Source organism: Mesorhizobium sp. M0185, assembly GCF_040322175.1.
Taxonomy (GTDB): Bacteria; Pseudomonadota; Alphaproteobacteria; order Rhizobiales; family Rhizobiaceae; genus Mesorhizobium.
Genome location: NZ_JAMYSY010000022.1, coordinates 54,972 through 104,726, shown reverse-complemented (window position 1 = coordinate 104,726; position 49,755 = coordinate 54,972). Strand labels below are relative to the sequence as shown.

Genomic DNA, 49,755 nt, shown 5'->3' with positions numbered 1-49,755 from the left:
AGAAGAATCATACAGCACACGCCGGCGGAATCCGACACGTCACAACCGAGTCAATCCGTCGCAGCAAGATGTGTATACGCCCTAGTGCCTCAAGGGGGGAGATTGAATGTCACGTATCGTTTCGCCAATCGCGAAAGTTGAAAGAGAGGCGCTACCGGCGAAGCTACCGATCTCCCCCCTTGAGGGGGAGATGGCCGGCAGGCCAGAGGGGGGCGCTGTCCCTCCAGCGTTTGAAGGATTTTGTACCTGAAGCGCACGCGCTCCAGCTGGACTCATCCCATCCGCCCGCGCGCCTTGACCGGGAGCGTCTCGATCACCGTCTCGCCTTCGATCAGATGCACCTCGTCGAACAGGTTGGTGACGACGCAGCAATGGTCGGGCACGACGCGTACGCGCTCGCCGATGCGAAGCTCGGCGCCGCCTGACAGAGTGACATTGCCGTGCTCTTCGCTGAGGCTGGTCACCCTTGCGCCTGAAATGCCCAGCAGCTCGCCGAAATCGGCGAGCCCCAGCGTGTCGCTGGACAGGGCCTTGCTGCCGGCGTCGAGGATGGCGCGTGTCGGCGTTGGGTGGCTGACCACCGTCGACAGCACCGTCAGTGCGCAATCGTCGAGGCTGCCGACGCCTTTGGCGACCTGATAGCGGTCGAGATAGATGTAGGTGCCGGGCCGGTATTCGGTAACGACGCTATGCTCGCCGGAACGCCACATATCGGGTGTGCCGCCGCTGGAAATGCGCTCGCAAGCAAGGCCGGCTGCGGCAAGTGCTTGCTGCGCATCGGCGAGCCACGCCTCGGTCTCGGCGGCGCGGCCAGCCCCCGGGTAGGTCATCAAGCCGCCGAAGACGAGCCCCCGGAACTTGTCGATCTCGCTCGCCAGCGCGGCTGCCTCGCCGGCCGACTGCACACCGCAGCGGCCCATGCCGGTGTCGCATTCGACCAGCACCGGCAGGCGGTGGCCGGGATCGGTAAAGGTGGCGGCAAGTCCCATCAGCGTGTCCATGCTGTCCGTTGTCACCGACAGGGTTACGCGGCCGTGCAGCGCCTTGAGGCGCTCCAGCTTGGCCCGCCCGAGGATATTGTAGGGCAGAAAGATGTCGGTCAGTCCGGCGTCGGCCATGACCTCGGCCTCGCCGATCTTCTGGCAGGTGATGCCGACGGCGCCGGCCGCGATCTGCTTCTTTGCCCAGTAGGGCAGTTTGTGGGTCTTGATGTGCGGCCTGAGCTTCAGCCCGTGCCGGTCGGCATGGGCCTGCGCCCGCGCGATATTGGCTTCGGCGCGGCCGGCATCGATCAGGATCGCCGGCGTATCGAGGTCGTCTATGCTGCGCATGGTCTCACCATCGGAAATTGGTTGACCTTATGGCCCTGATCGGACCCCATGTCATGGGGCCAGCGACAGCAGTTTGCATCGACACCGGATGGACGTTCGGCTATTGCAGTTTGAGCAATTCCCAGGAAAAGTGTGAAACGGTTTTCCGTCCGGAATTGCGTCCAAAAAAAAGATAGAGCGGTTCGGCGTTTCCGTGAAACGATGAACCGTTCTAGCGCTCGCAAAGCGACGGGAAGGAACCACGATCATGAAACGCTCCGCCATCAACGACATCATCCGCGACGCCGACGCCTTCATCCGCTCGTTCGGCTACATCATGCCGCCCTTCGCCTACTGGTCGCCGGAAGAGATGAAGGCGCGCCGGCAGGATTCGTCGGCAATCTTCTCGTCGCGGCTTGGCTGGGACATCACCGACTACGGCCAGGAGAAATTCGACGAGCTCGGCCTGTTCCTGTTCACCGTTCGCAACGGCCGCTACGAGGACATGAAGAAGGGCATGGGCATGCTCTATGCCGAAAAGATCATGATCTCGCGCAAGGATCAGCTGTCGCCGATGCACCGCCACAACATCAAGGCCGAGGACATCATCAACCGTGGCGGCGGCAAGCTGGTGCTGGAGCTGTTCATGCATGATCGCGATGGCGGCATCGATCCGAAGGCCGAAGTATCGGTGCCTGTCGACGGAACCATCCACAGGCTGCCCGCGGGCGGGCTGCTGAAGCTCGACCCAGGCCAGAGCGTCACTTTGCTGCCGGGCGTCTGGCACGCCTTCTGGGCCGAGGGCAAGGACGTGCTGATCGGCGAGGTTTCGACCGTCAACGACGATCTCACCGACAACGTCTTCCGCGAGCCAATCGGCCGCTTCGCGGACATCGACGAGGACACAGCACCGCTGCACCTGCTGGTGTCCGATTATGAGAAGTGGGTGGGGTAGGGCAGAAGAGTCGGCAGGATTGTCGAAAAACGACCACGAATTCAATTCGTGCGATTAGCAATTCCACGTAGCCTGCGGACTTCGGCGATCAGGCGAGGGATGTCCTGGCGAGCGGCGGCAATGAAATCCTGGTCGGCAATCGTCGCGCCAGTCATTTCGATGTCTTCACCTCTATCCGGTCCTTGGCCGGTTTGGATGAAATTCGATCCTCCAGAAAAATCCCGGCCCTCGACCCACGATTTCCACGGGCCGGTCTGGGCCGCGGCAACTCGGGCTTCCATCTCTTGAAGTTCAAGCTCGGATAGAGATGTGTTCATGACAGCCTCGCGGAGCGTTGTTACCGTGCGTGCTTGTCGGCCCTGCGGTTGCCCAGCAGCAGCTTGCGCTCGAGATGCGCCCGCAATTCCCCGTAATACGCCGTCAGGAACGCGCGTGCGTCATGGGCTTGGGGTGCCGCGCCGATCTTGCGTCCGATCGTTTCGGCCACCGTCCGCAGGGCGAAATAGTCGTCGCGGCGCAGCACCTCCTCCAGCTTGTGGAGTTCGGCAATCCCGTAGGCATCGAGTTGGGCGTGGCTGAACCGGAAGGCGCCGGCCGCCGGATCCTGCCGTGCCGACAGGTCTTCAAGCAAGGCGCGCTTCGGCGCCTCGACCACCCAGGTCCCCGCCAACAGGTCGCCGATCCGCATGCGGTCTCGATTGAACAGCGGGAACAAGGCAAACAGCAGCGTCCACACCAGTCCGAACACCGTCGTCAGCGTGTCGGCGAGGTCGGTCCCGCTGCGTCCAACGATGATCGACAGCGGCAGGAACACCTCGATCTCGCGCATCAGGTTGCGGGCGATGACCTGGTCGATCGACAGGCCGTCTCCGCTGCGCGACGCGACCCGGATGCCGACGATCCGCTTGCCGGGCGTAGCCGCGCGCCGGCCCGCTTCGAAAACGATGAAGTAGGCGTTGCGCAGAAAGAAGATCAGGATGATCCAGACGACGAAGAGCGGCTGAAATCCCTCGCTGCCAAGGCCTCCCACCCCGAACAGCGCGACGATCGTGATCACGATTGCAGCCACGGCGATGAACACGATGTCGAGCAGGAAGGCGGAGGCCCGCGTGCCGGCGTCGGCCAACTTTATCCGGAGATCGACGCCTTCGGGCGTGATCAGCGGCCGTATAGCCGCGAAGGCGGCGCGTTTAACGATCGCCATGCCGCACCGCCCGGAACAGGTAGAAATAACCGATCCACAGCACCAGCATGCCACCGCCAATGCCGTAGCGCGTGATGTCGCTGGTGATGGTCTGCCTGCCAATGCCCTCGAGCAGCCCGGCAAACAGCAGCATGACTGAGACCCCGACCATGGCGTTCGCGGCGATGCGTCCGGCGCGAGCCGCTGCCGCCATGCGTGTCAATTCGCCGGGAAAGGCGATGCTGGTGCCGATGCGCATGCCCGCCGCGCCGGCCAAAGAGATTGCGAACAATTCGGTGGTGCCGTGGATGGCCAGCCAGCCGCCGAGCTCCATGCCAAGCCCCTTGGACCAGTAGACTTGGAACAACGCCCCGATCATGCAGCCGTTGAACAGCATCAGCAGCACCGTCGGCACTGCGAAGGCGAAGCCAAGGGCGAAGGCCAGGATTGCGACCTGGACGTTGTGCGTGAACAGATAGGCGGCAAAGCCTGAGAGAAAGCCATTGTCGCCATCATAAAGCATGCCTCGCAGCAGTTCGGCCGAGGTGTCGGGGCCGCGGCCTCCTGCCAGGCCGGGCGGGATGATCGCGTCGAACCAGCTCTTGTCGGATGCCACCAGCCAGGCGCCTGCACCAATGCCGATCACCATCAGCGCGACCGACGCCAATGTCTCGCGCCACAGGTCGCGAATGGCTTCGGGCCAGTCATGCAGGAAGAAATCGGCGAGGCGCTGCCGCAGCCCGCGGCGCGCGCCGTAGAGATAGAAATAACCGCGCAGCGACAGCGCTTCGAGATAGCCGACCAGCGCATTATCGAGCGATGTCGCGCGCGCCACCGACAGGGAAGACAGCGCCGATCGATAGAGCAGCGGCAGCGACAGCAGCTCCTCTTCGGAAAGCGTCCGCGGCGCACGCTTCTCGACACGCGCCAGCAACGCCTCGAATGCCTTCCAGTCGGCCTCGCGCTCGCGGCGGAAGCTGGCCAGCGACTGGCGTACCGCGTCGCCGCGCACCGCATTGCTGCGTACCGGCGCCGTCACAGCAAATCCTCCTGCTTGAACTGCAGATAGCGCTCGACCAGCGCCGGACCGAGCCGGCTGTGGTCGGCTTCGATCACATGCGCCCCAAGCAGGCGCAGCCGGCCGATGACGACCTGCCTTTCGCGCAAAAGCCCTCCGGCGACGACCGCGCGGGCAACATCCTCGCCGGAGCGTGGCGGCAGGTCGGCCAGGCCCTCCAGTTCGGTGTCCTTCATCATCATGAACAGCACGAGATGCCGTTCGGTGAGCCGGCCCACGGTGCGCAGCATCAATTCCGCGCTGATCGGATCGACGAAATCGGTGAAGATGATGACCAGCGAGCGGCGGTCGAGCCGCGCCGCCAGCGTCGTCAATGCCAGCGTGAAATTGGTCTCCTCGCTGGAGTAGTCGATCTCGGCGGCCCGTTTCTGGATCATCGCAAAGCTGGCGGGGCCGCGCACCGCGCCGCTCGAAACGCGCGGCCTTGCATCGAAGCCGAACAAGCTGACCATGTCACCGCCCTTCAGCGCGATGAATGCCGACAGCAAGGCGGCCGTCACGGCCCGGTCCACCTTCGGCACACCGTCGACCGGTTCGCACATCAGGCGTCCGCTATCGATGGCCAGCACGATATTGTTGTTCTCCTCGATGCGGAACTCGCGCGCCAAAAGCTTGCCGTGGCGGGCGCTGCGCTTCCAGTCGATCATGCGCCGGCCCATGCCCGGCTGGTAATCCTTGAGCGCGTCGAACTCGCGGCCTTGGCCGGCGCGGCGCTGCGCATGGCCTTCGGCAAGCGCCGCATGTTGCAGCAGCGCGATCGCCTCGCCGCGAGCGCTGCTGACGTCGGGCAGCACCGCAACCTTGCTTTCCACCGGCAGTACGACCTGGTTCCAGACCAGCCCAAATGGCCCGCGCCAGCGCACCCAGAGACGGTCGAAGCTGGCGACGCCGCGCCGCAGCGCCTGGAAGCGGAGATTGAGCGACCCGCCTCCGGCGGTCGGCTGCAACGCGCCGCCGCTGCCGCTCACCGGCGCCAGACGCGCATCATGGCCGACCCGAGCCTCCGCGGCGCGCGGCCCCGAGTGACGGGCGGCGACGTGCACGCTGAACTCGCCGCCGACACCGACCTGCTGCGGCGCATCGATGCTGGCATTCAGCGATGCCCGTCCGCGTCCGGCCGCGGCATCCACCGCCAGGAAGGCAAGCAGCAGGCAACTCCACAGCAACCCCAGATACCAGAACGACGGCAGTGCCAGCGCGACCAGGAAGGCCGGCACCGCGCCGGCCGCAGCTGCCCATACCGCTCGGCCGCTGGGATAGATCAACGTGGTGCTTCCGTCTGGTCGACCAGGTCGGAGACGATCTGCTCGACCAGCCGGCCATCGATCTGGGCGGCAGGCGAAAGGATGACGCGATGACGCAGCGCCGGCACCGCCAGCGCCTTGACGTCGTCGGGGATCACGTAGGCGCGTCCGTCCAGCGCCGCCCGGGCACGCGCCGCGCGCGCCAGCATGGCGCCGGCGCGCGGACTGGCCCCGACCTCCAGATCGGCATTTTCGCGCGTAGCCCGAACCAGCGCCGCTATGTAGCCGACGACATCGTCGACAAGGGTGACGGAGCCGACGACTTCAAGGGCCTCCTGCAGCGTTTCGCGATCCGTCTGCGCCTCGATGCCATATTGCGCGATGTCGTGCGAGGCGGAGCCGCCGCCGTGATGGACGATGATGGCTCGTTCTTCCTCGGGGCCGGGATAGCTGACGCGGTGCTTGAACAGGAAGCGGTCGAGCTGCGCCTCCGGCAGCGGATAGACGCCCTGGTGCTCGATCGGATTCTGGGTCGCGACGACCATGAAATTGCGGCCGAGCGAATGCGTGGTGCCGTCGAAGGTGACCGCATGTTCCTGCATCGCCTCGAGCAGTGCGGCCTGCGTCTTGGGCGGCGTGCGGTTGATTTCGTCGGCAAGCAGGAGATCGCAGAAGATCGGGCCGCGCGTCAGCGTGAACTGCCCGGTCTGGAAGTTGTAGATGTTCGACCCGACGATATCGCCCGGCATCAGGTCCGGCGTGAACTGGATGCGCCCGTAGGCGATCCCCAGCGCCTGGGCGAAGCAGCGCGCCGTCATTGTCTTGGCCGTGCCCGGGGGACCTTCCAGCAGGATATGCCCGCCCGCAAACAAGGCGGTCAGCATCAGGTCGACCGTATCGTGCTGCCCGGTGATCGCCTTGGCCACTTCTTCCCTGATCCGTGTCGCCAGGGCCTTCACATCATCGACGTTCACCGAGCCTCCTTGCCGTCCAGTCATGCAGCCGTTCTGCTGCCTGTTGCATCTGCGTCAGGTTCTTCGCCTCGCCGGCCGCTTGCGAGCGCGTCGTGAAACCGCCGGCTTGCTCCTTATCGCGAGAGTCGAGCCAGTGGTCGAGCGGTTTGCCTTGCAACCCTTGCGGTGCGCCGAGCAGCGCGCCGGCGCGTACCCGCATCAAGGCCGCATAGCGGCCTCCCAGTTCGTCCAGCCGACCGGCACGCCGCATGAGCATCGCCGTCGTATCGACCAGCGCACGCTTGCCGAAGGCAATCGCGCGCTGGTCGATACGCGGCGGGCCGAACCGGCCAAGGCCATGCAGGAACGCCAGCGCCGCAGCGATCAGGATCGTCAGTGTCAGCGCCAGGAATGGCGGCTCGACCAGAAGCTTGGCCAGATCATACTTCCGCCCCGCGCCGTGCAGCGTCAGATCGAACATCACCGGTCCGTCGTCGGGCTGGAGCAAGGCAATCAGCCCGAGCGCGGCTGCTGCCTTTGCGGGATCCTTGAGGGCGGCGTTGTTGATCAGGTCGGGGTCAGTCAGGATATAGAACGGCTTGTCGTCTAGTTCGGTAAGCACAGCCTTGTCATTGCCGGCTGCGATGAGAGGGTACTTGTCGGCCACCCACTGCAATTCTTCGGGTGCGGCAACCATGTTGCCTTCGATGTCGAGTTGCTTTGCCGTGCTCTGGCCGGCACCGATCTTCGCATCGGCGATGCGGCCAAGCCATTCGTTCACCACCGAACCGGGCAATCGCCCGAATTTCATGTTCCAGCCTTCATGCCCCTGCAGCGGCAGGATCTGCCATTTGGGCAGCACGAAGAGCGTGTTCTGGTCCTGGCGAAGATTGAGGATGTGGTCGAGCGCCTCCGGATCGCTGTCAGGCGAGATGGTGACGATCAGCAGTATATCTCTGGCAAGATCGTCTTCGGTCCGCGCCATCAAGGGCGCTTCGCCGGTGAGCCGCAGCCATTCCGCCAGGCCAGCGTAGCCGACGCCGCTTTTCGACAGCGGCGTGGCGCCGCCATTGCCGGGTTGCCGGAAATCGGGAGCATAGGTGGACAGCAGGAAGAAACCGGCTGCCGCAAGGAGGCTGGCGAAAATCCCCCAAAACAGTGTCTTTCGATTGAACGGCTCCTGTGCCTCGACCGCCGGTGCACTCACGTCCAGGCATCCCGGAAGGCGAAACGTTCATAGGCGCCGCGCGCCTGCCGCCAGCCTTCCGCGCCGACCGGCCGGCGCGCGAACAGCGCCGCCTCGACAATGCGGGCGATCTCGGTAAACGCATGGCGTGCCCTTCCCGGCAGGGAAGGGGCATTGGCGATGTCGCGCGCGGTGAGCGACGGGCGCAGGAAGTCCGGTAGCCGGCCGGCAATATCGGCGACGCTGCGCCGAAGCAAAAGGTGAACCGCCTCGTCGTAGTCGCCGCGTGCGGCCAGCGCATCCGCTTGCGACAGCAGGATCTGCGCGGCGTCGGCGTCGGGGCGCCAGGCTTCTTCGTCTTCGACTTCGGGTCGAGCGCGCTGCCACGGCAGCCGCCAGGCGATGCCTTTCACCTCAAGGAAGACCAGAAGCAGGATGATTGCGATGCCCGATATCACCGCCCCCCAGAACAGATAGATCATGTAGGGACCGAGCCACGACAAAAAATCCTGCAGCGGTTTCAGCCACTCGGGCGGCTTCGGCGACACATAGGCCGGCAGGTCGAACTGGATCGACTCATCGGCGATCAGCTGCTTGTGCAGATTGGTCAGCCGTTCGGCTTCCGCTGTGCCTGGCTGTGCCACCGCCACCCGCTCCCCTGCAACCTGTGGTTCCCAGCCGACACTGACAATGCAGCGGAACAATTGCAAGTGGGCTGGACGGCGACCGCCAATCTTGGCAGATTTACCAGCGGGGCCGCCAGCCACATGCGGCGGCGAGGCAGGGGGACGTATCGTGACATCAGTGACACTGGAACGGCCGAACAAATTTCGCATCGGCAGGGTTTTCAACGACAGCTTCGCTGTCATCAGCCGCAATCCGGTGCTTTGCCTCGGATTGGCCATGCTGTTCTCAGGCTTGCCTACGCTTCTTTACCAGCTTTGGATTTGGAAATGGGCGACCAACGTCGAGGCTGGCGTTCCGGAGTTCTCAGTCCAACGAATCACTGCCACGATCGTTGGCGTGTTGGTTTCCATGACACTGTCGGCAATCCTGCAGGCGGCGCTGGTGCGTGCCGCGATCGAGGATCTGAACGGCAAGCGACCATTGATTGGCGATTGCCTCAAGACGGCAATCTCTCTCCTGCTGCCGGTGATAGGCATCGCGGTGCTGGTGAGCCTCGGCGCCGCCGCCGGCGCGATGCTTCTGCTCGTTCCCGGCATCATATTGTGGCTTCGTTGGTCTGTCGCTGTGCCTGTTTTGGTTCAGGAAAGACTGGGGGTCTTCGGCAGCATGAAGCGCAGCCGGGAACTTACCAAAGGAAGCCGCTGGGCTCTGTTCGGATTCTGGATTGTCCTGTTCATAGCTGTGGTGCTGATCCAGGCCGTGCTCAGCCGTGCGATCATGGTCTTTGGCCTAACCACCGGCATATTTCTTGGCGCCCTGGTGACAGCGATCGTATCCATTGTGACGTCGATCGCCCCGGCAGTCAGCTATGTCGAGCTGCGGCAAGTCAAGGAAGGCACCAGCGTCGAAGACTTGGCGGAAATCTTCTCGTAGCGGCAAGGGATTTGCTGCCTTCATCGCGTCAGGATCGGTCTGGACTGGATAGGTAATATCGTGGCGTCAATAACGCTGGACCAGCCCAACACATTTCGTATCGGCAGGGTTTTCGGCGCCAGCTTTGCGGTCATCGGCCGCAATCTCGCGCTCTGCCTCGGGCTTGCCCTGATTTTCTACACCTTGCCCAGATTCGTGTTTGCGCTCTGGTTCTGGAAATCCGTTACGAATATCGAGCATGGCGTTGCGGAATTCTCGGTTCAACGGCTCGTGCTCACGGTCGTTGGCGCGATCGGCTATGTGGTCCTTATGGCTTTCCTGGAGGCGGTGCTGACGCGCGCTGCAATCGAGGATTTGAGCGGCAAGCGGCCGTCGATGCGAGATCGTATGGGGACAGCCTTGGCGCTCCTGCTGCCGGCAATCGGCATTTCGCTGATTGTCAACATCGGCTTCACAGTCGGCCTCGTGCTGCTCATCGTTCCGGGATTGTTGTGGTTGGTTCTCTGGGTTGTAGCGATACCGGTTCTGATACAGGAACGTTTGGGAGTATTCGCGAGTTTGGGCCGTAGCCGCGACCTTTCCAAGGGGAGCCGCTGGCGTCTGCTCGGTCTCTGGTTTCCCCTATTCGTGGCTTCGGTCGCAATCAATTTTGCGTCGGACCGCGTCCTATCTTCCTTAGGCATTACGCTCGGGTTCTTCCTGGACGCCTTGCGGGGCGCAGCCGAGCAAGTCGTATTGTCGATCGCCGCAGCGGTCAGCTATGTCGAATTGCGGCAAGTCAAGGAAGGCACCAGCGTCGAAGACTTGGCGGAAATCTTCTCCTGAGGACGGGTGGAGGCTTTTCACCGACGGCTCGGCTCTCGCGTTGCGCTACTGAGCCGAGCTTGTTCACAAAGCCTGTGTCTGCACCGGCAATGCCGCCGCCAGCCGCTTCGCCCATTCCTCGATGCCGGAGCGGCTCGCGAGCAGGTCCTGCCTGATCTCGATGAGGACCGCGGGAATGCCGCGATCGTCGCCGTGGACGGGTATGGCATAGTCGCCGTCGCGGCTGATCACGTAGGGCTCGTTTGCCGCGGCGTTGAGCCCGCTGTCGGCGCGCAGGCCGGCAAGCACTGCCTGGCCGAAATCGACTGCCCGATCGTAAAGCACGCCGGCGTGCCAGGGCCGCGCAATGCCGAGGAAGACCGGCGTGAAGGAGTGGATCGTCGCGATCCGCGTCGGTCTGCTCTGCTTCGCCCGGTGGTCGAGATGGGCGGCCACGCGGTCATGAAACGGCGCGAACATGACTTCGGCACGCCGGCTTCGTTCCTCCGGATCGAGGCCGACATTGCCGGGGATGTCCGTGTCCTCCGATTGCACCGGAATGCTGCCGCCGGAACCAAGCGGCCGGTTGAGATCGATCAAAAGCCGCGAATAGGAGCTGAGGAAAGCCGGAGCATCGAGCAGCTTCGACAGAGCGCGGGTCACTTCGGCGGCGCCGATATCCCAGGCGATATGGCGCTGCAAATGGCTGCTGCCGAGACCGAGGCATGCATATTCGGCCGGGATGTGATTGGACGCATGCTCGCATATCAGAACGATATCGGAACGCCCCGTTTCGTTGATTGCGTCGACCGCTGGAAGCCAACCTTCCGGTAGGATGGCGCTGGCAAGCGGCTCAGCCATCAATACAGCGTCCGGTAGAGATCGCAGACAGCCACTGGGTCGAGACCGGCGAGGCGCTCGGTCTCATGCCGCTTGAGGCCGACAAAGGTCTCGACGAACACCGGCGCGAACCATGCGGTGACGGTCTTGTCGGCAACGAGTGCGTCGAGTGCCGCAGGCAGCGTTTCCGGCAGCCGCACGAGGCCAAGCTTCTTGCGCTCGGCAACGCTCATCAGCGTCGGGTCGCCCGAGACAAGCGGCGGCGCCGGCAGCTTGGCCTTCAGCCCCTCCAGCCCGGCGCGCACGATCGCCGCCAGCGACAAATAGGGATTGCCGGTGGCGTCGGCTGCCCGGTATTCGATGTTGTACTGCCGCGCCGGATCGCGCCCGCCGATGGTCACCGTCGGGCAGATGCGCAGGCTCGCCTCGCGGTCGCGATCGGCAAGCCAGGTGTAGGACGAGCTCCAGCTATGCGGCCTCAGCCGGTAGTAGGACGACACACTCGCCGCCGTCATGGCGGTGATCGCGGGCAGGTGGCGCAGCACGCCGGCGCAGAACGAAGCGGCACGGCTGGAAAGGCCGCCAGGCTGGGCCGGGTCATAGGTCGCCGGCTTGCCGGCCTCGTCGACGAAACTGAAATGGATGTGGACGCCGTTGCCGACGGCATCCGGCGCGATCTTGGGCGCGAAGCTCGCCCGCCAGCCGGCACATCGCGCGACTTCGCGCGTGATCTCGCGGATGGCGACGGCGCGATCGGCCGCGGCAAGCGCATCGGCCGGCTCGCACGTCACCTCGAACTGGTCGGTGCCGAATTCGGCGATCACCACTTCCGGCGCGACGCCGGCTTCCGCCAGCGCCGCCATCAGATTGGCGGCAAACGGGTCGGCGCGGCGCAGTGCTGCCAACGACATCGAATGAGCCGGCCCAAAGTCGCCCTCGATATGGAATTCATGCTCGAAGGCGGCGATGACGGAAAGCCCGGCCGCTGCCTTCAACTCCGCCAGCGCATCCTTGAGCATGGTCCGCGTACAGCCGACCCACGGGCTGCCGTCGAGTTCGACGATGTTGCCGGCGACCATGTCGAAAGGCGTCGCCGATCCGGTCAGCGCCGTGCGAAACCGCCCGTTGAGATCGGGAATGAGCCGCACATCGCCCGACGAGCCCCACGGATTGGGGTCGACGATCGAGTTGAACGGCGTCAGCGACAGATTGGCCTGCAGCCAGCCGACCCCGGTCGCCGCGATCTTCTGCAGCTTGCTTTCGACGACGGAGCGGCCGCGCGTGATCGCCGAAAGGTCGGTGGTGACGACGGCAACCAGCGGTTCGACGGTCGATGTCATGCAGCTTTTCCCAAGGCTTCGAAACGGCCCGTAACGGTGGCGGTATCAGCGACCCAGCAATAGCCACCGAAGGCTTTTAGCGCGCCGTCATGACGCTCTTGCGAGGCGGCGGCGCAGGCGTCGGATACACAGGTGACGAGGTAGCCGCGATCGGCGGCATCGCGTACCGCCATGTCGACGCACTGGTCGGTCATGATGCCGGCGACGACCAGGTAACGCACGCCGAGGTTTTTCAGGACATAATCGATGTTGGTGGAGTTGAAGACGCCCGACGACGTCTTCGGCAGCATGATCTCGTCGCCGACCGGCGCCAGCGACGGCACCGGCAGTCCCTCCGGCTGGCTCGGCGCGATATGGATCGGCGTCAGCTTGTGGTCGAGCGAGCGGTCGCGGCCGTCTTCGGTCAGGCTCTGGATGATGGTATGGATCACCTCGACGCCGTTGGCCCGCGCCGCCGCCAGAAGGCGCTCCTGGTTGGGGATCGTTTGCGACGCCGTCTGCCGGTAGAAATAGTGATCGGGACCGCGCTCCGGATGCGCCGGATCGGCCCCGGGCTCCAGCCAGACGCGCTGCATGTCGACCAGCAGCAGCGCGGTTTCGCCAGCCCGGAACGGCTCGTTTCGTTTTGGCAGTGATGGCGTCATGCTTGGGGGTCCTGCTTCGCTGATCACGTCTGGCTGATTTAGCTGATTTTGGTCCACGCGTCTGCGTCGCGAACACACTTACTGGGAGTATTCGAAGTCGCTAATTTAAGGTAAGCTTTGTTTTCGGGCGTGGAGACGGGGGTCTCTGTCATGATCGATTGAGCCGAACGCCTACGGCGAAGTGAAGGGCGGATGAAGTGCTTGATAGAGTTCTCTTTTTAGTCATGGGGCGATGTTAAGATGTTAGCCTCCGACCTGACGAAATTTATCGAGCAGGATCATCTGGCTCTGGATGCCTTCGTAAAGGGCGATCCTGAGCCCCTGAAAAACCTCTACTCGCGACAGGACGACGTCATTATTGCCAATCCCTTTGGCCCGCCGGCGAAGGGATGGAGAAAGGCCGCTGAGACGATGGAACGGGCCGCCACCAATTACCGGCACGGCAAGGCCATCGGCTTTGAGCGCATCTCGGAGTATGCGACAGCCGACTTGGGATACATCATCGAGGTCGAGCGGTTCCAGTCCAAGGTCGGTGGTGGCAACAAACTGGTGCCGATTGCGCTTCGAGTCACCACCATATTCCGGCGCGAGGAAGGCGCGTGGAGGATCGTCCTTCGTCATGCCGATCCGATAACCTCGGCACGCCCGTCGACGTCCATTGTCGGGGAGTAGAAGGGTTGCCGGAGAGGTTTTAGGAATTACGGTGACAGTGCACCATTTTTCTTTTCGCCGCCTGCCTCGTTTTCCGGGTTCTCACGGCTTTGCCGATTTGCTCGCCGATACTCTCGGCCCACGGGCGCATTGAAAAACCGCGACATCGGCGACGCGGCAATACTCGATCAGCAGGAACATATAGTCTTCGGACGTGAAAACACTTTGGCTCGCCCGTACGGTGCTGGGGATGCGGCAGACCGGGAACGCGGGCTAGGTGCACCATGCGGCGGAGGCGACATGGTAAAAGTGCACTGTCACCGTAATTCATCCTTAGCGGCCAATTTCCCGCGTCGCATCAACAATCTAGGTCATTTTCGGTTTCGCTTTAGGCAGCGCGGCCAGCAAGAGCTGGTGCTGTTTCTTCTTTCTCCTCGACGTGAGGGCTCACCCATTCGTCGGTTATCACGCGGCTGACCAAGGTGCCCGGCACCGCTTTTCTCAAGGCACGCAGCAAAAAGTATCTAACCCGCTCGGACAGTCAAGAGGTGTGGCAGGCAGGCCATGCGCAGCCAGCCGCAGCGAGCCGCCAAGACGCGCGAAGCACTTCGGCGGTGTAGGACAGCGGCACGCCAGAACGCGCGCAGGCCAGGCGTTGGCTTGACCAATTGTGTTTTGACTATTTGGCTGAACGGGCGCGTAAAATATCAGGTTCGCCCGGTCGGGCAAACTAACTCAGGGAGGATGGTATGAAGATGAATCGACGTAATGCTCTCGCCCTTGGTGCCACCTCGTTGGCGGCCCCGCTATTGGTCGCAAAGCCCATTCCGGTAGCGGCCAAGACCTACGGTCCGACTGATGGCAAAGAGATTTTTCCCGGCGTTCGGCTCGTCGAACTGGGAACACGAGACTCCCATATCAAGGGGTACAAGAAAATTGCCATGGAAGACGTCGTCTACCAGCCAAAGGCAACTAGCCCGCTCGGGGATGTCATGGCCGACGATATGGTCTGCACGGTCACTGAAGGCGAGCTGCAGGTCACGGCCGGAGACATGCAGTTCACGGCCAAGGAGGGTGACGTATGGAGCTGCGGCAAGGGTAGCACGAAGGAGGCTGCTACGAACAACGGAACAGCGGTCGCAGTGATGCGGGTGATTAACCTGAAGGCTGCATAAAGTTACCCACACTCTGGCGACTGCAGACGCTCCAGCCGGCTTCGGCCGGCGGGCTTTTCCGGTGCGCCACGGCCTCGATGACCGGACATTTCTGCCGGCGCGCTGTGGCCAGCGCGGCGGCAGACTGAGGCCTTAGCGCACGGGCGAGCCGCCCTTCAGTGGTGGTGGGCGGAAACGCTCTTGACGTATTCGGACACCAGTTCCCTCGGTGCCGACTGACTGACGTCGCCGACGCTAAGGATGCCGACCATCCGCATATTCTTGTTGATCACCGGCAACCTGCGGATTTTCAGTTCTTCCATGTGCCGTACGGCCTTGGCCAGATCGTCGTCTTCGCGGCAGCAGTGAATGCCGGCCGTCATAACATCGCGCGCCGTTGCGATGCGGCCGTCGAAACCATCTTCTGCCAGTCCGTTGCAGACAATATCACGGTCGGTCACCATTCCGATCAGTCGGTCGTTCTCTCCAATGGGAATCGACCCGATATCCTGGGCTCGCATCATTTTCGCCAGTTCGGTGACAGCGGTTTCGGGGCTGACCCAGTCGACACCCTTATGCATTGCGTCTTTGACTTTCATGGCGGACCTCCCTTGCTGGGTTGGTGAATGTCCCCTGTCCCATTCTAACGCGGACGGGGTTTGGCTGCCAGAGGTCATCATCCAGACCCGCATTTTGCGGTGGTTGTCATGCGGAATTACGGTGACAGTGCACTTTTTACCCATGTCGCTCCCGCCGCATGGTGCACCTTGCCCGCGTTCCCGGTCTGCCGTATCCCCCAGCATCGATAACCGCAACATCGGCGATGCGGCAATATTCGATGAGCGGTCCTTGTGGAACGCATAGTCTTCGGACGTGAAAACACTTTGGCTCGCCTGTACGGTGCTGCGGCAGACCGGGAACGCGGGCAAGGTGCACCATGCGGCGGGGCGAACATGGTAAAAAGTGCACCGTCACCGTAATTCCGGTGCACTATTTTCTTTTCGCCGCCTGGCTCGTTTCCGGGTTTCGCGGCTTTGCCGATTTGTCCGGCGATGCTCTCGGCCCACGGGTGCATCGAAAAACCGCAACATCGGCGACGCGGCAATACTCGATGAGCAGTTCTTGCGGAACATATATTCTTCGGACGTGAAAACACTTTGGCTCGCCCGTACGGCGCTGGGGGTGCGGCAGACCGGGAACGCGGGCAAGGTGCACCATGCTGCTGAGGCGGCGGCATGGCAAAAAGTGCACTGTCACCGTAATTCACTGCCGAAGCAGGAATTGATATAAACCGTGGGAATCGCGAGGCCGCCCTTGCGGGGGTGACGCCGGCGCTGCATCCTGACCAGAAGGCCCGGGGGGACACCGTGAACCTATCGAGCAGCGCAGCGAAAGGGCGAGCCGTCCTGACGCGAACCTGGAACCGAATTCGGTTCTGGTGCAGCTTTCCTTTTGCTCGCCTCGGTTTTTGGCTTCGGGAACGCAAGCGCTACAATGCGATGTTCCCGCGACGCTGGCTGAGTCCTGCCCAGATCATTGACCACGACCTCGAACTTGTAGACGATGATGATGTCGGCAAGCTGGATCGATCGTTGCTGGATTTGCTTGTTGCCAGAAGGGATCATCTTAAGTCGTCAAGTGGGAAATTCACCATTTTAAATATATCACTTTTTACCTTTTTGGTTGCGAACTACTTTCACCTAGGAACCGATGTTAGCGTCTATGGAATTTCTATTAAAAGCTCTCCAGGTGTTGCGGAATCTCTTCTCGCTATATCAAGCACGCTCGGAATATACGCGGCCACCCTCCAGGCCAACATAGCAATCGTCGACGGGGCTATAGCCCACCTTCTCAAGCGGATTTTTCCTCGGGGTATACTCAATGTTATGCAGTCAGCTTTGATTCCAGAGACTGCCATCGGGAAATACTTTCCATCGAATATACCACATCTGGTTTTTACAGGGTTTCATTCGGCTGCTTCCAAATATTTCGTATATTTTTATTTGATGTTGTTGATTGTAATAATAGCATGCGTGTACGCAATAAGTATGCTTCTGATGAAGGAAATATGGATTGCGTCATCTCTTGGAGTTTACAGTAAGATAATCGTTGTCTATGTCTTTATTTGCGGTATTTTTGGCGCAATGTTTCTATTGCTAACCAGGTTTCCTTCTCCATACCGAGATTATTCGGTGCTCCACAAGATGCAAATTGCAGAACAACTATGGCCGGATCAGGCATCGGACCTTCGACAACAGCTTTACGGGGCCAAAATCGAGGACCGGGCCGATTTAGAACGTCGAGGATACATCAAGCCTTACAAGATGCCAGAAGGAGCTTGAATACGATCGGGGCGGCCCCGTCTTGCCACAAGAGCCTGCCTACGATCCGTCACTCCATACCGGAATACGATTGATTCCCAGCCGGCGGATACGAAGGCCGACAGCCTCGCGCTTGGTCGCGGAAAATGGCTCCACTTCCAGCCTGCCGTGATCCTTGCCGTCTTCGCATTTTCATTCGGTAAGCCAGCGAGTCGATGTCCACATCGCCAAAAATCTGGATCAGATCATCGGGGAAATAATTGTAGAGCTCTTGCAGTAGCCGCAGCGGATGCGGACCAGCCGCCTGCCGTCGTTCAAATTGGATAGCGGCTAACAGTGTGGCGTGTCGCGGCACGAAATTGCAGGAAACGAAAAATCCCGATCGCCATAAGTCTCTGATTTGCCTTGTTGGCTGGGGAACCTGGATTCGAACCAGGACTAACGGAGTCAGAGTCCGTGGGTCTACCGTTAACCTATTCCCCAGCAGGCGCGGTTGTTGAAAACCGCGCGGGCAGGGCGGCGATGTCGCCGCGCGTGCCTTGTAGCCGCCGCCGGAAAATAGTCAACCCTGTGTCTGGGTTCAATCGTCGGCTTCCGGCGCTTCAACTCTCGCTGCGGCTATATTGCGAGTGCTCGAAGAACAGCACCACGCCGAGCGCGATCAGCAGCGGGATGATCAGGTAGAACAGCCGGAACACCAGCAGCGCCGCCAGCACGCCGACCTGGTCCATATGCGACAAGCCCGCAAGGAACACCACCTCGAAGACGCCCAGCCCGCCCGGCGCATGCGAGATCTGCGCGATCGAGAACGACACCAGGAACACGCCGAGCACGACGAAATAGCCGGGATTGCCTGATACGGGCAGGGCGAAGAAGATGATCGCCGCCGCCGCCAGCAGCTCGATCGGGCCGACCAGCAGTTGCCGCGCCACGATCGGCAGCGCCGGATAATGCAGCTGAAAGCTGCCGATCCTGAGTGGTCTCAGATGCAGCCAACTGCCGAATATGTAGGCCGCCACCACGAGCAGCATGGCGAACCCACCTGCTTGCGCCAGTCGGTGATGCGGTATGCCGGAAAACCGGTCGATCACCTCGGGCTCGAGCAGCAGGACGATGCTTGAGACGAACAGCGTCGACAGCACGAAGGTGATCCAACAGATCGCCACCAGAATGCCGACATCCTGCCCGGTCAGGCCCCTGGTGCCGTAGGCGCGGTAGCGGATCACCGCACCGGAAAACACCGAGCCGCCGATATTGTGCGACAGCGCGTAGGTGGTGAACGAGCAGAAGGTGACGAACAGCCACGATACTTTCTTGCCGATGTGCAGCAACGCGATGTGGTCGTATCCGGCGAGCGAGGCATAGGCGATGACCGAACTCAGCGCCGCCAGCACCCAGCCGCGCGCCGGAATGGCGATTATGCCGGCCCAGACGTCGTCAAGCGAGATGCCGCGCAATTCGTGCAGCAGCAGCCACAGCGAGAACACCACCGCGGCGAAGCCGATCACGGGCCAGAAATAGCGCCTCCAGTTCATGGCATGACGATCATGCGTTGCAGCCCGTACCGTTTTCCGGTTCGCAGCAGGCAAACCGCCCGCGTTGCCGAATGATTTACCCTCCATTTCAGAAATGCCTCATTGAAGCCGGCTATTCAACCGGGAAGGCGCGTTGTGGCGCTCGCGCCTTCCCTTCTCCCAAGGGGACAAGGGCTCACCGACGTCGCCGCCTTCACGCCGCCGGCAAAATTCGCCGCGAGCGCTCTTGGTGATCCGGCCGTGCGCTGATAGTCTGGCGGCAACTTGAACATGTAAAAGCGCCTGCTGCGTCCGGTCTCCGGTTCGCGCGGCGCCGGAAGGAACGACAGTGGAAGACCACGAAGCCGGCGCTGGCGCGCCGGAAGTGGGCGTGTCCAGGGGTTCGCCGACGCCGTCCGGCCAGGCAAGCCCATCCACCGGACGCTACGGCCGTCAGGTGCAACCCTGGTCCGGCAATGGACAGGCTGGCGACACGTCCCACGATTACAAGGGTCAGAACGGCCCGCATCAGAACGGCAAACCCAAGAAACGGCGCAAGCGCCGGCGCGGGCGCAAGGTTTTCGCACGCGACGAGGCTCGTCCGGTGATATCAGGCACTTCGGTGCCCGTCGCCAACGAGGCCCCGGCCGCGCGCCTACCCCAGCCAGCGGCTTCGATCGCTTCCCCGTCTTCGCTCGCGCAATTGCCTCCAGCCTCGCCAAGGCCGGAGCAAGGTGCCCGCACATCGCCGCCGCTGCAGGAATTGCCGGTGTTTGCCGCGCTCGATCTCGGCACCAACAATTGCCGCCTGCTGGTCGCGGTGCCGACGCGCCATGGCCAGTTCCGCGTTATCGATGCCTTCTCGCGCATCGTCAGGCTGGGCGAGGGCCTTACCGCCAATGGCCGGCTCGGCGACGCCGCAATGGACCGCGCGATCGAGGCGCTGAAGATCTGCGGTGACAAATTGCGCAACCGCAAGGTCAGGAAGGCAAGGCTGATCGCCACCGAGGCCTGCCGGACCGCCGCCAACGGCGTCGAGTTCCTCGAGCGCGTCGAGCGCGAGGCCGGCCTGCGGCTCGAGATCATCGACCGCCAGACCGAGGCGCGGCTGGCGGTGTCGGGCTGCGGCTCGCTGGTCGAGCGCGACACGCAAGGCGTCGTGCTGTTCGACATCGGCGGCGGCTCGTCCGAAATCGCGCTGATCGACCTCACCGGCCACCGCTCGCCAAGGCTCGCCAACCACATCGTCTCGTGGACCTCGCTGCCGGTCGGCGTCGTTTCGCTGGCCGAGCGTTTTGGCGGCCGCACGGTGACGCGCGAGATCTTTGGCGCCATGGTCGACGATGTCGCAGTGCGGCTGCGCGCCTTCGACGGGCGCGACCGGCTGAGCCACCTCCTGTCCAGCCCGAAATTCCATTTGCTCGGCACCTCGGGCACGGTGACGACGCTGGCCGGCGTCCATCTCGATCTCGAACGCTATGACCGCCGCCGCGTCGACGGGCTGTGGATGGATCGCGACAGCGTCGACCGCATGGTCGAAAAACTGGTCGGCTGGGATTTCCAGCAACGCGTCGCCAACCCTTGCATCGGCGCCGACCGCGCCGACCTGGTTCTGGCCGGCTGCGCCATATTGGAGGCGATCCGCGCCGTCTGGCCGTCGGAGCGGCTGCGTGTCGCCGACCGCGGCCTGCGCGAGGGCATATTGAGCGAATTGATGGCCGATGACGGCGTCTGGCGGCGAGGCCGGCAATGACCAAGAAACCGGAAAGACCGAGCTCCGCCGGCCTTCGCGTGCTGAAGACGAAGATCAAGAAGAAAAGCGGCTTGAAGGAATCGTCGCGCCGCTGGTTGCAGCGCCACATCAACGATCCCTATGTCCAGCGCTCGAAGGCCGACGGCTATCGTTCGCGCGCCGCCTACAAGCTGATCGAGATCGACGACAAGCACCATCTGCTCAAGCCAGGCATGAAGGTGATCGACCTTGGTGCGGCGCCCGGCGGCTGGTGCCAGGTCGCCGCCGCGCGTACCAAGTCGACCGCGGAACACCCTAACGTCGTCGGCATCGACTATCTCGAGATGGACGCCGTGCCGGGCGCGCCGGTGCTGCTGATGGATTTCCTCGATCCGCAGGCACCCGAAAAGCTGGCCGAGACGCTGGGCGGCCAGCCCGACATCGTGCTCTCCGACATGGCCGCACCGACCACCGGCCACAAACGGACCGACCACATCCGCACCATGCATCTTTGCGAGGTGGCGGCCGATTTCGCGCTGTCGGTATTGAAGCCTGGCGGACATTTCCTCGCCAAGACGTTTCAGGGCGGCGCCGAAAACGAATTGCTGGCCAGGCTGAAACGGAATTTCCGCTCGGTCCATCACGTCAAGCCGCCGGCCTCGCGCGACGAATCGGTGGAGCTGTATTTGCTGGCAAAGGATTTTAAGGGCGGAAACGGCACAGCGTAAAAGTCGCTCTGTAGCGATCCTTCGCCCCCTCTGTCCTGCCGGACATCTCCCCCTCAGGGGGGAAATCGGATGTCATCGCGGCCTTCGCAAACCTTCGACCGTGAAGAGTGAGTGCAGTGCCGAAACTGCCAATCTCCCTCCTTGAGGGGGAGATGGCCGGCAGGCCAGAGGGGGGTGCCGTCCCGTCGGCGCTGGAGGGCGCCACTCCTCAACTCCCCGGCGGGCTCACCGGCTCCAGCGTCTTCGGCGGTGTCAGCCGGCCATGTCCAGACACGGCATTGCCGGCGTCCGGCGCTAGCCGCATGAACGACAGCGAGGCTGCCGCCGACACCGCCGCCACGATGAAGAAGGCGGTGTGGAAGTCGCTCAGCGTTAGCGGGCCGCCATGGATCTTGGTCGACACTTCCAGGATGCCGCCGGCCAGCGCCACGCCGAGTGCGATCGCCAACTGCTGGAACACCGCCGTGATCGGCGTGGCCTTGCTGGTGTCGGCGGCCGAAATCTCGGCGTAGGCAAGCGCATTGATGCCGGTGAAGAACATCGACCGGATGAAGCCCCCGGCGAGCAGCATGGCGAGGATCAGCCCATAGGGCGTGTCGGGTGTGAACAGGCCGTTGATGGCGATTGACGCGGCAGCGATGAGCGAGCCTGAAATCAGCACCCGGCGGAAGCCAGCGACCCTGAAGATCAGCGCGGTGACGAATTTCATGCCTATGGCGCCGATTGCCGAGACGAAGGTGATCATGCCGGACTGGAATGGCGTCAGCCCGAAACCGATCTGGAACATCAGCGGCAAAAGGAAAGGTACGGCACCAATGCCGATGCGGAACAGTCCGCCGCCGAGCACCGACGAGCGGAACACCCGATTGCGAAACAGCTCGAGCGCCAGCAGCGGATTCTTGGCGCGGCGCGCGTGCAGCAGGTAAAGCACCGCCGATGCCAGCCCGACGGCAACGGTGATAAAGCCGGCAACTGGCGGCAGAGCCGGCAGGCTGACCACCGATAGGCCGAACACAATGCCCGATGCCGCCAGCCCGCTCAGCACGAAACCGATGAGATCGAGCGGCGGCGTCTGCGTGGCGTCGGTCTTCGGCAGGAAACGCGTGGCCAGCCAGATGCCGATCAGCCCGATCGGCACATTGATCAGAAAAATCCAGTGCCAGGAAAAATAGGTCGTGATGAAGCCGCCAACCGGCGGGCCGACCAAGGGGCCGACCAGAGCCGGGACAGTCAGCCACGACATGGCGGCAACGAGCTCGCTTTTCGGCGTCGCGCGTACCAGCACCAGGCGTCCGACCGGCGTCATCATGGCGCCGCCAATGCCTTGCAGGAAACGTGACACCACGAAAGCCGGCAGCGAATTGGAAATGGCGCACGCGACCGAACCGACGATGAACACGGCGATCGCGGCGCGGAAGACATTCTTGGCGCCGAAGCGGTCGGCCATCCAGCCGCTTATCGGAATGAAGATCGCCAGCGATACCAGATAGGCGGTCAGCGCCAGCTTGAGCGCGATCGGGCTGGTGTGGATGTCGATGGCGATCGCCGGCAACGATGTCGCAATGACGGTCGAATCCATGTTTTCCATGAATAGAGCGACCGCCAGGATAAGCGGAATGGTGCGGTTCACGATGGATCCGGCCTTGAAATGTGCGTCGCGATTGCTTGCCGGCCCTGGGGGCCAAACCGACAGGTAGGGCGGTTATCATGGCTTGACCCGGATGTCGCATTAATTTGCTGTCACGTTTGTGCGACCGCAAGTGCCGCGGCCCCTGGGGCAAAATACAGCTTCGCCACTACACAACCATCGGCTTTTCAACGGCGATCGGACGTGTTACGAGCCAGCGCCAATCCTGAAAGGGAAGAAGACGAGTCGGCGCTGTCCATCCAGGGCGAGCGCCTTTCCTGCATTCCGAGGGCTGGCCATGGCAAAAATCATCGAGACGTCCACCGGCGCATTGGCGCTGACCTTTGACGACGTGCTGCTGCAGCCGGGTCATTCCGAGGTCATGCCCGGCGAGACCGACATCCGCACCCGCATCGCAGGTGACATCGACCTCAACGTGCCGATCCTGTCGGCCGCCATGGACACGGTCACCGAGGCGCGACTCGCCATCGCCATGGCCCAGGCCGGCGGCATAGGCGTCATCCACCGCAATTTCTCGCCGGCCGAACAGGCCGAGCAGGTGCGGCAGGTGAAGAAGTTCGAGTCCGGCATGGTGGTCAACCCGGTCACCATCGGTCCCGAGGCGACGCTTGCCGATGCGCTGGGTCTGATGCGCACCTACAGCATTTCGGGCATTCCGGTGGTCGAGAACGGCGGCACCGGCGGCCACACGGTCGGCCGGCTCGTCGGCATCCTGACTAACCGCGACGTCCGCTTCGCGTCCGATCCGGCGCAAAAGGTCTATGAGCTGATGACCCGCGAGAACCTGATCACGGTCAAGGAGAACGTCGATCAGGACGAGGCCAAGCGGCTGCTCCACCAGCACCGCATCGAGAAGCTTGTTGTGGTCGATCGGGACGGCAATTGCGTCGGGCTGATCACGGTCAAGGACATCGAGAAGTCGCAGCTCAACCCGCACGCCACCAAGGATGCGCAGGGGCGGTTGCGCGCCGCCGCCGCCACCAGCGTCGGCGATGACGGTTTCGAACGGGCCGAGCGCCTCATCGACGCCGGCGTCGACCTTCTCGTGATCGACACCGCGCACGGTCATTCGCAGCGCGTTCTGGATGCGGTGACGCGGGCCAAGAAACTGTCCAACTCGGTTCGCATCCTGGCCGGCAACGTCGCCACCGCGGAAGGCACCTTGGCGCTGATCGATGCCGGCGCCGACGCGGTCAAGGTCGGCATCGGACCAGGCTCCATCTGCACCACCCGTATCGTCGCCGGCGTCGGCGTGCCGCAGCTCTCGGCGATCATGTCGGCGGTCGAGACGGCGCAGAAATCCGGCGTTTCGGTCATTGCCGATGGCGGCATCAAATATTCGGGCGATCTCGCCAAGGCACTGGCCGCCGGCGCCAGCGCGGCGATGATCGGCTCGCTGCTGGCCGGCACGGACGAGAGCCCGGGCGAGGTCTATCTGCACCAGGGCCGCTCCTTCAAAGCCTATCGCGGCATGGGCTCGGTCGGCGCGATGGCGCGCGGCTCCGCCGATCGTTATTTCCAGGCCGAGGTGCGCGACACGCTGAAACTGGTCCCGGAAGGCATCGAAGGGCAGGTGCCGTACAAAGGACCTGTGTCTGGCGTGCTGCACCAGCTTGCAGGCGGCCTGAAAGCCGCTATGGGTTATGTCGGTGGCCGCGACCTTGCCGATTTCCGCGAGCGCGCCACTTTTGTGCGGATATCCAATGCCGGACTTCGTGAAAGCCACGCCCATGACGTCACGATTACCCGCGAAAGCCCGAATTATCCTGGCGGAGCCTGACCGTCATGCGCTTTGGCGCAATCTGGCGGCAATGATCCTGCGGCTGTCGCGCCACGCGGCCGCACTCTGTGTCGCCACCGTGGCGGTTTTCATCATCATGACTGCGATGGAGTTCCTCTATTTTCGCCAATTGAGCGGCGGTCTGCCGTCGCTCGACATGCGCTATGCCGGTTTCACCCCGGATGAGGGCATGGCCTGGCTAACAGCCCTCGGCCGGCGCGGCAGCGAAATTATTCTCGTCTGGCATTACCTGACCTTCGACCTGCTTTTTCCGGCGCTGCTATCGCTGACGATGGTCAGCCTGATTCTGGCCACGGGCCGGCGGCTGAAGAATTTCCGTGCACTGCCTGCGCAAACCCAGTCGATATTCGCGGTTGTGCTGGTGCTGCCCTACCTGCTTACTGACTATGCCCAGAATATCGCCGTGGCTCGTCTTTTGTCCGATTTTCTGTCGGCCAATCCGGATTCACTATCCTTCGCCTCGGCGCTGATCGTCACCAAATTCGCCCTACTGGCGATACCAGTGACTGTCATTGCGGCTTTCACTCTGATGGCTCAGAAACGGCCTTGAAGGCTGGGTGACAACGACAGGGGGCGTCTTGAACCAGACCGCGATCTTCTGGCCGATGCTGGCGCAGGTGCTGCTGGTCTATATCGTCTATATCGTAATGGGCCGGCGCCGCTATGGTGCGGTCAGATCGGGCGAAGCCAAGACCGGTCAGTTCAAGACGCGCTCGACGGAGCCTGGTTCCAGCGTCACCGTCGCCGACAATCTGAGCAACCAGTTCGAACTGCCGGTGCTTTTCTACGTCTTATGCTTGACGCTGCACGTGACCAATGGCGTCAATTACCTGACCTTGGCACTGATGTGGATCTTTGTCGTCTCCCGCTATTTTCACGCATCGGTCCACTTGACCAGCAATCGGCTAATCCTGCGCAGCAGGGCATTCTACCTGGGCGCGGTAGTTCTCGCACTTGGCTGGATATGGGTGGCGCTGCATCTGCTCGGCTTGGTCTGAGCAGATCAAGGCTACAAATCGAACACAGCGATCTTGCGCTTGTCGAACCTGATGGCGAGTTCACCGCGCACCAGCTTGAGCGCGGCCTCGCCGAAGACGGCGCGCCGCCAGCCTTGCAATGCCGGCACGTCGGCTTCCTCGCCCTCGGCAGCGATGCGGTCGATGTCGTCACTGGAGGCGAGTACCTTGGATGCGACGCCCTCCTTTTCGGCAACGATCCGCAGCAGCACCTTCAGCAACTCCGCCGCAGCGCTCGACCCCTCCGGCGGCTGGAAGCTCTTCGGCAGCTTCGGCATCTCTTCCCTGGGCAGGGCAAGGGCAGCGTTTACCGCGCCAAGCAGTGCCGTCGCCGTCGACGAGCGCTCCCAGCCCTTCGGCGTGGTACGCAGCTTGCTCAGCGCCGCAGCGTCGCGCGGCGCCTGCTGCGCCACTTCGTAGATCGCATCGTCCTTGAGCACCCGGCCGCGCGGCACGTCGCGCTCGCGCGCTTCGCGTTCGCGCCAGGCGGCCACCGCCTGCACGATCGCCAGTTCCTGCGGCTTGCGCAGCCGCATCTTGAGCCGCTTCCAGGCATCCTCGGGATGCGGATCGTAGGTCTCGCGCGAGGTCAGCACGTCCATCTCCTCGTTCAGCCAGTGGGCGCGGTTTTCTCGCACCAGCTCGGCGCTGAGATGCTTGTAGACCTCGATCAGGTGGGTGACGTCGGCGAGCGCGTAGTCGAGCTGCTTTTCGGACAGCGGACGGTGGCGCCAGTCGGTGAAGCGCGAGGACTTGTCGAGCCGCGCTCCGGTGATGCGCTGCACCAGCTGGTCGTAGGAGACGCTGTCGCCGAAGCCGCAGACCATTGCCGCGACCTGGGTGTCGAACACCGGATGCGGCACCAGATCGCCGAGATGCACGATGATTTCGATGTCCTGGCGCGCCGCATGGAAGACTTTGACGATCGCCTCGTTGGCCATCAGCCTGAAGAACGGTTTCAGGTCGATGTCGGGCGACAGCGGATCGATCAGCGCGGTCACCCCGGGCGCTGCCATCTGGATCAGGCACAGGATCGGCCAGAAGGTCGTTTCGCGAATGAATTCGGTATCGACGGTGACGAATTCCGCCTTTTCGAAAGCGGCAATAGCGGTCTCGAGTTCTTTCTGGGTGGTGATGACGTGCATCAAATCGCTTTTGGCAAGGGATAGGGTCTCTTTCAATTTCAGCCGCGCGCGCTTTCGTCAAGCGCAAGCACCTCTATCCAGGCTTTGCGGGTTCATCGGGATCGGCATTCCGCTTCGCCAACCGGGCAAAAACCGTCGAGGTGCGCAACAGCGCCGTAAAACGGCTGCGATGGGTCGCCGGCACGGCGGAGCGCGCCTGCATCCGGTAAAGGATGACGGCCACGAAGATCGCATAGACGGTGGCGCTGAACACGAACAGCGCGCTCGGCCCGAAAAATTGCATCACCGTCGAGGCTGCGAACGGCCCGCCGATGGCGCCGAAGGAATAAAACAGCATCAAGGCAGCGTTGATCAGCACGAACTCGCCCTTGTCGGCGCGGTCGTTGGAATGCGCCGCTGACAACGAATAGAGCGGCATGGCGAAGCAGCCGAAGATGAAGACGAGCAGGAAGTTGAGAAACGGGCTGCCGCCTGCCACGAATGCCAGCGCCAGTGCCGCCACCATCGCACAGCACGTCGTCATCAGCAGCACCGAGCGCCGGTCCCAGCGGTCGGAGAGATAGCCAAGCGGGTATTGGATGATGGCGCCGCCGAAAATGCCGACGCTGACGAAGGTGACGACGTCGGCGACCGACATGCCGATCTGCTCGGCATAGACCGGCGACAGGGTGCGGAAGGCGCTGTTTGTGACGCCGACGGCGATACAGCCGAAGCAGCCGAGCGGCGAGATCCGCCAGACGCGCGCCAAATCGAGCTTGACGTCTTCCGGTGGCGTCGGATTGGAGCGGTCGCCGAGCGAAACCGGCACCAGCGAAACGGTGATCATCATCGACATGATGGCGAAGATGGCAAAGCCGCCGGCGCCAAAGATCGGGATCAGGAACTGGGCGCCCGTCACCGAGCCGATGTCGACCATCCGGTAGATGGCAAGCACCCGCGCCCGGTCAGTGTTGGTGACGCCGGAATTCAGCCAGGCTTCCATGATGGTGAACAGGCCGGCAAAGCAGAACCCGCCGGCAAAGCGCACGGCGCACCACATCACCGGATCGATGACCAGCACCAGAAGCAGCGTTCCCGCCGAGGCGATCGCCGCGAGTGCCGAAAAGGCGCGCACATGGCCGACGGACTTCATGATGCGGGTCACGGCAAGGCAGCCGAGCAGGAAGCCGGCGAAATAGAACGTGCCCATCAGGCCGATCGAGGAAGCGGGAAAACCTTCCTGCGCACCACGCAGCGCAATCAACGTGCTCTGCAGGCCGTTGCCGCCGAGCAGGATGCCGGCGGCGATCAGGAGGGGGATCAGCGGGCGGATGGAAGACATGAAGGAAAGCCTGTCGTTGATCCTTCTTGAACCATCGCCTTCGCCAATGCCAGCGGCAATTCCCGGTGGCGTTGGGGCCAGCCGGGGGCCTTAATGCATGTCGCGCAAAAGTGTGCAGCGGTTTTGCGATAACGACATGCATAAAAACAAGAACCTAAAGCGCGTCGCATGAGGCCGATCGAATGCGACACGCTTTAGGTGCATTAGCGAGGGGGAACTTGCGCTACCGCGTGGCGCCGGACCCTCCGTGTTGGGAACCAAGGCGTATCTTTGTAGTTCAGTGCTGGTGGGCGAATACGCGTCTTGTGAGCTGCCGGTGTGCGGAGACGGTGTCAGGCATCGACGTCGTTTCTGCTGCCCGGCCTGAAGCTCCAAAGGGAGGTCCGCCATCATGAAATTTCATTCCGCATTTGCGGCATTTGCCGTGGCCGCAGTTCTGGCGGCCGGGCCGGCGCGGGCTGTCGACCTCGCCATGGTGTCCGGAGATACCGGCAACGGCCAGAGAATCCTTCGCGAGATCCTCGATCAATACGAGAAGAAGACCGGCAACAAGGTTAGCGTCGTTCCGCTGCCTCCCTCGGCGACGGACCAGTTTGGCCAATACCGGCTCTGGCTTGCCGCCGGAAGCAGCGACGTCGACATCTATCAAACGGACATCATCTGGGCCCCCCAGCTTGCAAGGCAGTTCATCGACCTGACCGAAGCGACCAAGGATGTCGTTGGCGCCCATTTCCCATCGATCATCAAATCGCAGACCGTCGACGGCAAGCTCGTCGCCTTGCCGATATTCACCGACGCTCCGGCGCTCTACTACCGCAAGGATCTCCTCGACAAATACGGCGCCAGGGTCCCGGCCAGCTGGGCTGAACTTGCCGATACCGCCAAGCTTGTCATGGACAAGGAGCGCGCGGCCGGCAACAAGGACATGTGGGGTTTCGTTTTCCAGGGCAACGCCTATGAGGGGCTGACCTGCGATGCACTCGAATGGGTGAAGTCGAACGGCGGCGGCCAGATTATCGAGCCGGACGGCACGATCTCCATCAACAATCCGCAAGCAGCTGCGGCGCTGGAAATGGCGAGGAGCTGGGTGGGAACCATCTCGCCGCCCGGCGTTCTGGCCTACCAGGAAGAAGAGTCGCGCGGCGTCTGGCAGACCGGCAACGCCGTCTTCATGCGCAACTGGCCCTACGCCTACGCGCTTGGCAACAGCGAAAGCTCCCCCATCAAAGGCAAGTTCAAGGTGACCACGCTGCCGCCGGGGTCGGGTGAGGGCGCGCGCCCGGCAGCAACGCTTGGCGGCTGGAATCTCGCGGTTTCCAAATATTCGAAGAACCCGGATGCAGCGATCGAGCTGGTCAAATGGATCGCCTCGCCTCAGATGCAGAAGTACCGCGCCTTGAAGGGGGCATATCTGCCGACCATCCAGGCACTCTATGACGATGCCGACATCGCCAGCGCCCAGCCGGTGATTCCGCGCTGGAAGGAAGTCGTCCTCAACGCGGTGCCGCGTCCCTCGGCCCAGGCCAAGACAAGGTACAATGAGGCATCGAGCGAGTTCTGGACCGCCGTCCACAACACCATTTCCGGCGAGGGCACAGCCGCTGACAACCTTGCCGATCTGGAGTTCTCCTTGACCAGGCTCAAGGGCACCGCCTGGTGACCTCGCCGCGCTCAGGCTCGCTGCTGGCGCGTCAGCGTGTGCGCTCGGCATGGCTGCTGCTTGCTCCGATGCTCATCGTGCTCGCCGCCGTCGCCGGCTGGCCGTTGATGCGCACGATCTATTTCGGCTTCACCGATGCCTCGCTCGCCGACCTCGAAGCCCGCCGCTGGGTTGGCTTCGCCAACTATTTCTCCGTCCTGCAAATGCCGAGCGGCCGCGTCATTTATGACGGGCTGCTCGCCGATCCGGTCTGGTGGCGCGCCGTCTGGAACACGGTGCGCTTCGCGGTGATTTCGGTGACCTGCGAGACGGTGCTCGGCATGATCGTCGCGCTGGTGCTCAACGCCAAGTTTCGCGGCCGCGGCATCGTGCGCGCCGCGATCCTCATCCCTTGGGCGATCCCGACGATCGTCTCGGCGAAAATGTGGCAGTGGATGCTCAACGACCAGTTCGGCATCATCAACGACGTCCTGCTCAAGCTCGGCCTGATCAGCACCAAGATCGCCTGGACGGCCAGCGCCGACACGGCGATGGTCGCCGTCCTTGTTGTCGACATCTGGAAGGCGACCCCCTTCATGGCGCTTCTCATTCTCGCCGGCCTCCAGATGCTTCCGCAAGAAATCTACGAGGTCGCCAAGCTCGACGGCGTCGGCGCGTGGAGAATTTTCTGGAAGATCACCTTGCCGCTCATCCGACCGGCGTTGATGGTGGCCATGATCTTTCGCGGTCTCGACGCCCTGCGCATCTTCGATCTGATCTACGTGCTTACGCCAAACAACATACATACCAAGTCGATGTCGGTGTTTGCCCGCGAGAGCCTGTTTGAGTTCGACAAGTTCGCTTCCGGTTCCGCCGCCTCGACGCTTCTCTTCCTCATCCTCGCTCTGCTGACCATGCTCGTTCTTTGGCTCGGCCGGATAAGACTGGACAAGGACTATTGATCATGTGGGACTGCTGACCATGTGGATCGTCAAGCGCACGGCTTTCTACCTCCTCGTCGCCGTTATCGTCGTCGTCGCGGTGTTCCCGTTCTACTACGCCATCATCACCAGCCTGAAATCCGGGACGGCGCTCTTCCAGATCGATTATTGGCCGAAGACGATTACCTTCAGCAATTACAAGACCGTTTTCACCGAGGGGACCTTCCTGCGCAATCTCGTGAACTCGCTGTTCATTTCGAGCGCCGTTGTCGTCATTTCGCTGTTCCTGGGCGTCACCGCTGCCTATGCGCTGGCGCGCATCCGCTTCCGCGGCCGCTCGGCTCTGCTCCTCACTATCCTGTCCGTTTCGATGTTCCCGCAATTGGCGGTGCTTGCCGGTCTTTTCGAGCTGATCCGCACCTTCGGCCTCTACAATTCGCCGTTCGCGCTGATCTTGTCCTACATGATCTTCACCTTGCCGTTCACCGTCTGGGTGCTCACCGCCTTCGTTCGCGACCTGCCGATCGAGCTGGAGGAAGCGGCGATCCTCGATGGCGCCACGCCCTGGATCATCATCAGCCGCGTCTTCCTGCCGCTCATGTGGCCGGCGCTGGCGACCACCGGGCTTCTCGCCTTCATCGGTGCTTGGAACGAGTTCCTGTTCGCCCTTACGTTTACTTCCAGCAACGAGCAGCGAACCGTGCCGGTGGCGATCGCGCTGCTCTCCGGCAGCTCGCAGTTCGAGATCCCGTGGGGCAACATCATGGCCGCATCGGTGATCGTCACCGTGCCGCTCGTCATCCTTGTCCTGATCTTCCAGCGCAAGATCATCTCCGGCCTCACCGCGGGCGGGGTGAAGGGGTGAGTGCATAGTTGAACTGCCGGCACAGAGCAGCGAACTCAGATTGACGCCTCGAGCATAAATTGATGCCGGTGGGATAGGGGCGGGAAAAACGCGAACTCGACCCGGCTGCCGCTTGCCTTGACAAATGCACCCTCTCATGTGCTTTTCGCGAAAATTTTCAGGCTGGGCCGTCATGCCTTGGCCGCAACCCAACATCCGGACTTTAAGAATGACAATGCATCGTTACCGCAGCCATACCTGTGCCCAATTGAGGAAGGCCGACGTCGGCTCGACCGTACGCCTGTCGGGCTGGGTGCATCGCGTGCGCGACCATGGCGGCCTGCTGTTCATCGATTTGCGCGACCATTACGGCCTGACGCAGATCGTCGCCGATCCGGATTCGCCGGCCTTCAAGATTGCCGAGACCTTGCGCGGCGAATGGGTCGTCCGCGTCGACGGCGAGGTCAAGGCGCGCCTCGCCGACACCGTGAACCCTAATTTGCCGACCGGCGAGATCGAGATTTTCGCCCGCGAGATCGAGGTGCTGTCGGCGGCCAAGGAATTGCCGCTGCCGGTCTTCGGCGAGCCGGATTATCCAGAGGACATCCGCCTCAAATACCGCTTCCTCGACCTGCGCCGCGACACGCTGCACAAGAATATCGTCGCGCGGACGAAAATCATCGCCGAGATGCGCAAGCTGATGGGCGAGGTCGGCTTCACGGAATTCTCGACGCCGATCCTGACCGCCTCGTCGCCGGAAGGGGCGCGCGACTTTCTGGTGCCGTCGCGCATCCACCCCGGCACTTTCTATGCGCTGCCGCAGGCACCGCAGATATATAAGCAGCTGATCATGGTGTCCGGCTTCGACCGCTACTTCCAGATTGCGCCCTGCTTCCGCGACGAGGACCCGCGCGCCGACCGTCTGCCGGGTGAATTCTACCAGCTCGACGTGGAGATGAGCTTCGTCGAGCAGGAGGATGTGTTCAGCACCATGGAGCCGGTGATGCGGGGGGTGTTCGAGACCTTTGCCGCCGGCAAGCCGGTGACGGAGAAGTTTCCGCGCATCGCCTATGATGTCGCCATGCGCAAATACGGCACCGACAAGCCGGACCTGCGCAACCCGATCGAGATGCAGGCCGTCTCGGATCATTTTCGCGACTCTGGCTTCAAGGTATTTGCCAACATCCTTGCCAACGATCCGAAGGCCGAGGTCTGGGCCATTCCGGCCAAGACCGGCGGGTCTCGCGCCTTCTGCGACCGCATGAACTCATGGGCGCAAGGCGAGGGCCAGCCCGGCCTCGGCTACATCTTCTGGCGCAAGGAGGGCGAGAAGCTTGAAGGCGCCGGGCCGCTGGCCAAGAACATCGGCGAGGAGCGCACCGACGCGATCCGACAACAACTCGGCCTTGCCGATGGCGATGCCGCCTTCTTCGTCGCCGGCGATCCGAAGAAATTCGTCTCCTTCGCGGGAGCGGCGCGCACCCGCGCCGGCGAGGAGCTCAATCTTGTCGACCGCGACCGCTTCGAATTGTGCTGGATCGTCGACTTCCCGTTCTTCGAATGGAACGAGGAGGAGAAGAAGATCGATTTCGCGCACAATCCTTTCTCGATGCCGCAAGGCGGCATCGATGCGCTTAACGGCGAGGATCTGCTCGGCATCAAGGCGTTCCAGTACGACATGGTCTGTAACGGTTTCGAGATCGCCTCCGGCGGCATCCGCAACCATCTGCCCGAAACCATGGTCAAGGCCTTCGAAACCGTCGGGCTGGACCGCGCGACCATCGAAGAGCGCTTCGGCGGCCTTTATCGCGCCTTCCAGTATGGCGCGCCGCCGCATGGCGGCATGGCAGCCGGCATCGACCGCGTCGTCATGCTTCTGGTCGGCGCGAGGAACCTGCGCGAAGTGACCATGTTTCCGATGAACCAGCAGACCTACGACCTGTTGATGAACGCGCCGTCGGAAGCCAGCCCGCAGCAGCTTCGCGAATTGTCGCTGCGCGTGGTGGCGACGAAGAAAGAGGATTAGAAAACGCTCCGAACCGGTGCTGTTGATTCATAAAAAAGCCCGGCATCGCTGCCGGGCTTTTTGCTTGAAGCCTGTCTCGGTCAGTCTTCGTTTGCCGTAACCGTCACGCCGAGCGTTTTCGGCAGGTCGAGCGGGTTGGACATGGCGCCCGCCATGATCAGCGCGAACGGCACCGCTGCCGGCGGCTCGGCCGAGACCTCGATGCTTTGCGGATCGTCGAGGAACTTGTTGACCGCGGCCGAAACCTGCGCGGTCAGTTCCGGATTGTTGAGCTGCGCCATGCCGAAGGGCACGATCGCCTTGGCCTGGTTGGCGATGTCCTTGCCGGACATGCCTTGCTGCTTGCCGGCATAATCGAGCACCTTTTTGGTCAACGAATCGTCGTCGAAGCGGATCGAGGCGCTGTTGAACGAAAGCTGCTGCAGCAGCCCGAGCATGGCCATGCCTTGCGCCGAATTGTCCGCGCCTTCGGGCTGCGCTGCCATCTTCTTCTGCATCTCCTGCAGTGATTTGATGACGTCCAGCGTGTAGCCGCCGAGATCGAAGGTCATGCCGAGCGTGCCGGCATTGTCGACCGATATTTCGTATTTCGACAAGTCCATCCTGCCGTCGGTAGGCTGCCACGTGCCTTCCATCTCAAGATTGCCTGTTATGTTCTGGTAGCCGAGCGCGTTGATGACTTCCTTGGACTTCGGATCTTCGACCAGGGTCAGGTCGGCAGCGAATTTTTCCGTAGTGCCGGAAAACGCCATGGCCTTGCCGTCGGCCGGCGGCGTGATTGCGATGGCAAGCCCGTCCATCGAGAAAGCAGTTTTGTCAGCCACTTTGACTGTCATGTTGTCGAGTTCGGCCGATTTGTACATCATCAGCGAGCCCAGCGGACCGGTTGCGCCTTCGGCCGGAACCGTCATGTCGTGGATGACGAAGGGGCTGAGATTGAGCGTGACGCCATCTTCGCTGTGTTCGAACGGCGACGTCGATACGGTCGCGATTTGATAGCCGCCATTGGCTTCGGTCACACCTTCGAGCTTGACATCACCGATCTTGAGCGCCTCCTTTTCGGCCGCCGGTTTGACCGCTACGCCTTGCAGAACCATGCTGGAGGTGTCGCCGGTTACTCCGGTCCAGGAGAGGTCGACGCCCTGGGCGGCGAGGGCAGCCTTCAGCCGGTCGGCAACCGCGGTATCCTGCGCGAACGCCGCATTCAGCGGCAGCGTCAGCAAAAAGGTCGAAAAAGCCAGTCTCTTAATAAGTGTCGAGTGTCTGATCGTCATCGAGAGCTCCCCTGAGAGTGTCCTGAAATTCTTTCAAATCGTCGCGTCGTCACCATTCGGCGACGAACTGGACCGGAAAAAGGCGGGCCTCGGCACAATGGTCGAAAATCGCGGCCAAAGGCAAACCCGATCCATCAGCCTTGCGATAGAAGCAGGATGTAACGGATTGATGTTGGCCGGCGTCGCGACGCTTCCAATTCCTGTTGCATAATGGATGTCGCGCAAAAATGTGCAACGGTTTTGCGATAACGACATGCATCAAAACAAGGACCTAAAGCGTCGCATGGGGCCGGTCGAATGCGACTCGCTTTAGGAGGATGCATACCGGTGCCTCTTGCCGCGAATCACCCGCTCGGCTAGTGCCAGCCCATGGGAAAAAGGCTTTTGCCGCCCGAGAGTGGCGGCGGCGACAATATTGAGCCGGTCGATCTGAAGAAGGCGCTGGAAGAGCGCTATCTCGCCTACGCGCTGTCGACCATCATGCACCGGGCACTGCCAGACGTGCGCGACGGGCTGAAGCCGGTGCATCGTCGCATCATGCATGCCATGCGCCTGTTGCGGCTTAACCCCGATCAGGGCTTTGCCAAATGCGCCCGCATCGTCGGCGAGGTGATGGGCAAATTCCATCCGCATGGCGACCAGTCGATCTACGACGCGTTGGTGCGGTTGGCGCAGGATTTTTCGATGCGCTACCCGCTGGTCGACGGGCAGGGCAATTTCGGCAATATCGACGGCGATAACGCCGCCGCCATGCGCTACACCGAAGCGCGCATGACCGAAGTGTCGACGCTGCTGCTGGAAGGCATCACCGAGGACGCCGTCGATTTCCGCCCGACCTACAACGAGGAAGACGAGGAGCCGGCCGTGCTGCCCGGCGCCTTCCCGAACCTGCTCGCCAACGGCTCGTCCGGTATCGCCGTCGGCATGGCGACCTCGATCCCGCCGCACAATGCGGCCGAGCTTTGCGACGCCGCGCTTCACCTGATCGATCATCCGGATGCGCCCGTCACCAAGCTGATGGATTTCGTGCAAGGTCCGGATTTCCCGACCGGCGGCATCATCGTCGACAGCCGAGCCTCGATCCTCGAAGCCTACGAAACCGGTCGCGGCGGCTTTCGCGTCAGGGCGAAATGGAGCCAGGAGGACCAGGGCAGGGGCACCTGGAACATAGTCGTCACCGAAATCCCCTATGGCGTCCAGAAGGCCAGGCTGATCGAAAAGATCGCCGAGCTCTTGATGGCGCGCAAGCTGCCGCTGCTCGAGGATATCCGCGACGAGAGCGCCGAGGACATCCGCGTCGTGCTGGTGCCGAAGAGCCGCTCGGTCGATCCCGGCATCATGATGGAATCGCTGTTCAAGCTGACCGAGCTCGAAAGCCGCTTTCCGCTCAACATGAACGTGTTGTCGCGCGGCAAGGTGCCGAACGTGCTGTCGCTGAAAGGTGTGCTCAAGGAATGGCTGGAGCACCGCCGCGACGTCCTGATCCGCCGCTCCAAGCACCGCCTCGGCGAGATCGAAAGGCGGCTGGAGATCCTCGCCGGCTATCTGATCGCCTATCTCAACATCGACGAGGTGATCAGGATCATCCGCGAGGAGGACGAGCCCAAGCAGGTGATGATGGCGCGCTGGTCGCTGACCGACACCCAGGCTGAAGCCATCCTCAACATGCGGCTGAGGGCGCTGCGCAAGCTCGAGGAATTCGAAATCCGCGAGGAATTCAATGGCCTGAGCGGCGAGAAGAAGCAGATCGAGGCACTGCTTGCGTCCGACGCCAAGCAGTGGGCGACGATCAAGTGGGAAGTCGCCAACGTTCGCCAGAAATACGGGCCCGACACCGAGATCGGCAAGCGCCGCACCGAGTTCGCCGACGCACCCGAGCATGACCTGACTGATATCGCCCACGCCATGATCGAGCGCGAGCCGGTCACCGTGGTCGTTTCGGAAAAGGGCTGGCTGAGGGCCATGAAAGGTCATCTGACCGACCATTCGGCCCTGACCTTCAAGGAAGGCGACAGCCTCAAGCTCGCCTTCCACGCCCAGACGACCGACAAGGTGCTGGTCTTCACCACCGGCGGCAAGTTCTACACGATCGGCGCCGACCGGCTGCCGGGTGGGCGTGGCCATGGCGAGCCGATCCGCATCATCGTCGACATGGACAACGACCAGGATATCGTCACCGCTTTCGTCCATGATCCCAAGCGCAAGCTGCTGCTGGTGTCGCATGACGGCAACGGTTTCATCGTGCCGGAAGAAGAAGTCGTCGCCAACACCCGCAAGGGCAAGCAGGTGATGAACGTCAAGGCGCCCGACGAAGCCCAGCGCTGCATGAGCGTCGCCGGCGACCATCTCGCCATTGTCGGCGAGAATCGCAAGATGCTGGTATTCCCGCTGGCCGAGATCCCGGAGATGGGGCGCGGCAAGGGCGTGCGCCTGCAGAAATACAAAGATGGCGGCGTCCTCGACCTCAAGACCTTCACGCTCGCAAGCGGCCTGTCCTGGCAGGATTCGGCAGACCGCACCTTCACCAAATCGCGTGACGAGCTTGCCGAATGGATCGGCGCCCGCGCCTCGGCCGGCCGCATGGTGCCGAAGGGTTTCCCGAGGACTGGCAAGTTCGGGTGAAGCGGTAATCTCCCCCCTTGAGGGGGAGATGGCCGGCAGGCCAGAGGGGGTCCCCGCGCATGAAGCGCCAGCCTCCTTTGTTCGTGGTAAGGTCGCGTCAGGACGTCCCGACCCCCTCTGTCGCCTTCGGCGACATCTCCCCCTCAAGGGGGGAGATTAGCAGCTCCACCCAAACATTTGGAATGTCGTCACGATTGCTGCACTATATCAGGGCATAAGCGATACGATGGGCCAGGGAGAGGTAGCCGCTTGAAGGAAGTCAGGATCCAGAAGCCGGAGCGGCAGCAGCGTCTGTTTGGCCTGTCGATGCCGCTCAGGGCCGCTGTCATTCCGCCGCTGTCGGCGGCGCGCTGGCTCCTGGTGCTGATCGTTGCCGCCGGCGTTTATTTCTTCCACGGCTTCCTGTTCCCGGTTCTTGCCGCCCTGGTTATCGCCTTCGCCAGCTGGCCGCTCTATCGGCGGCTGCTCGCCGGCGTCGGCGGCAACCGCACCATCGCTGCGACGCTTGCGATCTTGTTCATCCTGACTTTCCTGGTGGTGCCGATCGCGCTTGCCGGCACCTACGCCATCAATGAGGTGCGCGAGTGGGTCAACTGGGCGATCGAGACCAACCGCTACGGTGCGCCGACGCCGCACTGGATCGCCACCATGCCCGTGGTGGGCGAATGGCTCAATGAACAATGGACGGTCAACGTTGGCCACCCCGGCGGTATCGGCGAACTGATCCAGCTGATCAGTGGCGCCAATATCGGCAGCATCTATCGCGGCGTGCTTGCCGCCGGCGGCAGCGCCTTCGGCCTTTTGCTGACGCTGCTATTCATGATGATCGCGCTGTTCTTCGCCTATCGCGACGGCGAGCATTTCGCCGGACAGGTCGATCGCCTCGGCGAACGCATCCTGCCGGCCAGATGGGAACGGATCTCACGCGTGGTGCCTGCGACAATCTCCTCGACGGTGACCGGCATGACCGTTATCGCCATCGGCGAAGGGCTGGTGCTGGGTATCGCTTACTGGTTGGCCGGCGTGCCGTCGCCGGTGACGCTCGGCGCGCTGACCGGCATCATGGCGCTGATCCCCGGCGGCGCACCGCTGTCCTTCACGCTGGTGTCGATCTATCTCGCCGCCAGGGGCTCGCCGATGGCGGGGCTGGCGCTGTTCATCTGGGGCGCGGTCGAACTCTTCATCGTCGACAAGACATTGCGCCCGAAGCTGGTCGGCGGGCCGATAAAGCTGCCCTTCCTGCCAACCTTTTTCGGCCTGATTGGCGGCGTCAAGACAATGGGCTTTCTCGGCCTGTTCATCGGCCCGGTGCTGATGGCCCTGCTGGTCGCAATCTGGCGCGAATGGCTGCGCGAAGTGGAACTGACCGATGAGCTCGCTGCCGCCGAACCGGCGGAGCACGATGACGCACCGCCGCAGATCGAAATTGTCGCCGGACGCGCCGCCGCGAAAAAGAATCAGGCCGGGTGACTGACGGCGAACGTGGCGCGGCGCTTGCGCCCCTCGTGCAACTGCCAGAGCGAATGGCCGATCAAGGTTATGATGAGGATCGCGCCGCCGATCAGGCTGTTGCGCGACGGTGTTTCGGCGAAGATCATCCACACCCAGACCGGCGCCAGCACGGTTTCTAACAGGTAGAACATCGCCACTTCCGGCCCGGAAATGTATTTCGGACCGTTGGCGAGGCAGAAGAACGAGATCGGCATGATGACGGCGCCGTTGAAGATGATCCACCAGGGTGCGTTGACGTGAAAACCCACCTTGGAAACCATCACGGCGCCGACGGCCAGCGGCAGGACGACTCCGATCAGCGCGGTGAAGCCCATATCCTTGCCGCTGGCGCGCGAGATGGTGATGGCCGCGGCGATCATGAAAGCCGAGCATAGCGCCATCAAGTCGCCGAAGAGATCCCCGGTTCCGACGGAATCGCCGACGATGATCACGACGCCGGCGATCATCAATGCCAGCGCTGCGAGCGTCAGGGGCTGTGGCCTCTCCTTCAGGAACAGCCATGACAAAAGGGCCGCGAACATGGTTGTGAACGCCAGGATGAAAACGAGGTTGGCTGTCGAGGTATTGTAGACACCGGTGATGAAGGCGATCGAGCCGAGCCCGTAGAGGCCGGCAACGATGAGCCCTGACCAGCCCGGCACAAGCTGCGGTGCCTTTGCGCTCAGCGAGCGCCAGGCGGCCCAGATGATAAGTGTGGCGACGAAGGTCGTGCCGGTGCGCAACAGCAGGATCGTCCACGCCTCGCCGTCGGCGAGCCGGATCAGCGGAATGTCGACGGTCAGCGTCAGCCCGCCGATGGCGGTGATCAGAAGGCCTCTCTGGTGGTCGTTGTGGGAAGACATGCGGCAATTCTCGCGTAGGCTTGGAGGCGCAAAATTGACCGCCCGGTTTTCCAGCCGATCGGCCGGAAGCCCAGCGGCATCCTCCTCGAAACAATTTAAGAGTGAATACCGAAAGCGAAGATCAGCGCGAAACCGCTTCGTGATTGTAGCGTTCCCAGCCTTTCGGGCCGAGATGCTCCTGCGGCTGGAAGCGCATCTTATAATTCATCTTGCGCGAGCCGTTGACCCAGTAACCCAGGTAGACATGGGGCAGGCCCATCGCCCTGGCGCGGGCGATGTGGTCGAGGATCATGAAGGTGCCGAGCGAACGGTCCTCGAAGTCCGGGTTGAAGTAGGAATAGACCATCGACAGGCCATCGGCCATCTTGTCTGTGAGCGCCACGGCGATCAGCTCGCCCTGGCCCTTGCCGGTGATGAAGCTGTCAGGTCCGCGGCGACGGTATTCGATGACCTTGGTGTCGACATGGGTATCCTCGACCATCATGGCGTAGTCGAGCACGGTCATGTCTGACATGCCGCCACGGCGGTGGCGGGCGTCGAGATAGCTGCGGAACAGCGAATACTGTTCGGTGGAGGGTTCGGCGTCGTGCATGGCGCCGACCAGATCCGAATTATGCTGTATGACCCGTTTCAAGTTGCGGCTGGCGGTGAATTCCTGCGCCAGGATGCGCACCGACACACAGGCGCGGCAGGTCTCGCAGGCCGGCCTGTAGGCGATGTTCTGCGACCGCCTGAAACCGCCCTGCGTCAACAGATCGTTCATCTCGGGGGCCTTGTCGCCGACCAGGTGTGTGAACACCTTGCGCTCGAACTGGCCCTCGAGATAGGGACATGGCGAGGGCGCGGTCAGAAAGAACTGCGGCGACTGGGTCGGGTGCTGCGTCATCGAACCTTGGAAACACTCCTGCGAATCGCTCTACCTTTGGCGCGGACGCCGAAAAATTCAACAGGATTGTGAAAGCCTGGTTGATTGGACGTCTTCACATTTGTGCGCAAAGGCTGCGGCCGCGCTTCAAAAGTCTGCTCAGCGGCCGCTGCGGCTGACGACGGTGCCGAGCAGCAGGTCGTGCAGCGTGCGCTTGCGGTCGGAAAACAGGCTCACCAGCAGGACCAGCGGCGAAAGGATGACATTGCCGGCCCAAAACAGCACCGAATGCACGACGGCGGTCAGCCCGTCGATGCGGCTGCCGTCGAGCCGGTCGAGCCGGATGCCCATCATCTTCATGCCGGTGGTGGCCTGGTCTTTACTGCCGAGCGTGTTCCAGATGTAGAGGATGGCGACGGCCGGCACGAGAATGGAAAACAGCATCCAGCCGAGGCCGAGCGTCAACAGCCCGAACAGGAACACCAGGATCGCGAATGGTATGGTGAGCAGCGCGACGATGAAATAATCGATGACAAAGGCGAGAATGCGCCGCGTGCGCACGCCCTCATAGGCGCGGACATCTTCGAGCCTGCTGGTGATGATTTCGCCGTCGAGAACGCGAGCGTTCATGTCATTTCCTCGTAATCGAACCCGGGTTAATGCACGGGGCCGCTTCTTGGTGAAATGGTGAAGGTTCGCGGCGGAATCAAGATCGAGCCTTTCGCCGCCGTGTAGATGGTGACGGAGTGCCTGGGGCCGTCTGACTTGTTGAATTCACGGCGCGGATAGCGTTAGTTTGCTGCGGCGCAACAAAGCGCGCCGAGCCGAGGGGACGGGGCGACATGGACTACGACATGCTGGTCATCGGCAGCGGCCCATCCGGGCGCCGCGCCGCGGTGCAGTCGGCCAAGCTCGGCAAGTCGGTGCTGGTGGTCGACAGAGGCCGGCGTCTCGGCGGCGTGTCGGTGCATACCGGCACCATACCGTCGAAGACGTTGCGCGAGACGGTGCTCAACCTCTCCGGCTGGCGTGAGCGCGGCTTTTATGGACGCGGCTACCGCGTGAAGCAGGACATTTCGGTCGGCGATCTGGTCGAGCGCCTGCACAAGACGCTCGACCATGAGGTCGAGGTGCTGCAGCATCAGTTCATGCGCAACACGGTCAAGAGCGCGCGCGCCGCGGCAAAATTCCTCGGCGCCAACAAGGTCAGCCTGACCACCGACACCGGCGACTACAGCGAGGCTGGCTTCTCCCATGCGCTGATCGCGGTCGGCACCCGGCCGCACCGGCCGCACGACGTGCCGTTCGACAAAACACGGATTTTCGACAGTGATGAGATGCTGGAGCTCGATCGCCTGCCGCGCACGCTGACGGTGATCGGCGCCGGTGTTATCGGTGTCGAGTATGCGACGATCTTTTCGGCGCTCGACGTGCCGGTGACGCTGGTCGAGCCACGCAATACGATGTTGGATTTTGTCGACCGCGAGATCGTCGACGACTTCATCCATCAGATGCGCGACCGCGGCATGACCATCCGCTTGGGCAGTGCCGTCAAGGAGATCGCCTCGAAACCCGATTACGCCGAGGTGACGCTGGCCGACGGCCGCACCATACGTTCCGAGATCGTGCTCTATGCCGCAGGGCGTACCGGCAATGTCGGCAGCCTAGGGTTGGAAGCGGTCGGCATCGAGGCCGATTCCAGAGGCCGCATCAGGGTCGATCCGCAGACGTTCCAGACCAGCGCGCCCAACATCTATGCCGCCGGCGATGTCATCGGCTTTCCGAGCTTGGCATCGACCTCGATGGAGCAGGGCAGGGTGGCCGCCTGCCATGCCTTCGGCGTGCCCTTGCCGCCGCCGCCCGAAACCTTTCCCTACGGCATCTACGCCGTGCCGGAAATCTCCACGGTCGGGCAATCCGAGGAGCAGGTGCGTGAGAGTGGTGCCGCCTACGAGGTCGGCGTGGCGCGGTTCCGCGAGACATCGCGCGGCCACATCATGGGCGTCAACACCGGCTTCCTGAAGCTTCTGTTCTCGATCGAAACACGCCGTCTGCTCGGCGCCCATATTGTCGGCGAGGGCGCGACCGAACTCATCCACATTGGCCAGGCGGTCATCAATCTCGGCGGCACTGTCGACTTCTTCGTCAACAACACCTTCAACTATCCGACGCTGGCCGAAGCCTACAAGATCGCCGGGCTGGACGCCTGGAACCGCATGGGGCGGGCGTAGACCATGATCCCGAATCGAAGGACCGCGTGGGTACCGGTTTTGCTGCGCGGACCTTCGGGATGGGGGCAGGACACTCAGCAGTGGCGCATTGCAACCGACATGATAGCCGTTGCGTTTCAGCCAAACGGATTGCCGAACAGGGCAAAGCAATGACTGGGGCAGCGCCAAGGAAAACCTTCGCCTGGATTTCCCGAAACACGGTGCTTCTGGCGCTGGCGAGCCTGTTTGCCGACATTTCGACCGAGATGCTTTATCCGATCCTGCCGATCTTCCTAACCCAGACTCTGCACGCAAGCGGGAGCGTCGTCGGTCTGGTCGACGGAATCGCCCAGGCGACGCAGAACATCGTGCAAGGTTTTTCGGACTGGCTCTCGGACAGGCTTCAGAAGCGGAAACCGATAGCCCTCATTGGCTATTTTCTGGCCTCTATCGCCAAACCGCTGATCGGCGTGGCCACAGTGTGGCCGATGGTCCTGGGCGCGCGGTTTGTGGATCGGCTCGCTGCAGGTTTCCGGTCCGCTCCGCGCGACGCGCTCCTTGCTTCGTCCGTGGCCGACGAGCACCGAGGCAAAGCATTCGGCCTAGAAGGCATTGGCGACAATCTGGGAGCGTTTCTGGGGCCACTGCTCGCGGTGCTGCTTCTCATCGCGCTCAAAGTCGATATCCGCTGGATCTTCTATCTCGCGCTCATTCCCGGTCTCCTCGCCTTCCTCATGGTGGTGTTGGTGCACGAGCAGCCACTGGCCGTAGCCGCAAAGGCCAAGATCGACGTCAATCTGCGGCAGTTTCCCAAAGCCTATTGGATCTATCTCTTGGTGACAGCTCTCTTCGGCATCGGCAATTCGAGCAATGCATTTCTGATTCTGCAAACACAGGATATCGGTGCCTCTTTGGAGGCAACCATTCTTATCTACGCAGGCTTCAATCTCGTTGCGGCGCTGATTTCCTACCCGGCCGGCTTTCTATCGGACCGCTTCGGCCGCAAGGGCGTGTTACTGTCGTCCTTCGTCATCTTCCTGATCGCCTATCTCGGCTTCGTCTTGACCCGGAACATCTATCTGATCGGGCTGCTTTTTGCCTTCTACGGGTTCTATCAAGGCATCTTCCGCTCAGTCGGCAAGGCATTCGCCTCGGACTTCGTGCCGCAAGAGCTGCGTGCCAGCGGCATCGGCTGGTACAGCACCACGGTCGGCCTGCTGGAACTCGCGGCAAGCGTTGTCGCGGGACAGCTCTGGGATCGTGTAAGCCATGAGGCGGTGTTCATCTACGGCGCTGTCTTCGCCGTGGTCGGCAGTGCTGGTCTGCTTGCCCTGATCCCCTGGCGAACCGACGGTCATAGTGTGTCGGCGGCGTCGTAGTGCTGCCGGGGCGTTGCCGATGATGAGCAGCCTTTAATAAAACGTTCTACTCAAACTGAAAGGCCCCCGGTCATGACGCCCGTCAGTGTTCGCTATATTGTCGACGATGTCGCCGCTTCCATCGATTTCTAGGTGAAGCATCTGGGCTTTGCCATTGAACGGGATGCGCGGCCGGCTTTCTGCTCGGTCACGCGCGGCGATCTGCGGCTTCTGCTGAGCGGGCCGGAGAGCTCGGGCGCACGGGCGATGCCGGATGGCCGCCGGCCGGTGCCGGGAGGGTGGAACCGCATCCTGCTGGTGGTGCCGGATCTGAAGCAAGAGGTTGCGCGCCTGAAGGGCGCCGGGCTCGCCTTCCGCAACGATATCATCAACGGCGTCGGCGGCTCGCAGACCCTGCTCGAAGACCCGTCCGGCAATGTGATCGAGCTATTCCAGCCCGCCGCACACTGACATTCGATGGTCGGGCCCGCGTTGTGCGTGCGCTCAATCCGCTCGTTCAGCGGTTGCCTGACCCCGCCAGCCACTGCCTGACGATTTCAGCATCCGCGTCGCCGATTTCATGGCCGGAGGCAATGGTGTGGGTCTCGACCTTGGCGCCATGCGAGCTCAGTAGAGCGGCCAACACGGGGGCGAAAGGCGCGTAGGTCAGGTCGGCGGCGCCGGCGACGATCAGAGCCCGCGCCTTCGACAGGTCGGCCGGCGGCACCTCGTCGAGCACCGGCATCGGACGCAGCAATGCAGCGCGCTCGATCACGCCCGGATGCAGCAGCATGACGCTTGAAACCAAATTGGCGCCGTTCGAATAGCCGAGAAAGGTCGCGCGGCGGAGATCGAGGCTGTGGCGCTTCGCGACGCCGGCGACGAAGCCTGCAAACGCATCTGCCTCCGCGCGGACACTTGCCTGCTCGAATCGCGTCGGGGTGATTCGCGTGAACCAGCGGAAACCGTCCTCCTGAGGGATGCGGCCACGGACCGTAACCAGCGCCGCATGCGGCGCGATTTGCCGACCAAGCGGCAGCAAGGTCGTCTCGTCGACACCCGATCCATGCAACAGGAACAGCCAGTCACCGGGTAAATTGGCGGATCGATGGAGCCGGTAGAAAAAGCCTGAATTCTCCTGCAAAATACCGTCTTCGAGGCTTTGCTCGGCCATAGTCACATCCTTTTGATTCCGCGTTACTTTCGTTAATTTGCCGGCTTCAAAACGGAATATTTTCAAGCTCCGCGAAAGTTGATTGAACCGGGCGCATTTCAGTCCGTTTCTTTGCCGATATAATCCCCGCGGGGGGGATCGAAGCAGTGTGCGCCGGGTGGTCGCCCGAGGGATCGCATGCCGGGCATGAACAACCAGCTTTAAGGCCTTTTATCGATGACCATGCCAGTTTCGCCGGAACGCGATACGCGTATTGATGTGTTCCGGGCTCTCGCCCTCCTGACCATATTCGTCGACCACGTGCCTGGCACCGTTTTCGAAACCCTGACCTACAAGAATTTCGGGTTTTCGGATGCGGCCGAGGCCTTCGTGCTGATCTCCGGCATGTCCGTCGCTCTCGCCTACGGCACTAAGTTCCAGCCGGGAAACCGGCTGATTGCAACACTGAAAATGTGGCGCCGCGCCGGTGTGCTCTATGTCACCCACATCGTCACGACGATGGTGGTGATGGCTATCTTCTGCGCGGCGGCGGTGTTTGCGAAACGGCCGGATCTTCTGACGCTGATCAACATCGAGCCGCTCGTCAGGAACCCGCCACAAGTCCTGGTCGGCATCGTCACGCTCGGCCATCAGCTCGGTTACAACAACATACTGCCGGTCTATGCGGCGCTGCTGTTGATGGCGCCGGTCTTCCTGCTGTTCATCAGCTACCGGCCACTGGCGGCGCTCGCAGTATCCGCAGCCCTTTGGCTGATTGCCGGAATCTACCAGATCGCGCCGCCGAACTACCCGGAGCCCGGCTTCTGGTTCCTCAATCCGCTGTCATGGCAATTGCTGTTCAATATCGGCATGGCCAGCGTGTTGCATGTGCGGCGCGGCGGCACCATCCCTGTCAATCGCTGGCTGGTCGGCGCGGCCGCCGCCTATGTGCTGACGGCACTCGTCTGGGTGCACAGCCCGCTGTGGGGGCATGTGTCGTGGCTCGACCTGCCGGTGGTGCTGACCGGTTTCGACAAGACGTTCCTGTCGTTGCCGCGGCTGCTGCACATCCTGGCGATGAGCTATCTGGTCGTCGCCTTGCCTTTCGTCTCGAACCTGTTCCGCACCGGCCGCGACAATCCGCTCGCCATATTGGGCAAACGCTCGCTGCCGGTTTTCATTGCCGGCACGGTGATTGCCATGGCGGCGCAGGTGGTGAAGCTGGTCAACCCGGGCGGCTTTGCCTATGACAGTCTGCTGCTCGCCGCCGGCATCGCCATGCAGTTCGCGCTCGCCTTCTATCTGGAATGGCTGTCCGCTATCGGCTGGTCCGGCAAGGGCAAGCCGGTCCGCAACGAGGCGTCACCGGTCCGTCCATCCTTTGGCATCGGTCCGATGGCGGCCAATCGATAAGATTTGGAGCCGATCTGCCCAGTCAACCTGTGCCTGGCGGCGGCCCGGACGACGCCCTGACGACAAGTTCGACATCGAGCGTTTCTCGCCGCACCGTGCCGTCGAAGTCGAGGATTCTTCGCGCTGCCCGGCGGCCGATCTCGGCGATCGGCTGGGCGATGGTGGTGAGCGGAGGCTCGCAAATTGCGGCTTCAGGCACGCCGTCGAAGCCGACGACGGAAACATCGCGAGGAACCGCGATGCCCCGCGCGCTGAGCCATTCCAATGCTTCCATCGCGACCCGGTCCGACATCGCCAGGATGGCGGTCGGCGGTTCTGCCGAGGCGAAGAGGGTTTCGAGGCCGGCCTTTGTGCTGGCCTCATCGTTTTCAGTCTCGTAGACCGGCACCTTGGCGGTATCGACGCCGAACCGGGAAAGCCCTTCGAGATAGCCGAGGAGGCGGTCACGGGTTCCTGTATAGACTGCGGTCCGGACCTGCTCGGGCGAGACAAGTCCGGTGCTGTCGTCGGCGAAGGCCAGCGACAGCACGGCGAAGCGGCGATGTCCAAGTTCCGCCAGATGGCGCGCCGCGAGCCGGCCGCCGGCAACATTGTCGACGCCGATCGCCGAGACCGTGGCGTCCTGCGAGCCGAGCTCGAGCGCGACGAAGGGGAGCTTGCGTTCGCGCGTCAGCTCGACGAGGCGCGGACCGCCCTCGATGCAGAACAGGATGAAGCCGTCGACCAGGGCGCTCTGGATATTCCAGGCAAGTTTTTCCTCGTTGCCGGCCGACACGAGGGCTATTCCCGCGCCGGTGGCGTCGCATGCCTCCGAGATGCCGGCCATCATCACGCGCGCAAAGGGGTCGTCGAAGAAATAGGACAGCGGCTCGGTTGTGGCGACGCCGATCGCATTGACCTTGCCGGCGCGCAGCAGGCGGCCCTTTGGATCGGGGCCGGCGTAGCCCAGCGCGTCGGCCGCCGCCTTGACCCGCTCGCGGACTTCCTCGCGTACGATTTCGGGACGGCTGAAGACATTGGAGGCAGTGCCGTGTGATACGCCCGCGGCTTTGGCGATGTCCGCCAGCCGGATGGGCCTCCTGCCTTCGGTGAGTGATGCCATTTGTTTGTCTCCGGGACTCCGGTCCAACAGTATCGCCGACTACCTAACACCTTCGTTGGATCGATTCAAATTTTTGCTTGACATTTGTGGTGCGATGCGTATTCTTTGAATCGATCCAAGTGCGTTTTTCGTCCCCAGATTGGATCGATACAAGAGGAGAGCGCCATGCACCCCGTCAATTATCTGTTCGAGGACATTTACCGGAACGACTGGAGCATCCGTTCGAGCGCGGAGGCCCGGAAGCGGCGAGACAGGACCGGTCCGTGGATTCGCGACCTGGGTTTCCTCGTAGGACGCAAGCGGAGCTGATCGGTGGCCTATTTTTGTGCCCGCTGATTGGATCGATTCAAAAAACTAGAGGAGATTAAACCATGCACCCGATCAAGCATCTGTTCGAAGACATCTATCGCAATTATTGGGGCATCTCGCCGGCCACCGAACGGCCGGAGCGGCGGCGTGTAGTCAAGACGACCAACAGCGATGGCCAAGTCCGGCCCGAACGTCCGCGAGACTGAGCTGGCAAGACACAGCTCGTGGATCGAGGGCGGCTGGCGAAGGAGCAGCGGCCGCCATTGGTTGCCGCATCAATGGCGGCGCGGGCGCACCAGCGCCGAGGCGGCCATCATCAGCCAGCCGCCGATGAGCAACGTGCCGCCGATCGGCGCCGACATCGGGAACAGCCGCGAGCCAAGGAAGTCGCGGGCCAAAAGATCTCCCGAGAATAGCAGAAGCCCGACGAGAAGGATGAGGCTTCCGGTTCGCAGGATGCTATTGCCACCGAGCAGCCCGACGGTAAGGAAGACCGGCGCATGCAAGAGCAGGAAGGATGCGGCCGTACCGACGAAAGCGCCGCCGAGATGTGCCGCCGCCGCCGAAAGCGCCACGCCGGTTGCGCCGCATAGGCCGCCGGCAAGAACCAGAATGCGGCCGCCTGCCGCGTGTTCATCCGTGCTCATGTCCACACCTCCGTGTTTCCTGGCGACCGCCTGAGATAGTGCCGCGAACCGTGTCAGGATTTGCCGGCTTCCGCCAGCATGTCGCGTTCGCGGCGCGACTGGACCAGCCAGTTATAGGCCGCTCCGCCCGCCATCAGAATGGATGTGCCGAGAAACACCGAGCGCATACCGAAATGGCCGCCGGCGAAGCCGCCGAGCAACGGTCCGGCGACCTGCCCGACATATTGCGCCGAGATCGACAAGCCCAGCACGTTGCCGCCGACCCCGTCGGGCACATTGTGGCGGATGACGCTGGTGATGCAGGGCAAAAGACCGCCAAGCGCAAGGCCCATCAGGAAACGCAGGCCGACGAGTTGCCAGCCCTGGGTAACGAAGGCCTGCGGGATCAGCAGCAGCGCCGAGACGGCGAGTGCGGCAACGATGACGTTCCAGTGGCCGATACGGTCGGCGAGCTTGCCGAGCCGCGACGCCGACAGGATGGCGCCGAGCGCTGCCGCGGACATGACGATGCCGGAGACCAGCGTGACCTGGCTCCGATCTTCGATGAGCTGCTGGACATAGACGGTGATGATCGGCTCGATCGACATGGTGGCGAAACTCAACAGCATGCCGGTTGCCAGCATGGCGACGACGGGGCGCTTGTCGGGAATCTGCGACCAGCCGTCTTTCACTTTTTCTTCTGACGCGGCCTTGGCGGCAACCGGGCGAGGGGCCTCCTTGATCAGCAAGGTGGTTGCCAGAAAAGCCAGGAAAATGACGCCGCCGGCGAGCAGGAATGTGGCGCGGATGCCAATCAGCGGCGGCAGCGCGCCGCCAAGCAGCGGACCGACCAGGGCACCGGCCGTGATGCCGGCCGACAGCACGCCCAGC

At 62.5% G+C, this 49,755-nt stretch carries 46 protein-coding genes and 1 tRNA gene (1 of these 47 cut by a window edge); 22 read left to right on the top strand and 25 right to left on the bottom strand.

Annotated elements, in window-relative coordinates; translation table 11 throughout:
- Window positions 1-272 precede the first annotated feature (272 nt).
- On the bottom strand, window positions 273-1,331 hold the full coding sequence (locus NKJ20_RS18890; RefSeq protein ID WP_352745991.1) for a D-TA family PLP-dependent enzyme: 1,059 nt from the start codon (window positions 1,329-1,331) through the stop codon (window positions 273-275).
- Window positions 1,332-1,578: 247 nt separating this feature from the next.
- Between NKJ20_RS18890 and NKJ20_RS18885 the strand changes: the two genes are divergently transcribed.
- On the top strand, window positions 1,579-2,265 hold the full coding sequence (locus NKJ20_RS18885; RefSeq protein WP_023674428.1) for a D-lyxose/D-mannose family sugar isomerase: 687 nt from the start codon (window positions 1,579-1,581) through the stop codon (window positions 2,263-2,265).
- Window positions 2,266-2,306: 41 nt separating this feature from the next.
- Here the strand turns inward: NKJ20_RS18885 and NKJ20_RS18880 are convergent, their stop codons facing one another.
- From NKJ20_RS18880 to NKJ20_RS18850, 7 genes are all read right to left on the bottom strand, one after another.
- A complete protein-coding gene (locus tag NKJ20_RS18880; RefSeq protein ID WP_352449242.1) occupies window positions 2,307-2,582 on the bottom strand; it encodes a hypothetical protein in 276 nt (91 codons plus the stop codon).
- Window positions 2,583-2,602: 20 nt separating this feature from the next.
- Window positions 2,603-3,391 carry an RDD family protein gene (locus NKJ20_RS18875; RefSeq protein ID WP_352457151.1) on the bottom strand — a complete coding sequence of 263 codons (789 nt, stop codon included), beginning with the start codon at window positions 3,389-3,391 and terminating at the stop codon, window positions 2,603-2,605.
- 64 nt (window positions 3,392-3,455) lie between these two features.
- Entirely contained in the window at window positions 3,456-4,487 is a 1,032-nt protein-coding gene (locus tag NKJ20_RS18870; protein ID WP_352745988.1) for a stage II sporulation protein M, read from the bottom strand.
- Window positions 4,484-5,791, bottom strand: coding sequence for a DUF58 domain-containing protein (locus NKJ20_RS18865; protein ID WP_352745987.1), 1,308 nt, complete (start codon window positions 5,789-5,791; stop codon window positions 4,484-4,486). Before NKJ20_RS18865 ends, NKJ20_RS18870 begins: the two co-directional genes overlap by 4 nt.
- Window positions 5,788-6,744 carry an AAA family ATPase gene (locus NKJ20_RS18860; RefSeq protein ID WP_352449246.1) on the bottom strand — a complete coding sequence of 319 codons (957 nt, stop codon included), beginning with the start codon at window positions 6,742-6,744 and terminating at the stop codon, window positions 5,788-5,790. The genes NKJ20_RS18865 and NKJ20_RS18860 overlap by 4 nt, the downstream gene beginning before the upstream one ends.
- A complete protein-coding gene (locus NKJ20_RS18855; protein WP_352745984.1) occupies window positions 6,731-7,930 on the bottom strand; it encodes a DUF4350 domain-containing protein in 1,200 nt (399 codons plus the stop codon). The genes NKJ20_RS18860 and NKJ20_RS18855 overlap by 14 nt, the downstream gene beginning before the upstream one ends.
- Window positions 7,927-8,553 (bottom strand): DUF4129 domain-containing protein, encoded by a 627-nt coding sequence (locus tag NKJ20_RS18850; protein ID WP_352449248.1) that lies wholly within the window; start codon window positions 8,551-8,553, stop codon window positions 7,927-7,929. The genes NKJ20_RS18855 and NKJ20_RS18850 overlap by 4 nt, the downstream gene beginning before the upstream one ends.
- 46 nt (window positions 8,554-8,599) lie before the next feature.
- On the opposite strand from NKJ20_RS18850, the gene NKJ20_RS18845 reads away from it, so the two are divergent.
- Together NKJ20_RS18845 and NKJ20_RS18840 are read left to right on the top strand one after the other, a co-directional pair.
- A complete protein-coding gene (locus NKJ20_RS18845; RefSeq protein WP_352745981.1) occupies window positions 8,600-9,469 on the top strand; it encodes a hypothetical protein in 870 nt (289 codons plus the stop codon).
- Between the two features lie 195 nt (window positions 9,470-9,664).
- Window positions 9,665-10,294: a hypothetical protein gene (locus NKJ20_RS18840; protein ID WP_352745978.1), complete on the top strand. Its 630-nt coding sequence runs from the start codon at window positions 9,665-9,667 to the stop codon at window positions 10,292-10,294.
- A 63-nt stretch (window positions 10,295-10,357) separates the two neighbouring features.
- On the opposite strand, the gene NKJ20_RS18835 is transcribed toward NKJ20_RS18840, so the two are convergent.
- Genes NKJ20_RS18835 through NKJ20_RS18825 form a run of 3 tightly spaced genes read right to left on the bottom strand, consistent with a single transcriptional unit; the run spans window position 10,358 to window position 13,097 of the window.
- Window positions 10,358-11,134, bottom strand: a complete 777-nt coding sequence (locus NKJ20_RS18835; RefSeq protein ID WP_352745975.1) for an N-formylglutamate amidohydrolase — start codon at window positions 11,132-11,134, stop codon at window positions 10,358-10,360.
- Window positions 11,134-12,453, bottom strand: a complete 1,320-nt coding sequence (locus tag NKJ20_RS18830) for a type I glutamate--ammonia ligase (RefSeq protein ID WP_352745973.1) — start codon at window positions 12,451-12,453, stop codon at window positions 11,134-11,136. Before NKJ20_RS18830 ends, NKJ20_RS18835 begins: the two co-directional genes overlap by 1 nt.
- Complete coding sequence (locus tag NKJ20_RS18825) at window positions 12,450-13,097, bottom strand: cysteine hydrolase family protein (RefSeq protein WP_352745971.1); 648 nt, start codon at window positions 13,095-13,097, stop codon at window positions 12,450-12,452. The genes NKJ20_RS18830 and NKJ20_RS18825 overlap by 4 nt, the downstream gene beginning before the upstream one ends.
- A 240-nt stretch (window positions 13,098-13,337) precedes the next feature.
- On the opposite strand from NKJ20_RS18825, the gene NKJ20_RS18820 reads away from it, so the two are divergent.
- Together NKJ20_RS18820 and NKJ20_RS18815 are read left to right on the top strand one after the other, a co-directional pair.
- Complete coding sequence (locus NKJ20_RS18820) at window positions 13,338-13,769, top strand: YybH family protein (RefSeq protein WP_352745968.1); 432 nt, start codon at window positions 13,338-13,340, stop codon at window positions 13,767-13,769.
- Window positions 13,770-14,497: 728 nt separating this feature from the next.
- On the top strand, window positions 14,498-14,923 hold the full coding sequence (locus NKJ20_RS18815; RefSeq protein WP_023674443.1) for a hypothetical protein: 426 nt from the start codon (window positions 14,498-14,500) through the stop codon (window positions 14,921-14,923).
- A 155-nt stretch (window positions 14,924-15,078) separates the two neighbouring features.
- Here NKJ20_RS18815 and NKJ20_RS18810 read toward each other — a convergent pair whose 3' ends face one another.
- Entirely contained in the window at window positions 15,079-15,501 is a 423-nt protein-coding gene (locus tag NKJ20_RS18810) for a CBS domain-containing protein (protein WP_023674444.1), read from the bottom strand.
- Between the two features lie 768 nt (window positions 15,502-16,269).
- Between NKJ20_RS18810 and NKJ20_RS18805 the strand changes: the two genes are divergently transcribed.
- A complete protein-coding gene (locus NKJ20_RS18805; protein ID WP_352449259.1) occupies window positions 16,270-17,244 on the top strand; it encodes a hypothetical protein in 975 nt (324 codons plus the stop codon).
- 388 nt (window positions 17,245-17,632) lie between these two features.
- Here NKJ20_RS18805 and NKJ20_RS18800 read toward each other — a convergent pair.
- Both NKJ20_RS18800 and NKJ20_RS18795 read right to left on the bottom strand, forming a co-directional pair.
- Window positions 17,633-17,706, bottom strand: a tRNA-Gln gene (locus tag NKJ20_RS18800).
- Between the two features lie 119 nt (window positions 17,707-17,825).
- Window positions 17,826-18,758, bottom strand: a complete 933-nt coding sequence (locus NKJ20_RS18795; RefSeq protein ID WP_352745965.1) for a lysylphosphatidylglycerol synthase domain-containing protein — start codon at window positions 18,756-18,758, stop codon at window positions 17,826-17,828.
- Between the two features lie 328 nt (window positions 18,759-19,086).
- Here NKJ20_RS18795 and NKJ20_RS18790 point away from each other — a divergent pair, with 328 nt between their 5' ends.
- Both NKJ20_RS18790 and NKJ20_RS18785 read left to right on the top strand, forming a co-directional pair.
- Window positions 19,087-20,490: a Ppx/GppA phosphatase family protein gene (locus NKJ20_RS18790; RefSeq protein ID WP_352745964.1), complete on the top strand. Its 1,404-nt coding sequence runs from the start codon at window positions 19,087-19,089 to the stop codon at window positions 20,488-20,490.
- Window positions 20,487-21,197 carry an RlmE family RNA methyltransferase gene (locus NKJ20_RS18785; protein WP_352745962.1) on the top strand — a complete coding sequence of 237 codons (711 nt, stop codon included), beginning with the start codon at window positions 20,487-20,489 and terminating at the stop codon, window positions 21,195-21,197. Before NKJ20_RS18790 ends, NKJ20_RS18785 begins: the two co-directional genes overlap by 4 nt.
- 208 nt (window positions 21,198-21,405) lie before the next feature.
- Here NKJ20_RS18785 and NKJ20_RS18780 read toward each other — a convergent pair whose 3' ends face one another.
- Complete coding sequence (locus NKJ20_RS18780; RefSeq protein WP_352745960.1) at window positions 21,406-22,827, bottom strand: MFS transporter; 1,422 nt, start codon at window positions 22,825-22,827, stop codon at window positions 21,406-21,408.
- A 295-nt stretch (window positions 22,828-23,122) separates the two neighbouring features.
- On the opposite strand from NKJ20_RS18780, the gene guaB reads away from it, so the two are divergent.
- The 3 genes from guaB to NKJ20_RS18765 are packed head-to-tail and all read left to right on the top strand — an operon-like array spanning window position 23,123 to window position 25,644.
- Window positions 23,123-24,625, top strand: a complete 1,503-nt coding sequence (gene guaB / locus NKJ20_RS18775; protein ID WP_352458563.1) for an IMP dehydrogenase — start codon at window positions 23,123-23,125, stop codon at window positions 24,623-24,625.
- A 31-nt stretch (window positions 24,626-24,656) separates the two neighbouring features.
- The gene (locus NKJ20_RS18770; RefSeq protein WP_352745995.1) at window positions 24,657-25,196 is read left to right on the top strand and encodes a hypothetical protein; all 540 of its coding nucleotides are present in this window, start codon (window positions 24,657-24,659) and stop codon (window positions 25,194-25,196) included.
- A gap of 28 nt (window positions 25,197-25,224) precedes the next feature.
- Window positions 25,225-25,644: an MAPEG family protein gene (locus tag NKJ20_RS18765; protein WP_352745958.1), complete on the top strand. Its 420-nt coding sequence runs from the start codon at window positions 25,225-25,227 to the stop codon at window positions 25,642-25,644.
- 11 nt (window positions 25,645-25,655) lie between these two features.
- Here NKJ20_RS18765 and rnd read toward each other — a convergent pair whose 3' ends face one another.
- Window positions 25,656-26,807 carry a ribonuclease D gene (gene rnd / locus NKJ20_RS18760; protein WP_023674454.1) on the bottom strand — a complete coding sequence of 384 codons (1,152 nt, stop codon included), beginning with the start codon at window positions 26,805-26,807 and terminating at the stop codon, window positions 25,656-25,658.
- Between the two features lie 73 nt (window positions 26,808-26,880).
- On the bottom strand, window positions 26,881-28,128 hold the full coding sequence (locus NKJ20_RS18755) for an MFS transporter (protein ID WP_023674455.1): 1,248 nt from the start codon (window positions 28,126-28,128) through the stop codon (window positions 26,881-26,883).
- A gap of 391 nt (window positions 28,129-28,519) precedes the next feature.
- Here NKJ20_RS18755 and NKJ20_RS18750 point away from each other — a divergent pair, with 391 nt between their 5' ends.
- From NKJ20_RS18750 to aspS, 4 genes are all read left to right on the top strand, one after another.
- Complete coding sequence (locus NKJ20_RS18750; RefSeq protein ID WP_352745955.1) at window positions 28,520-29,788, top strand: ABC transporter substrate-binding protein; 1,269 nt, start codon at window positions 28,520-28,522, stop codon at window positions 29,786-29,788.
- A 68-nt stretch (window positions 29,789-29,856) separates the two neighbouring features.
- Window positions 29,857-30,729 (top strand): carbohydrate ABC transporter permease, encoded by an 873-nt coding sequence (locus NKJ20_RS18745; RefSeq protein ID WP_352745994.1) that lies wholly within the window; start codon window positions 29,857-29,859, stop codon window positions 30,727-30,729.
- A 19-nt stretch (window positions 30,730-30,748) separates the two neighbouring features.
- Window positions 30,749-31,573 (top strand): carbohydrate ABC transporter permease, encoded by an 825-nt coding sequence (locus NKJ20_RS18740; RefSeq protein WP_352458566.1) that lies wholly within the window; start codon window positions 30,749-30,751, stop codon window positions 31,571-31,573.
- Window positions 31,574-31,787: 214 nt separating this feature from the next.
- Window positions 31,788-33,578 (top strand): aspartate--tRNA ligase, encoded by a 1,791-nt coding sequence (gene aspS / locus NKJ20_RS18735; RefSeq protein WP_352745992.1) that lies wholly within the window; start codon window positions 31,788-31,790, stop codon window positions 33,576-33,578.
- Between the two features lie 80 nt (window positions 33,579-33,658).
- Here aspS and NKJ20_RS18730 read toward each other — a convergent pair whose 3' ends face one another.
- Entirely contained in the window at window positions 33,659-34,852 is a 1,194-nt protein-coding gene (locus NKJ20_RS18730; RefSeq protein ID WP_352472040.1) for an aq_1923 C-terminal domain, read from the bottom strand.
- Window positions 34,853-35,221: 369 nt separating this feature from the next.
- Between NKJ20_RS18730 and parC the strand changes: the two genes are divergently transcribed.
- Together parC and NKJ20_RS18720 are read left to right on the top strand one after the other, a co-directional pair.
- Entirely contained in the window at window positions 35,222-37,474 is a 2,253-nt protein-coding gene (gene parC, locus NKJ20_RS18725; protein ID WP_352745952.1) for a DNA topoisomerase IV subunit A, read from the top strand.
- Window positions 37,475-37,723: 249 nt separating this feature from the next.
- On the top strand, window positions 37,724-38,944 hold the full coding sequence (locus NKJ20_RS18720; RefSeq protein ID WP_352745950.1) for an AI-2E family transporter: 1,221 nt from the start codon (window positions 37,724-37,726) through the stop codon (window positions 38,942-38,944).
- On the opposite strand, the gene NKJ20_RS18715 is transcribed toward NKJ20_RS18720, so the two are convergent.
- The 3 genes from NKJ20_RS18715 to NKJ20_RS18705 all read right to left on the bottom strand — a co-directional run bounded on the left by NKJ20_RS18715 (window position 38,932) and on the right by NKJ20_RS18705 (window position 41,323).
- Entirely contained in the window at window positions 38,932-39,828 is an 897-nt protein-coding gene (locus NKJ20_RS18715) for a DMT family transporter (RefSeq protein WP_352681662.1), read from the bottom strand. The genes NKJ20_RS18720 and NKJ20_RS18715 overlap by 13 nt on opposite strands.
- Window positions 39,829-39,949: 121 nt before the next feature.
- A complete protein-coding gene (locus NKJ20_RS18710) occupies window positions 39,950-40,714 on the bottom strand; it encodes an arginyltransferase (RefSeq protein WP_352456566.1) in 765 nt (254 codons plus the stop codon).
- A gap of 138 nt (window positions 40,715-40,852) precedes the next feature.
- On the bottom strand, window positions 40,853-41,323 hold the full coding sequence (locus NKJ20_RS18705) for an RDD family protein (protein ID WP_023674465.1): 471 nt from the start codon (window positions 41,321-41,323) through the stop codon (window positions 40,853-40,855).
- Window positions 41,324-41,535: 212 nt separating this feature from the next.
- Here NKJ20_RS18705 and sthA point away from each other — a divergent pair, with 212 nt between their 5' ends.
- The 3 genes from sthA (at window position 41,536) to NKJ20_RS18690 (ending at window position 44,732) form a co-directional block, all read left to right on the top strand.
- Window positions 41,536-42,924: a Si-specific NAD(P)(+) transhydrogenase gene (gene sthA, locus NKJ20_RS18700; RefSeq protein ID WP_352745948.1), complete on the top strand. Its 1,389-nt coding sequence runs from the start codon at window positions 41,536-41,538 to the stop codon at window positions 42,922-42,924.
- Between the two features lie 149 nt (window positions 42,925-43,073).
- Window positions 43,074-44,282: an MFS transporter gene (locus NKJ20_RS18695; protein ID WP_352745946.1), complete on the top strand. Its 1,209-nt coding sequence runs from the start codon at window positions 43,074-43,076 to the stop codon at window positions 44,280-44,282.
- A gap of 132 nt (window positions 44,283-44,414) precedes the next feature.
- Window positions 44,415-44,732, top strand: coding sequence for a VOC family protein (locus tag NKJ20_RS18690; protein ID WP_352745944.1), 318 nt, complete (start codon window positions 44,415-44,417; stop codon window positions 44,730-44,732).
- Window positions 44,733-44,778: 46 nt separating this feature from the next.
- On the opposite strand, the gene NKJ20_RS18685 is transcribed toward NKJ20_RS18690, so the two are convergent.
- Window positions 44,779-45,435 (bottom strand): alpha/beta hydrolase, encoded by a 657-nt coding sequence (locus NKJ20_RS18685; protein WP_352622831.1) that lies wholly within the window; start codon window positions 45,433-45,435, stop codon window positions 44,779-44,781.
- Between the two features lie 216 nt (window positions 45,436-45,651).
- On the opposite strand from NKJ20_RS18685, the gene NKJ20_RS18680 reads away from it, so the two are divergent.
- On the top strand, window positions 45,652-46,827 hold the full coding sequence (locus NKJ20_RS18680; protein WP_352745940.1) for an OpgC family protein: 1,176 nt from the start codon (window positions 45,652-45,654) through the stop codon (window positions 46,825-46,827).
- A 22-nt stretch (window positions 46,828-46,849) separates the two neighbouring features.
- On the opposite strand, the gene NKJ20_RS18675 is transcribed toward NKJ20_RS18680, so the two are convergent.
- Window positions 46,850-47,929 carry a LacI family DNA-binding transcriptional regulator gene (locus NKJ20_RS18675; RefSeq protein WP_352745937.1) on the bottom strand — a complete coding sequence of 360 codons (1,080 nt, stop codon included), beginning with the start codon at window positions 47,927-47,929 and terminating at the stop codon, window positions 46,850-46,852.
- Window positions 47,930-48,300: 371 nt separating this feature from the next.
- On the opposite strand from NKJ20_RS18675, the gene NKJ20_RS18670 reads away from it, so the two are divergent.
- The gene (locus NKJ20_RS18670; RefSeq protein ID WP_023674473.1) at window positions 48,301-48,444 is read left to right on the top strand and encodes a hypothetical protein; all 144 of its coding nucleotides are present in this window, start codon (window positions 48,301-48,303) and stop codon (window positions 48,442-48,444) included.
- 69 nt (window positions 48,445-48,513) lie between these two features.
- Here NKJ20_RS18670 and NKJ20_RS18665 read toward each other — a convergent pair whose 3' ends face one another.
- Entirely contained in the window at window positions 48,514-48,885 is a 372-nt protein-coding gene (locus tag NKJ20_RS18665) for a DUF423 domain-containing protein (RefSeq protein WP_023674474.1), read from the bottom strand.
- A gap of 53 nt (window positions 48,886-48,938) precedes the next feature.
- On the bottom strand, window positions 48,939-49,755 hold the 3' portion of the coding sequence (locus tag NKJ20_RS18660; RefSeq protein ID WP_352745934.1) for an MFS transporter. 443 nt of this gene lie beyond the right edge of the window; the window shows 817 of its 1,260 coding nt (coding positions 444-1,260); the start codon falls outside the window, past its right edge; its stop codon occupies window positions 48,939-48,941.

What these genes read in the sequence shown, in the direction of transcription:
- NKJ20_RS18880 (WP_352449242.1), bottom strand. Translation starts at nt 2,582, where the DNA reads ATGAACACATCTCTATCCGAGCTTGAACTTCAAGAGATGGAAGCCCGA.
- NKJ20_RS18745 (WP_352745994.1), top strand. Translation starts at nt 29,857, where the DNA reads ATGCTCATCGTGCTCGCCGCCGTCGCCGGCTGGCCGTTGATGCGCACG.
- NKJ20_RS18730 (WP_352472040.1), bottom strand. Translation starts at nt 34,852, where the DNA reads ATGACGATCAGACACTCGACACTTATTAAGAGACTGGCTTTTTCGACC.
- NKJ20_RS18830 (WP_352745973.1), bottom strand. Translation starts at nt 12,453, where the DNA reads ATGACATCGACCGTCGAACCGCTGGTTGCCGTCGTCACCACCGACCTT.
- NKJ20_RS18685 (WP_352622831.1), bottom strand. Translation starts at nt 45,435, where the DNA reads ATGGCCGAGCAAAGCCTCGAAGACGGTATTTTGCAGGAGAATTCAGGC.
- NKJ20_RS18885 (WP_023674428.1), top strand. Translation starts at nt 1,579, where the DNA reads ATGAAACGCTCCGCCATCAACGACATCATCCGCGACGCCGACGCCTTC.
- sthA (WP_352745948.1), top strand. Translation starts at nt 41,536, where the DNA reads ATGGACTACGACATGCTGGTCATCGGCAGCGGCCCATCCGGGCGCCGC.
- NKJ20_RS18675 (WP_352745937.1), bottom strand. Translation starts at nt 47,929, where the DNA reads ATGGCATCACTCACCGAAGGCAGGAGGCCCATCCGGCTGGCGGACATC.
- guaB (WP_352458563.1), top strand. Translation starts at nt 23,123, where the DNA reads ATGGCAAAAATCATCGAGACGTCCACCGGCGCATTGGCGCTGACCTTT.
- NKJ20_RS18825 (WP_352745971.1), bottom strand. Translation starts at nt 13,097, where the DNA reads ATGACGCCATCACTGCCAAAACGAAACGAGCCGTTCCGGGCTGGCGAA.
- NKJ20_RS18785 (WP_352745962.1), top strand. Translation starts at nt 20,487, where the DNA reads ATGACCAAGAAACCGGAAAGACCGAGCTCCGCCGGCCTTCGCGTGCTG.
- rnd (WP_023674454.1), bottom strand. Translation starts at nt 26,807, where the DNA reads ATGCACGTCATCACCACCCAGAAAGAACTCGAGACCGCTATTGCCGCT.
- NKJ20_RS18665 (WP_023674474.1), bottom strand. Translation starts at nt 48,885, where the DNA reads ATGAGCACGGATGAACACGCGGCAGGCGGCCGCATTCTGGTTCTTGCC.
- aspS (WP_352745992.1), top strand. Translation starts at nt 31,788, where the DNA reads ATGCATCGTTACCGCAGCCATACCTGTGCCCAATTGAGGAAGGCCGAC.
- NKJ20_RS18795 (WP_352745965.1), bottom strand. Translation starts at nt 18,758, where the DNA reads ATGAACTGGAGGCGCTATTTCTGGCCCGTGATCGGCTTCGCCGCGGTG.
- NKJ20_RS18820 (WP_352745968.1), top strand. Translation starts at nt 13,338, where the DNA reads ATGTTAGCCTCCGACCTGACGAAATTTATCGAGCAGGATCATCTGGCT.
- NKJ20_RS18755 (WP_023674455.1), bottom strand. Translation starts at nt 28,128, where the DNA reads ATGTCTTCCATCCGCCCGCTGATCCCCCTCCTGATCGCCGCCGGCATC.
- parC (WP_352745952.1), top strand. Translation starts at nt 35,222, where the DNA reads ATGGGAAAAAGGCTTTTGCCGCCCGAGAGTGGCGGCGGCGACAATATT.
- NKJ20_RS18670 (WP_023674473.1), top strand. Translation starts at nt 48,301, where the DNA reads ATGCACCCGATCAAGCATCTGTTCGAAGACATCTATCGCAATTATTGG.
- NKJ20_RS18705 (WP_023674465.1), bottom strand. Translation starts at nt 41,323, where the DNA reads ATGAACGCTCGCGTTCTCGACGGCGAAATCATCACCAGCAGGCTCGAA.
- NKJ20_RS18835 (WP_352745975.1), bottom strand. Translation starts at nt 11,134, where the DNA reads ATGGCTGAGCCGCTTGCCAGCGCCATCCTACCGGAAGGTTGGCTTCCA.
- NKJ20_RS18815 (WP_023674443.1), top strand. Translation starts at nt 14,498, where the DNA reads ATGAAGATGAATCGACGTAATGCTCTCGCCCTTGGTGCCACCTCGTTG.
- NKJ20_RS18845 (WP_352745981.1), top strand. Translation starts at nt 8,600, where the DNA reads ATGCAGCGGAACAATTGCAAGTGGGCTGGACGGCGACCGCCAATCTTG.
- NKJ20_RS18695 (WP_352745946.1), top strand. Translation starts at nt 43,074, where the DNA reads ATGACTGGGGCAGCGCCAAGGAAAACCTTCGCCTGGATTTCCCGAAAC.
- NKJ20_RS18710 (WP_352456566.1), bottom strand. Translation starts at nt 40,714, where the DNA reads ATGACGCAGCACCCGACCCAGTCGCCGCAGTTCTTTCTGACCGCGCCC.
- NKJ20_RS18750 (WP_352745955.1), top strand. Translation starts at nt 28,520, where the DNA reads ATGAAATTTCATTCCGCATTTGCGGCATTTGCCGTGGCCGCAGTTCTG.
- NKJ20_RS18740 (WP_352458566.1), top strand. Translation starts at nt 30,749, where the DNA reads ATGTGGATCGTCAAGCGCACGGCTTTCTACCTCCTCGTCGCCGTTATC.
- NKJ20_RS18890 (WP_352745991.1), bottom strand. Translation starts at nt 1,331, where the DNA reads ATGCGCAGCATAGACGACCTCGATACGCCGGCGATCCTGATCGATGCC.
- NKJ20_RS18715 (WP_352681662.1), bottom strand. Translation starts at nt 39,828, where the DNA reads ATGTCTTCCCACAACGACCACCAGAGAGGCCTTCTGATCACCGCCATC.
- NKJ20_RS18810 (WP_023674444.1), bottom strand. Translation starts at nt 15,501, where the DNA reads ATGAAAGTCAAAGACGCAATGCATAAGGGTGTCGACTGGGTCAGCCCC.
- NKJ20_RS18680 (WP_352745940.1), top strand. Translation starts at nt 45,652, where the DNA reads ATGACCATGCCAGTTTCGCCGGAACGCGATACGCGTATTGATGTGTTC.
- NKJ20_RS18770 (WP_352745995.1), top strand. Translation starts at nt 24,657, where the DNA reads ATGATCCTGCGGCTGTCGCGCCACGCGGCCGCACTCTGTGTCGCCACC.